Source organism: Acinetobacter sp. Q85-2 (assembly GCF_013420555.1).
GTDB lineage: Bacteria > Pseudomonadota > Gammaproteobacteria > Pseudomonadales > Moraxellaceae > Acinetobacter > Acinetobacter indicus.
On the sequence record NZ_VOXW01000003.1, the window covers coordinates 1 to 57,671 of the forward strand.

Below are 57,671 nucleotides of genomic sequence, written 5' to 3' on the forward strand. Positions count from 1 at the left end.
GAACCACCACCGATTAATCCACTGACTAATCCGGCAATCGCGCCAATATCAATATCACCAGCACCGCCGCCAATCAACCCACCAACCAATTCAGTAATCGCTGCGATGTCGAGATCATCCGAACCACCACCCATCAGGCCGCTCACCAGTTCTACGATTGCGCCAATATCAAAGTCGCCGGCACCACCGCCGATGAGACCACCGACCAGGTCAGCAATGGTACCAATATCCAGGTCGCCCGTATTACCGCCAATCAAGCCACCAATCAGCTGGCTGATGGTTTCAAAATCCAGATCAGCAGTATCACCGCCAATCAGACCACCGATTAAATTGCTAATTGAGCCCAGATCAAAACTGCCCCCATTGGCTTGGGTCAGTTGATTAATCAGGCTAGAAATATCCAAACTGCCGCTATTACTTCCTGTAAACTGGCTGATTAAATTGCTAAGACTGCTACTGTCCAGGCTGTTTCCAGACAACAGACTTTGCAATAAGCTGTCGAGGGTTGGGGTAGAGGGGCTGGTGAGTTGTCCAAACCAGTTCGACAAGGTCGAGCTGATGCCACTGAAAAAGCTGCTGGTTTGGGTTTCGACAGTTAAAACCGGGCTGAGCTTGCTTTTCAGCAAACTGAAAGATTTAAAAGCCATGAAGACGATTCCTTGTGTTCTTATGTTTTTGTTTTGCTGGTGTTGAAACGCATCTTTTTTTAATCTATTTGTATACACTTGTAAAAGATGAACGGTCTGGAATCAGCTGCTTTTGGGCAGAGAAGGCAATTTAAACGCAGTAGAGAGAAGGAAATTTTTGAGAAAACAGCGGTTTATTGAAGCTAACCGTTTATCTGTTTTTAAAAGATCAAGATAAATGGCAGAGGTCTGATCCGTTAGGCTACAGTTGTGTCTGCACATCATATCTTGAAAAAAAATTTCAATAGATGAAAAAATAATGAGAAATAAATATTGTTGTGGTACTGATTCGGCTAAAATTATAAAGTGTCATTGCCTGTTAAAAAGAGTATAAAAATGGAACTGGATCGCTTTGATAAGCATATTCTTGAAATTTTAAGTCATGAAGATGTCAATTTAAATGAACTGTCGGAGCGGGTGAATTTGTCGGTGAGTTCGGTACATCGCCGGATTAAAAGCCTGATTGATCATAATATTATTTCAGGTTTAAAGCGGGAAATTAATTACCAGAAACTCGGCTTTAATCTGCATGTCCTGTTGCAGGTGTCGCTGAGTAAACATGATACCGATACCTTTGCCAAGTTTCTGGAAGAACTGGAAAATATTCCCGAAGTGATTAATGCCTTTTTGGTGACCGGGCAAACCGCTGACTTTATTGTAGAAGTGATTGCGCGGGATATGGAAAACTACAGTGAAATTTTACTCAAACGCATTGGTAAAATTGACCATGTGGTGGCGCTGCATTCGAGCTTCGTGATTAAAGAATATAATGTTTTAAACTGCTCGAATTTGCTCAATAAAGTTTAATTTCTAAGAAATAAAAAACGCGCCAGATGAGCGCGTTTTTTATCTGTAAGTTTTAAGCATCTAAGGCTGCTAAAACGTCATCAGAGAATTCAACGTTGGTATAAACGTTCTGAACATCATCCAAATCTTCAAGCATATCAATCATTTTCATGATTTTTTTAGCCTGGTCGATGTCGGTGATTTCAGCTTTGGTTGATGGGCTCATCACCACTTCAGCATTGTCAGATTTTAAACCTGCTGCTGCTAAAGCATCCTGAACGGTACCAAATGTTTCTGGAGTGGTAATCACCAGAATTTCATCTTCAGAGACTTCAATATCTTCTGCACCGGCTTCTAATGCCACGTCCATGATCTGATCTTCTAAAGACACATCTTCAAACGTAATTTCACCACGTTTGGTGAATAAGAAGGCCACTGAACCGTTGGTGCCTAAGTTACCATCGGTTTTAGAGAAGCAGTGACGAACGTCTGGTACGGTACGGTTTAAGTTGTCAGTCATGGTTTCAACAATCACGGCCACACCGCCGACACCATAACCTTCATAGGTGACTTCTTTTAAGTCATCGTTATCTTCACCGCCAGCACCACGTTGAATCGCACGGTTAATCACATCACGTGTCATGTTGACTGATAATGCTTTTTCGACTACAGCACGTAAGCGAGGGTTGCTCCCTGCATCCGGACCGCCGAGTTTAGCAGCAGTTGTCAGTTCACGAATGTATTTGGTAAACAACTTACCACGACTAGCATCTTGTTTGGCTTTACGATGCTTGATATTGGCCCACTTGGAATGACCCGCCATGCGAAATATGCTCCTTGTAGATTGGCTGTATGCCGATCGAATTGCACAGATTCTACCATAAGCCCTTTTTCTGAAAAAAGGGCAGGGTTTTAAGTTTTAACTGAAAAATTTACGCTGTTTTCACGTCTGGAATAATAATATCCAATCCGGTGTTTTCTTTATAGAGTTGTTTGATCAGCGCGAGATCATGCGCCAGGTCGGTTGGATAAATTTTACCAAAAATCCCGCCTTGCTTGGTTTTAGAGTTGGCATACATCAGCACAATCGGCACATTGGCGGCTTTGGCAATATGCCAGAAACCGGTACGAATTGGCTTACGTGCTTCACCATTTTTGGCACGGGTCGCTTCAGGAGCAATCACCAGATTGAATTTTTCATTGCGCTGGAACAGCTCCACCATTTGTCCCACGATGTCCTGATTGGCTTTACGATCAACCGCAATACCGCCCACGGCTTCAAGTACCGGTTTAAGTGGACCTTTGAATAATTCTTTCTTGATTAAGGTATGAATTTTCATGTCGAAAATTTGGAAGATGGCCAGTGATAGCACTGCATCGAGCATCGAGGTATGCTCAAAACCAATAATGACCTGTTTATCTTCCAGAATATCAGGTTCGACGTTATAGCGCCATCCGGCAACTTTAAATGCAGCTTCGCCAATAAATTTTTTTAACATGGGTACAGAGTAAAACAAACGAAAGCGCATAATTTGTGCTTGTTCGGCTTTAGAGTCAAGGGTTAATTTGTGCAACTGTGCAGAAAAAATAAAGACCTGTTTAGCCGCAGAATATAATCTAACAACTTATTGTTTTTAGATATAAATTAAAAGTTATTAAGACTTAAAATAAATGAGTATATAGAAAATTACTATTAAAAAAGTGAAAAAAAAGCTATTCAGCAGATAATTTAAGCATTAGACTTTTGTCGTAGATAGGTCGTAGTTCAGGCCAATGTCCAACTTTAGGCTTAACCTCAACAGGAATAGCAAAATGACATATTTGACCGCACTAATTGTTGCTTCGCTCATTTTAATGGTGATTGTGCTTTGGTCTATTGCTGAACTTGTGTTCGAGTCGCGCAAAGAAAAGTCACTGAACTCAAAAAGAGTTTAAAATTTCAGCAATACGAATACTTTATAAGTTTTTGTACTCACGATATAAAGTTATTTCAAAAAAGTATAATTTTTTATTGATTTATTGCTTTTTTATCTTAAAAAAATAAATTTCGAATTTACCTCTCATGATATGAGCGCAGTTTCAGTGCAATGCTTGATGAGATGATGTTGTGCAATTTCCTGCTAATTTTTGAGCTTCTGGTTAACTGTTGTCTTACTGTACAAGCGATTTTGAAAGGGCTTGTATTTTAAAAAAATCTTCGATAGTATTCATGGCGCCTGAACTTGTTGATATATAACAATTTCAGTGAAAAGGGCCTATAGCTCAGTTGGTTAGAGCAGCGGACTCATAATCCGTTGGTCGACAGTTCAAGTCTGTCTGGGCCCACCAGTTTTTTGTAATCATATGCACAGTTTTGTAATGATTTGATATATAAACCCATGAATTATAATGATTCATGGGTTTTTTATTTCTGCTTTTTGCACAACTATGTTTGGCTATGCACAGCTTTATTTGACCCTCTTGTGTATCCAATCTTGTATCCGATACTCTTTCTGCATTACTCGGATACAAGAGATTTTGTTATGAAAAGAGCGGCTTTAGATAACATCAAACAAATCAAAGATACCCATCTTCTCAATCTTGAACCTGAGGATAAGGAGTATCGTATTTCATGTGATGCTGGGCTTTATTTTCGTGTATCACCAAAAGGAAAAAAAACTTGGCAAGTCCGCTTTAAGGATGAGGTAGGGAAGTGGAAATGGCACAGTATTGGAAGTTATCCGCAGTTATCGCTTGTAGCAGCTAAACTTGAAGCTTCAACTATTTTTCTTAAGTTACAGCAAAATGAAAAAGTATTAACAAAAAAAGAAATTGAATTGCAAAAGATTGAGGAACAACAACTTAATTTAAAAAGTTTGATGTATGACTGGCTTGATACTAAGAAAACAACTTGGGCTGCAATAACAATAAAGAAAGAAACTCAATCAATTGAAAAACGTATCTTATCTGTTTTTGGTGAATTGGATTTCACCAAAATTTCACCTCAACAATGGCTGACATTTTTTCAGGATATGCTTAGAAGTGAAAGTATTTACAATCGTGTAGAGAAATTAGTTTCACATGGCTTTGTTGCATAAATATGTAAGCATCTGATTTAAATAAATTTAATTTTGGATCAAAAACAATCAAAACTTTTAAAATCATATAGTTATGAAATCTTTGTGCAACAAAGCCTTAATGGAATGACTTTAAATTCACTTTTATAACTAAGCAAAGCCACAATTAATCAGAAATTATGATAAGATCAGCTTTCTTAAAAAATGTGTTTTTTATAAAGATGAATTGCTTAGGTAATTTTTACTGTCTTTAGCACATTTTATTATTTTTTCTTTTTTTTAATTCACATCCTATTTTGAACAGATTTTTAATCGCTCAATTTAGGATTGTATTTGCTTATCTTTATAATGCTTATATTTCAAATCCTAAATTGTGACACTCAAAATTGGAGAGGTAATTAAGAACTCAAAACTAATGGAGATAGCAATGGATCGAATTGCAATTATTGGTGCTGGCCCAAGTGGCATGGCCCAATTAAGAGCGTTTCAGTCAGCAAAGGCCAAAGGTCTACAAGTTCCTGAAATTGTATGTTTCGAAAAACAAAATGATTGGGGCGGGCTATGGAACTATACTTGGCGCACTGGTATAGATGAACATGGGGAACCTGTCCACGGCAGTATGTACCGCTATTTATGGTCAAATGGCCCCAAAGAAGCGCTAGAATTTGCCGATTATACTTTTGATGAACATTTCAAAAAACCAATCGCTTCATATCCGCCACGTGCAGTACTGTGGGATTACATCAAAGGCCGTGCAGAAAAAGCACAGGTCAAAGATTTAGTCCGTTTCAATAGTGCCGTTCAGCATATTGCCTATGATGAAACAACGCAAAAATTCACGGTAGATGTCGAAGATTATGCACAACAACAGCACTATTCAGAACAATTTGATTATGTTGTCGTTGCATCTGGACACTTCTCTACCCCACGTGTTCCTGTTTATGAAGGCTTTGATCAATTCCATGGTCGCATTTTGCACGCACACGACTTCCGTGATGCGCTGGAATTTAAAGGTAAGTCTGTGTTATTGGTTGGCAGCAGCTACTCTGCCGAAGACATTGGTTCACAATGTTATAAATACGGTGCTAAGCAAATTTACAGTTGCTATCGCAGTAAAGCCATGGGTTTTAAATGGCCTAAAAACTGGTCTGAAAAGCCACAATTACTGCGTGTAGATGAAAATACTGCTTATTTTGGTGATGGAACATCTGCCAAAATTGATGCCATTATTTTATGCACAGGCTATTTGCACCACTTCCCATTTATTGAAGATAACCTACGCCTCAGAACACATAACTGCCTTTATCCGCAGGGTTTATATCAGGGTGTGGTGTGGGAAAAGAATCCTCGCTTGTTCTACTTGGGCATGCAAGATCAATGGTACACCTTCAATATGTTCGATGCGCAAGCATGGTTTGTCCGTGATGTGATTTTGGGCAAAATTACTTTACCAAGCACGGCAGAAATGCAGAGCCATACGCAGACCTTACATGAAAAAGAGCAGCGCCTATTGAACGATGAACAATCTGCCCGCTTCCAAGGCGATTACATCAAACGCCTGATTGCGCAGACGGACTATCCATCATTCAATATTGATGCAGTGCATGATATTTTCATGCAATGGAAAAAGCATAAAAAAGAAAACATTATGGGCTTTAGAGATAAAGTCTATCGCTCAGTAATGACTGGAAAAATGGCTAAGCCACATCACACGCCATGGTTATATGCGCTAGATGATTCTTTAGAAAGCTATTTGGAAGATGAAGCGCAGCGTGAAGCGATGTAAGGCTTAATCACAAAAAGCCACACAATACGCAGCAAAATAGCCAACAAGCCCCATAAGTTATGGTCATGGGGTTTGTTGTTTGGACTGCCACCACTCTCCGAGATAAATAAGGCCGTACAGCCTTTACGACGTAACAACCCTGATGAACATGAACCTCTCGAAGCAAAGAAAGAAATCCTTTGCCTTAAAGCACCGAACGTTTCAATTGCTTCGGTCGCTTTGCAACATGGATTGAATACAAATCTTGTATCCAAATGGATTCGCTTAATTGATGGTAAGCCAGGGAATGATCGCTCACCACTACCGAATAAACCTGCATTTATTGCCTTATCTTGCTCTGCACCATTAGATCCTACTCCTACTGACATGTTAACGGTTCAAATTACTTTACCCCACTCAAAAGCAGAAATTGGCTTGAAATGGCAAGTATCAGAAATATCTGCTTTAGCAGAATTACTCAAGGCACTTGCAACATGATCCATATCGATGAAATCTGGCTCTCTACCCAGCCGATGGACATGCGTGCGGGTATGGATACGACCCCCATACAGGCAGCTTAGAAAATTCCGCTCTGCTGGCTGGAAATACCTGTCTAGTTCACTGCCATATAGGCAGCTTAGAAAATTCGCCAAAGCAATCAGCGCCTCTTCACCACGTTCACTGCCATGTAGGCAGCTTAGAAAATTCACCAGAATTTTCAGTATGACAGGACCAGGTTCACTGCCATGTAGGCAGCTTAAAAACACCCAAAATAAAACCGGAGCATCGCCCCGGTTTTATTCTTCATCTATTTATTCTTCTAACAGGCTTCTTAACATCCAGGCAGTTTTTTCATGGACTTCCAATCGTTGGGTCAGTACATCCGCAGTTGGCTGGTCATTGGCTTCTTCCACCACATCAAAAATACTGCGTGCGGTACGGGCAACTGTTTCATGGGCACGAACCAATAACTCCACCATTTCATTGGCTTTTGGTACACCTTCGACTTCTTCAATCGACGCCAGTTTTACAAATTCTTTATAGGTTCCCGGCGCCGGAAAACCCAGCGCACGAATCCGCTCGGCAATAACATCCAGTGCATTCCATTGCTCGGTATATTGCGTCATAAACATGGTGTGCAGGCTGTTAAACTGTGGCCCGGTCACGTTCCAGTGGAAATTATGGGTCATTAAATATAGGGTATAACTGTCGGCCAGAAGTCGGGAAAGCCCTTCGACAATTTTGGCCCGGTTATCTTCAGAAATACCAATATCAATATGCATCGATGCTTTTTTCATTTTCGCCATGAGTCGCTCCCAAAGCTTGTCGTTATAAGGAATCAGATGATCAACATACATGAATGTAGCACAGTTGCTGCTGCAAAAAGATTGCAGATGGTAGTAATACTGTATAAGCATCATCACCAGAAATCAGATGAATTTTGAAGATGCTGAAAACGCGCAGATCAGGAGATAGAAAAGTCAATTTGAACAGGGAAGATGAGATAGGATGGATGATCTGCCAGAAATAAATGAAGAATGAGGCCGGCTCATTCTTCATCAGGGATGGAGCACTTAGTTCAATTTTTCATGCTGGATACTGTCACGATAATAGCGACAACCTTTATACAGCAGGAATACGCCAATCACACCGGCTACTGCATTGACAATTGAAATCGAGTTGCCAACCATCAGTGTGTTTTCAAAATAGTTATCGGTAATTAAAGCCACAGCCGTAGTACCCACACCCAAGGCAATCAGGTTGGAGATCAGCAGGAATTTGGCAGAAACCTGAGCGCGGAGTTGGTTGGGGGTCAGCATTTGTGTCGCGGCAGCCGAGGCTGGAATCGGGAAGGTCGAGAAGAACATCGCCACAAAAATCAGTGCAAACGATAAGTACAGATTATCTACCTGGGTAAACAGCACACTTGGAATAATCAGCGCTGCACAGCCCAAAGCACCGGCACGAATAGCCGCATCGCTATAGCCACGTTTGGAGAAAAAGTCGATGAGCCAGCCGCAGAACAGCGCGCCCGCCGTATTCGCCACCAGAATAATACAGCCCAAGACATAACCGGTCTGACTGGCATCGAGGCCAAAATGACGCATGTAATAGGCCGGTGCCCAGCCTAATAGGGAATACAGCATCATGGTGTAGAAAGAGAAGCCAATAAAATGACAGAAGAAGGTTTTCTTGTGCAATTTAATAAAAGCCACCGAGTTTTTAAATGAGGCTTTAACGACTTCACCATCCTGACCGACTTTCACACCTTTACGGCTGGGTTCACGTACGGTCAGAATCATCACCAGGGCCAATAATACACCCGGTAAACCGACAATAAAGAAAGTCAGTTGCCAGGTTTTTAATTCACCAATTATTGGCAATACCACAAAATCGACTTCTTTTAATAAGCCAATCACGTAGCCGCCAATCAGGAAGGCCAGACCAGAACCAATAAAGGCGCCAATCGCATAAACACCCAAAGCACGGCCGAGTTTTTCTTTCGGGAACAGGTCAGCCACAATCGAGTAGAAGGCAGGTGACAGGGCCGCTTCACCGGCGCCGACACTTAAACGTGCTAAAAACATCTGGATGAAGTTTTTACTTAAACCACAAGCCGCTGTGGCCAGACTCCAGAAGGCAATGCCGATAGAAATAATTTTAATCCGTGATTTTTTATCGGCCAGTGCGGCAATGGGCACACCCATAAAGGCATAGAACAGCGAGAAGGCCAGGCCTTGCAATAAGCTGAACTGGGTATCACTGAGCATTAAATCGGCCTTAATTGGCTCAATCATTAAGGACAGAATCTGGCGGTCTACAAAAGACAGGATATAGGCCACCATACAGATAATCACCACATACCACTGATAGGTACTGCTGCTGTCCTGCGAACTAGGCGTGGCCGGCAGGTCAATGGGATGAGCCGCTTCAAACTGTTTGCTTTCGGGTTGAATATTCCTTTCAACCGCATCTATCTCTAGAGTTTTATCATTCATTGTGCAACTTCCTGTGCTGAACGTATAAGATAATATGATACGTTTTAAACCTTGTTATTTTTGTTTTGTATCGTCTATCTTCAATTTATTCCTTTCTGCACAGCGGGTCAATCTGTTCTGAATAAAAAGATACATATTTTTAAGTATAAATAAAAAAAGGAATCATAAAGATTCCTTTTTTGGAGCTAAAACAGATCGGCTTAAACTTCGCCACGTTCTACCAGGGTCAGAATATCGTAGGTGGCGACCAGTTCATTACGCTGGTTTTTCACTTTAATATCCCACACCACCACGCCGTGTGGCTTCTGGCTTGGGTCGCGTTGCTGTTTCGGGGTTTTCTGTTTGCAGGTCAGCTCGACCTGAATGGTATCGCCAATTTTCACCGGCTCGACAAAGCGCAGGTTGTCCATGCCGTAGTTGGCAATCACCGGGCCAGGCGCAGCATCAACAAACAGACCGGCTGCGGCCGACACCACAAAGTAGCCGTGTGCGACACGCTCTTCAAACAGCGATTCTGCCGCGGCAATTTTGTCCATATGTGCATAGAAATAATCACCGCTTAAGCAGGCGAAGTTCACCAGATCGGCCTCGGTTACGGTACGGCGTGCGGTGAGCAGACGTTCACCAACACGTAATTCATCAAACGATTTTTTAAATGGATGAACCCGATCTTCAAACACCTGAGCACCGGCGGTCCAGCTATGCCCAATCTGGGTCATGGCATTCGGTGAACCTTGAATTGCGGTGCGTTGCATATAATGTTTTACCGCGCGCAAGCCGCCCAGTTCCTCACCTCCACCAGCACGACCCGGACCACCATGCACCAGATGCGGCAATGGCGAACCATGACCGGTACTTTCTTTGGCGCTTTCCTCATCCAGCACATGCACACGGCCATGCCACGGGGCAATCTTGGCAATCAGCTGTTCAATATTCTGCTCGCAATCACGTACCACCGAGGCCACCAGACTACCTTCACCGCGTGCCACCAGACCGGCCAGTTGTGCCAGATGATCATATGCCATCAGCGTTACCACCGGACCAAAGGCTTCAATCTGATGCAGGCTGCTGGCCTGTTCAGGCTGTTCACAGACCAGTACAGTTGGTGGATAGAATGCGCCGAGTTCAGGTTGATCAGCCTGAATACTAAAGTCCTGACGTAAATGGCTACCAAAGACAATTTGAGCTTCCTGGCTTAACTGTTCCACCTTGGCCGCCACATCCTGTTTCTGTTTGAGGCTGGCCAGTGCACCCATGGTGACCTGATCCAGCTCCGGATTACCGACTACCACTTTTTGCAGCTTGGCAATCAAACGTTCTTGTACGGTCGCTAAAAGTTCACGTGGCACAAAAGCGCGACGAATTGCAGTACATTTCTGGCCTGCTTTGCTGGTCATTTCACGGAAGACTTCACGCACAAACAGATCAATTGCCGTGTCGCTGGCCTGTTCCGTCAGAATGGCGCTGTTGACGGAATCGGCTTCCATGCTAAAGGGAATCGAGTACTGATTCAGGTGCGGATGCGCACGTAATTTCTGGCCGGTTGCCGCAGAACCCGTGAAAGTCACGGTATCTTGTGGAGTCAGCTGCTCAAACAGGTCATAAGTCTGGCCGCAAATCAGCTGCAATGCACCTTCTGGTAAATACCCACTGGCATGAATGGCTTTGACCACCGCATGGGTTAGCTCGGCACCTTCGGTCGCCGGTTTAACAATACACGGTACACCGGCCAATAAGGTTGGCGCGATTTTTTCCAGCATGCCCCAGATCGGGAAGTTAAAGGCATTAATATGCACCGCCACGCCTGCTTTCGGGCTTAAAACGTGTTTGGCACCAAAAGAGCCATGCTTGGACAGCGGAATCCAGCTGTCTTCCACCCAGGCGGTTTCATCACTCAGTTCGCGGCGCACCAGACTGGAGTAGGCAAACAGGGTACCAATACCACCTTCGACATCAATCCAGGCATCTTTACGGGTACAGCCGGTGGCTTTGGCCAGTTCATAAAAATCTTCTTTACGTTCCAGTAGATATTGCGCCACCTGTTTTAGTGCATTGGCACGCTGATGAAAAGTCCAGGAGGCAATCGCCGCGCCATGCTGTTTGGCATAGTCGACCACCGCACGGGTATCGAGGCCAAAGCTGCTGACCTGATAAATGGTTTCACCGGTAATGGCATGCTGTACCGGACGGAAATCCTGACTCGCAACAAATTCCTGACCGCATACCAGTGAGCTTAAGGTCTTCAGTGCCGGGCGAACGCTTGAATAATCAGTCGCTTGTGATTCCGTCTGCGCTGTCTGGGTGTCTAACTCAAGCATGATATAACTCCTTTTATGATACGTTTTGAGTAATATTTTAGTTTTGATGTTTCATAATTTCTGACTTTAACGCGCTTTTGTCAATCATATTTCTGCTCAAATTTTGCAATAAAAAATTTTTTAAAAAATAAAAATATTAAAAAACAATAAATTGAGTTAATTTTGTGAATTATTTTATTTGATACTTAAAAATTAATATTGATTTTTAAAATGTATCGTTTTAATTTTAATACCAGAACACTTGGGATAAGTGAGGATAAAATGACAAATCAACTTCACAGCTTTGAGCAGGCAATTGAAAAGGACATTTCAATTGAACCTAAAAACTGGATGCCAGAGGCTTACCGTAAAACCCTGATTCGCCAGATTGGCCAGCATGCACATTCCGAAGTGGTCGGCATGTTGCCAGAAGGCAACTGGATTACCCGTGCACCTAGCCTAAAACGTAAGGCCGTATTGCTGGCCAAAGTGCAGGATGAAGCCGGTCATGCGCTGTATCTGTACAGCGCGGCAGAAACTCTGGGCGCCGATCGTGACGACATGATGGACAAGCTGATTGCCGGTCGCATGAAATATTCATCCATCTTTAACTATCCAACCCTGAGCTGGGCCGATGTAGCCGCGATTGGCTGGCTGGTCGATGGCGCAGCGATTGTGAATCAGGTCGCGCTTTGCCGTACCTCTTATGGTCCGTATGCCCGTGCCATGGTGCGCATCTGTAAAGAAGAAAGTTTCCATCAGCGTCAGGGCTTTGAAGCCATGATGCAACTGGCCAACGGTACGCCAGAACAAAAACAGATGGCGCAAGATGCAGTTAACCGTTTCTGGTGGCCGGCGCTGATGATGTTTGGTCCAAGCGATGACAACTCGCCGAACAGCGCGCAAAGCATGGCCTGGAAAATCAAACGTTTCAGTAATGATGAACTGCGTCAGAAGTTTGTCGATAACACCGTACCGCAAGTGTTGCAGCTTGGCCTGAGCGTGCCAGATCCAGTTTTACGTTTTAATCAAGACACTGGCCATTACGAGTTTGGTGAAATTAACTGGACCGAATTCTTTGATGTGATTGCCGGCAAAGGCCCATGTAACCACGAACGCATTGAAGCACGTCGTAAAGCCTGGGAAGGCGGCAAATGGGTGCGTGATACCGCAGCCGTTTATGCCCAGAAACAACAGACCCAGCAACAACAACAGAAAGTTGCTTAAACAGCTCACATACGGAAATGAAGAAGGAATACGCTCATGGACAATAAAAATCACTGGTCTTTATATGAAGTGTTTGTACGCAGCAAACAGGGTTTAAGCCATCGTCATGTTGGCAGCCTGCGTGCATCTGATGATGAAGTGGCACTGCAAAATGCACGTGATGTTTATACCCGCCGCAATGAAGGGGTGAGCATCTGGGTGGTGAAATCGGAACTGATTACTTCATCTCAACCAGATGAAAAACCGGAATTTTTTGATCCTTCACTGGACAAAGTCTATCGTCACCCGACGTTTTACAATATTCCAGATGGCATTGAGCACATGTAAGGAGTAGTACAATGAATCAAACTGTATTAGCACAATTTCTCCTGCATGTGGGCGACAGCCAGCTGATTTTATCGCACCGTCTGGCTGAGTGGTGTGGCCATGCGCCGGAACTGGAGCTGGACATTGCACTGGCCAATATCGGTCTGGACCTGCTCGGTCAGGCACGTACCGCTTTAAGTCTGGCTGGTGAGATCGAAGGTTTGGGCCGTGATGAAGACAAACTGGCTTATTTCCGCACCGAACGTGAATACCGCAACCTGTTGTTATGTGAACAGCCGAATGGTGACTTTGCCCAGACCATGGTACGCCAATGGTTGATGGATCTGTATCACCTGGAGCTGTTAACAGCTTTAAGCGAGAGCCAGCAGGCCGATGTCGCTGCTTTTGCGGTGAAATCTTTAAAAGAAGTCAAATATCATCTGCGTTTTTCTACCACCTGGATGGAGCGCTTAAGTCTGGGCACTGCCGAAGCGCATGAGAAAACCCAGCAGGGTTTGAACCAGTTATGGCGTTTTACTGCAGAGCTGTTTGAACAGACCGCAGATGAGCAGCAGCTGGTCGCACAGGGCATTTTACCAGACTTTGCACCTTTAAAAGCCGCCTGGACGGCACAGGTACAGACCGAACTGCAACGTTTTGGCCTGAGCCTGCCAGACACGGGTGCGTATCGTAGTGGCGCCAAACAGGGCCTGCATACCGAACACCTGGGCTTTATTCTGGCCGAACTGCAATATATGCAGCGTTCCTATCCAAATATGGCCTGGTAATTCAGCTTGATCACAGGGAGTGAGTCGCATGAATTTAATTCGACATTGTCTAGATGAATGCTGGGATGCGCTGGCGCAGGTGTCTGATCCGGAAATTCCAGTGCTGTCGGTGCTGGATCTGGGCATGATTCGCGGCGTTGAACTCAACGCGCAAGATGAAATTGTGGTGCGACTGACCCCGACCTATAGCGGCTGTCCGGCCACCGATCTGCTTAAAGATGAAATTACCGCGGCGTTCCAAAGTAAAGGTCTAACCCCGGTTCAGGTGGTGGTGGATTTATCGGAAGCCTGGACCACCGACTGGATGAGCGAAAGTGGCAAGCAGAAGTTGCAGCAGTACGGCATTGCGCCACCACAAGGCCAGTCACATCAATGTGGCACGCATGTGGCGCTCAGTGATGGCATTCGCTGTCCACACTGTCATAGCCAGCAGACCAAATTATTAAGCGAATTCAGCTCCACAGCCTGCAAAGCCTTATACAAGTGTCAGGACTGTCTTGAACCGTTTGACTATTTCAAATGTATATAAGTATGACAAGCATCGTCGGCATGCAAGAGGGATTTTCACATGAGCCAATTTATACCTTTAACCATTAAATCAATTCAGCCACAAACCGAACAGGCCATCTGTATTGCCTTTGATCTGGCACCTGAACAGGCCGATTTATTCCAGTATCAGCCAGGCCAGCATCTTACCATCCGTCATTTGACCGAGCAGGGTGAAATCCGTCGTTGTTATTCAATTTGCAGTGATCGTGCTGAAGACATGAGCATTGCCATCAAGAAAATTGATCAGGGCCAGTTTTCGACCTGGGCCAATGAACATCTTAAAGCCGGTGATGTATTGGAAGTGATGCCACCACAAGGCGTATTTTTTCAAAAAGCAGCCAAAACTGGCGGCCAGAATTATCTTGGCTTTGCTGCTGGTAGCGGCATTACCCCAATTTTGTCGATTGTGAAATCGGTGCTGAACCATCAGCCGGGTGCGCATTTTACCTTGGTTTATGGTAACCGTTCCTGGAAACAGACCATGTTCTCGGAACAGATCATGGATTTAAAAGACCGTTATAAAGAGCGTCTACAACTGGTCAATGTTTTCTCGCGTGAACTGAATGACAGCCAGTTACTCAATGGCCGGATTGATGCGGAAAAACTGCAACAGCTGTTTCAGGCCGGTTTAATTCATTCCCAGTTCGATCACTGCTTTGCCTGTGGCCCGGAAGAGATGATGAATGCAGTGGAAACAGTGTTACCAGAACTGGGCATCGAGCGCAGCAAAATTCACACCGAGCGTTTTAATACCGGCACTGCACCGAAAGCCAGCGCGGCACAAATTGAAAGCCGTAGCGAAGAGAAGGTTAATATTATTCTCGATGGCCGTGAGCTGATTGTCGACGTTTCCAAACAGGATGACAGCATTCTCGATGCCGCCTTACGTGCCGGTGCTGACTTGCCTTATGCCTGTAAAGGTGGGGTCTGTGCGACCTGTAAATGCAAGGTGCTGGAAGGTGAGGTCGAAATGGCCATCAACTACAGCCTGGAAGAAGATGAAGTGGCCAAAGGCTATGTGCTGAGCTGTCAGGCACGTCCGACCAGTGCCAATGTACGCTTAAGTTTTGACGAATAAGTAGCGGACAGGGAGTGACAAGCCATGGATTATTTAAAAAGCAGTCTGGCCGCGCCGGGTGTGGTGTTAATTGAACTGAATCGCCCGGAAAAGCGTAATGCCCTGAATAATGCCACCTTAAAAGAACTGGCTGATCATCTGCAGCAGCTGGATGCAGATTCCAGTGTAAAAGCCGTGGTGATTACCGGCAATCCGCAGTGTTTTGCTGCCGGGGCGGATTTAAATGAACTAGCGCAACTGGATGTGGTGAGCATCCAGCAGGATCAGCGTCCATTGCTGTGGAAAGGCATTGATGAGTTTTCCAAGCCACTGATTATGGCGGTCAATGGTTATGCACTGGGGGCAGGTTTTGAACTGGCCCTGCATGGCGACATGATCATCACCGGTGAAAATGCCCAGTTTGCACTCCCTGAAATTGGTTTGGGCATGTTACCAGGCGCCGGTGGGACCCAGCGTTTGGCGCGTCTGGTCGGACAGCAACTGGCGATGCGCTGGGCCATGACCGGGGAGATGGTCTCCGCCACGACCGCCTTGCAACACGGCATTAGCAGTCAGGTCTGTCCAAGCGGCCTTACGGTGCAATATGCACTGGAACTGGCAACAAAAATTGCAGCGCAGGCGCCACTGGCTATCCGTGCCATCAAACAGTCCTTAAAGTCGATTCATGAAGTGACCTTGAGCCAGGGCCTCAAATTAGAACGTCAACATTTTGTCTGGCTGGCCGCGACCCAAGACCGTCAGGAAGGCATTCAGGCATTTTTAGAAAAAAGAAAACCGGAATTTAGAGGTGTGTAATGGATTACCAAACAATTATTGTCGAAGAAAAAAATGCAGTGGGCTATTTGACCTTTAACCGTCCGAAGCAGCTCAACAGTTTTAATGAAACCATGCATCAGGAAGTGTCCAAGGTTATGAAGGCATGGGCCAAAGACAGCAAGATTCGCGCGGTGGTCATTTCTGCCGAAGGTCGTGGTTTCTGTGCCGGACAGGATTTGAATGACCGCGTGGTCGATCCGAATGCCGATGCACCAGATTTAGGCCTGTCAATTGAAAAATATTACAACCCTTTAATCAAGCTGATTACCGATATGCCCAAACCGGTGCTGTGCGCAGTCAATGGGGTTGCGGCCGGTGCTGGTGCCAATATTGCTTTGGCCTGTGACATTGTACTGGCGGCAAAATCGGCGTCTTTTATTCAGGCTTTCTGCCGTTTAGGTCTGGTTCCGGATTCTGGCGGCACCTGGTTCCTGCCGCGTCTGGTTGGCCGTGCCCAAGCCATGGGGCTGGCCATGCTGGGTGATAAAGTCAGCGCAGAACAGGCGCTGCAACTGGGCATGATCTGGCAGGTGGTAGAAGATGATCAGCTGAAAGCCGAAGCCGAGAAAATGGCCGAGCATTTAGCCAAACAGCCGACCTATGGCCTGTCCTTAATTAAAAAAGCCATTCATGCTGCAGCCGACAATAATCTGGATGAACAGCTCATTCTGGAACGTGACCTGCAGCGTCTGGCCGGCCGTTCAAGTGATTATAAAGAAGGCGTCCAAGCCTTTATGCAAAAACGCACACCGCAATATACAGGATGCTAATCATGGAACAACTTTGTTTACAGCAGGCCCGTGTCGCGGTGATTGGCGCCGGCACCATGGGCATTGGTATTGCCCAATTGGCAGCGATGTATGGCCATCCAACCCAGCTGTTTGATGTGGATGTGCAAAAATCTGAGGCCGCTTTGGCGCAATTAAAAACACAGCTGGAAAAACGTGTCGCGGCCGGGAAAATGACAGCGCAGCTGTTAGAGCAAACGCTGGCCAATTTAACGATTGCCAGCGATCTTCAGGCACTGGCGAATGCGCAACTGGTGGTTGAAGCCATTGTGGAAAAGAAAGAGGTCAAACAAGCGCTGTTTCAGCAACTGGCAGCACTGTGTCCGGTAGAAACCATTTTTGCCTCTAACACCTCATCCATTTCCATTACCGCCATTGCCGCGGCAATTCCACAGCCTGAGCGTGTGGTTGGACTGCACTTTTTTAATCCGGCACCGGTAATGAAACTGGTAGAAATTATTCGTGGCCTGAAAACCTCAGCAGAGATTGCACAGGCATTGTTCAGCCTGATGCAAAGTTGGAATAAAGTGCCAGTGACGGCCAAATCAACTCCGGGTTTCATTGTCAACCGGGTAGCGCGTCCTTATTATGCCGAAGCTTTTCGTGCCTTACAGGAAAATGTCACCACGCCTGAACAATTGGATTTTATCATGCGTGAATGTGGCCGCTTTGCCATGGGGCCATGTGAACTGACCGACTTAATCGGGCAGGATGTCAATTTTTCCGTGACCCAAAGCGTCTATCAGGAATTCTTTTATGAGCCGCGCTATCGTCCGTCTTTAATCCAGAAAGAGCTGGTGGATGCCGGCTGTTTCGGCCGTAAAAGTGGGCAGGGTTTTTATGATTATCGTCAGGCTGAACGTTCACCGGCCTATCGTTTACCGGCTATGCCGAGCGTTGCACCGGGTGAACTTGAGCTTGCAGTCAATGGAAGCTGGTCACATTCTAGCGGCTTGATCTCGCGGATTCAGGCAGCCTCACAGCTGAAAGTGCAGCGTCAGCCACAGGCAGATGAAGAAATTGTACTGGGTGATGTACGCCTGCGTTTAAGCCGCGGTGAATCGGTCGAGCTGGACTATAGCAAGGACAAAGTAGTGCTGATGGACTGGCATGCTGACTGGAATGTGGCACAGGCGTTACCAATCGTGGCATCACCGGCCTGTAACGCAGCCGATATCGCCAAAGTCGAGCAGTTTTTTGCTGCGATTGATCTGATACCAATCTGGACTAAAGATCATGCAGGTCTATATGTGCTGCGTACCATTTCCATGCTGGTCAATGAAGCCAGTGAAGCAGTACTGCATGCGATAGCAACCGAACAAGATATTGATTCAGCAATGAAATATGGTGTGAATTATCCGCAAGGTCCATTCCAGTGGGCAGAAAAAATTGGATATAACACTATTTTACAAATTTTTAAAAATATGTATCGTATTTATGGTGAAGAACGCTACCGTTGTAGTATATATTTAAGCAAGAAGGCTGCACAGGAACGTACGCAGTCAGAGCAAGAATTAGAATTTCGCCAAGCAGGCTAAGGAAACCACAGGACATGGAACAGGTATTTATTTGCGATGGAATTCGCACCCCAATTGGCCGTTATGCCGGTGCATTCAGCAGCATCCGTGCAGATGACCTGGCTGCCTTGCCAATACAGTATTTAAAAGCCCAGCATCCTGAACTGCCTTGGCAGGAACTGGATGAGGTGATTTTAGGCTGTGCCAATCAGGCTGGTGAAGATAACCGTAATGTGGCGCGTATGGCTGCCTTGCTGGCCGGCATGCCGGACAATGTCGCGGGCATTACCCTAAACCGTCTTTGTGCCTCAGGTTTAGATGCGGTTGCCACAGGCGCGCGTATGATCAAGGCCGGTGAAGCGCGGTTTGTACTGGCCGGTGGGGTTGAGTCCATGAGCCGTGCACCTTTTGTCCAGTCCAAACCGGAAACCGCTTTTAGCCGCACCCCGGAAATTTTTGATACCACCATCGGCTGGCGCTTTATTAACCCGAAATTTAAAGCGCAGTTTGGCGTCGATAGCATGCCGGAAACCGCCGAGAACGTTGCAGAAAAATACCAGATTCATCGTGCCGATCAGGATCTGTTTGCCTATCGTAGCCAGCAGAAAACTGCAGTGGCCCAGCAAAACGGAATTCTGGCCGAAGAAATTATGCCGGTTGAAATTAAAGACCGTAAGAAAAACAGCATCATCTTCCAGACCGATGAGCATCCACGTGCTGACACCACGCTGGAGGCTTTAGGCAGCCTGAAAACCCCGTTTCGTAAAGAAGGTGGTTCAGTCACTGCTGGTAATGCTTCCGGGGTAAATGATGGCGCTGCCTGTGTCATGCTGGCCAATCAGGCTTTTGTCGATCAGCATCAGCTCAAGCCTTTGGCAAAAGTGGTGGCTTCGGCCAGTGCCGGTGTTGAAGCTAAATATATGGGCATTGGGCCGGTGCCGGCGGTACGTAAAGTACTGGCGCTGACCGGGCTAACCCTGGACCAGATGGATATCATTGAGTTGAACGAGGCCTTCGCCGCACAGGCACTGGCGGTGACCCGTGAACTGGGCTTGCAGGATGATGATGCCCGGGTCAATCCAAATGGCGGCGCGATTGCCTTGGGACATCCACTCGGGATGAGTGGAACGCGTCTGGTGATTACCGCCATGAAAGAATTAAAACGTCGTCAAGGGAAATATGCACTGTGCACCATGTGTGTCGGTGTGGGCCAAGGCGTGGCCATGATTATCGAAAATGTGGATGAGGACACATCCAAGTAAAAAATACAGCACTCAATCAGGATGATTGAAAAGGAGTAATAAGATGAATAACAATGCAATGGAAAAAATCGAAACTGTTTCAATCGATGAATTACGTAGCATCCAGCTGCAGCGCATGAAAAAAACGCTGCAGCATGCCTACCAGAACAGCCCGGTGTATCAAAAGAAGTTTGATGAAGCAGGGGTCCATCCTGATGATTTCAACACTTTGGAAGATCTGGCCAAATTCCCGTTTACCACCAAACAAGATTTACGTGACAACTATCCGTTTGGCATGTTTGCCGTGCCACAGGAACAGATTGTGCGTGTGCATGCCTCATCAGGCACCACCGGCCAGCCGACCGTGGTCGGGTATACCCAGCAGGATATTCAGACCTGGTCAGATGTGGTAGCACGTTCCTTACGTGCAGCCGGTTTAAGTGCCAAAGATACCATTCAGGTGTCCTATGGTTATGGTCTGTTTACCGGCGGTTTGGGTGCGCATTATGGCGTAGAGCGTTTGGGTGCCACGGTTATTCCAATGTCGGGCGGCCAAACCGAGCGTCAGGCGCAGCTGATTCATGACTTTAAGCCCACCGCTTTAATGGTTACGCCATCTTACTGCCTGAATATTATTGAAGCGCTGGAAAAGAAATTTGGCACAGCCAAAGACTGTTCTATCCGTACCGGTATTTTTGGTGCCGAGCCGTGGACCAATGAAATGCGCAAGGAAATTGAAGAGCGCTTGGGCATTGATGCGCTGGATATTTATGGCCTGTCCGAAGTAATGGGACCGGGTGTGGCAATGGAATGTCTGGAAAGCAAAGACGGCCCAACCATCTGGGAAGATCATTTCTATCCGGAAATTATCAATCCGGAAACTGGTGAAGTCCTGCCAGATGGTGAACTGGGCGAGCTGGTCTTTACCACCATCACCAAAGAAGGCATGCCGGTGATCCGTTACCGTACCCGTGACCTGACCCGTCTGTTACCTGGCACGGCACGCACCATGCGTCGTATGGACAAAATCGTTGGACGCAGCGATGATATGATGATTATCCGCGGTGTGAACGTGTTCCCGTCACAAATTGAAGAGCAGATTTTACATATTCCGCAGCTGATTCCGAATTATCAGATTCATATTTGTAAACAGGGACACCTCGACACATTGCATATTCAGGCAGAAATGCGTAAAGATACCAATGATGTTATGGCGCACCAGTTGGCCGGGCAGTTAAAAGCCCAGATTAAAACCATGGTGGGCATTAGCGTGACGGTGGATGTGTTGCCGGAAGGTAGTCTGCCACGCTCAGAAGGTAAGGCGCAGCGGGTATTTGATATCCGAAAGTCTGCATAGGTTCAGTGGGCGATTGACTGCGGTCAATTGCCCTCACAAACAGGGTGTGAATACATCGCAATGAATCCAAAACTAAAACAAAGTATTGATGATTTTATTCAGCATGAAGCCTTAAGTGGCACATCGCTGATTATGACCGTATTTGGTGACTGTATTTTTCATCGCGGTGGGATTATCAGTCTGGCTAGCCTGATCCAGCTGATGGATGTGTTTGGCCTGAACGAACGTTCGGTGCGTACCGCTGTGTTTCGTCTGGTACAAAACGGCTGGCTGGTGTCGGAAAAAATTGGCCGCACCAGTTATTACCGTATTACCGAAAACAGCCGCCAGCGTTTTATTATGGCGGACCAGAAAATTTACAGCTTCCAGCACAAGGAATGGGACCAGAAATGGGATCTGGTACTGCTCAGTTCGGTCGAGCTGGAAAATAAAGCCATTTTAAAGAAAGAACTGGAATGGCTCGGTTTTGCCAATATTGCCACCAACGTGATGGCTTATCCGGGTTGTGATCATCTGAAACTGCAAAATCTGCTACTGAATCTGCAAATGACCGATCAGGTGGTGATCTTTAAAGCCGAAACCTTGCAGTTATGGCAGGAGTCGTATCCAACCATTAAACGCATGGTGGCAACCAACTGGCCGGTGCCTGAACTGCATCAGCGTTATGAAAAATTCATGGGTGATTTCCGTGAATTTCTGAATCTGGTTGATGCTGAAGATGAACTGGACCCGGTGCAAGCCTTCCAGATCCGGATTTTGCTGATTCATCAGTATCGCCGGATTTTGCTGAAAGATCCGAACCTGCCGTTTGAGCTGCTGCCATCGGACTGGTTATCGCTGAATGCACGCAACTTAAGTAGCAACCTGTATCAGCGTGTGGTCAGTGCCGGAGAAGAATTCTTTATGGAACTGGCGCGCACGTCGGAAGGTTCAATGCCACCGGCGCATCCGCAATTCTTCAAGCGTTTTGGCGGTATTAAAATAGAAGAACCCAGCTCATTGGCTTGAGCTTATTCATAGAGCTTCCTTGCCTCGTGGTGGGGAAGCATCTACTCCGCTTATTTTAAAGGAATAAAATATGCCGTGTTACTCCATTGATGGTGTGATTCCTGTGGTGCATCCGCAGGCTTATGTGCATCCAACTGCTGTACTTATTGGTGATGTGATTATTGAAGCCGGGGCTTATATTGGCCCATTTGCTGCCTTACGTGCCGACTTTGGCCGAATCCATATTCAGCAGAATGCCAATGTGCAGGATTCCTGTACCGTGCATGGTTTTCCAGACAGCGTGACGCTGGTAGAAGAATATGGGCATATCGGACATGGGGCAATTTTGCATGGCTGCATCATTCGTAAAAACGTACTGGTTGGCATGAATAGCGTGATTTTGGATGAAGCGGAAATTGGTGAAAATACCATTATTGGTGCCAACAGTACCGTGAAAGCCAAAGCCCAGATCCCGGCCAATGTCCTGGCACTCGGCAGTCCGGCTAAGGTGGTGCGGCCACTGGAAGACAAGGAAATTGCCTGGAAACGTCATGGCACCCAGCAATATATTGAACTGACTGCACGCTGTCTGCAGAGCATGCACGAGGTTGAGCCATTGCCTGAACAAACTGCCTCACGCCGTACCTATCGCGATTTTTCCGCCGAGCATGTGATTAAAAAACAGGCTTAAGTGAATATAAAAACCTGTGATCTTTAGGTATATCGCATTGTTGATCCCATAAAAAAGCGCTGAATCTATCAGCGCTTTTTCTATCTTATCTCTACATAGACCAATATTTACACGGGCGCTTCCATCAGCACCTGACCATATTGTTCGCGTAAATCTTTTTTCAGCATTTTGCCGGTCCCACTGAGTGGAATACTGTCAACAAAAATAACCTTATCGGGAATCTGCCATTTGGCCACCTTATCGGCATAATAATCCAGTAGTTCGCTTTCGGTAATCTGGCTGTCCGGCACTTTCATGGCAATCACTACCGGACGTTCATCCCATTTTGGATGGCTGGCGGCAATCACTGCGGCCATGGCAATTTCCGGATGGCACATGGCCAGATTTTCCAGTTCTACCGATGAAATCCATTCACCACCCGATTTAATCAGGTCTTTAGAACGGTCACTAATGTGCAGGAAACCATCACTGTTCAGACTGGCAATATCGCCGGTATCGAACCAGCCATCACTGGTCAGGGCAGATTCCTCTTTGCCAAAGTAACGCTCAATAATCCAGTGGCCTTTAATCTGTAAATTGCCGGTGGTCTGGCCATCACGTGGCAGCAAGTCGGTGCCTTTTTCTGCCGAAGCCAGACGTAAATCTACCCCAAATGGTGGACGACCTTGAGACAGTCGTAACTGGGTTTTCTCCTCCGGACTGAGCAGTTCATGCTTGGCTTTGAGCTGGTTGGCAGAACCCAGCGGACTGGTTTCAGTCATGCCCCAGGCATGAATGGTGTCGCAGTTATACTGCTCTTTAAAGGTTTTCAGCATCGCTGGCGGGCAGGCCGAGCCACCGACCACATTGCGGTTCATGCTTTCCAGCGTGCTGCCAGCCTGTTTGGCTGCGGCCAGTAAACCTTGCCAGATGGTCGGCACACCCAAGGCCACCGTCACTTTATAATTATCAATGAGCTGTACCAGACTGGCACCATCCAGCCCTGGTCCCGGCAACACCAGGGTTGAGCCAACCATCGCCGCAGCATATGGCGTGCCCCAGGCATTGACATGGAACATTGGAACCACCGGCAGCATTACATCTTTGGCCGATAAATTCAGGGAGTCGGGCAGGCTGATGCCATAACTGTGCAGCAAGGTGGAACGGTGGCTGTAGAGCACGCCTTTTGGATTACCGGTGGTGCCTGAGGTGTAGCACAGCGAACTGGCCATATTTTCATCCAGTTCTGGCCAGTCAAATGTCTTGGACTGGGCGGCAATCAAATCATCATAAAACTGAACTTCAGGCAATTTTTCCCGGACCGCATCATCCGGTGCATCCAGACAGATAAAATGCTCCACCTGCGGCAAATGCTGTTTGACCCCGACAATTAGCGGCAGGAAGGTTTTATCAAAAATCACCACCCGGTCTTGAGCATCATTAATAATAAAAATCAGCTGTTCAGGAAACAGACGCGGGTTAATGGTATGGCAGACCAGACCACTCCCGGAAATCGCATACCAGCTTTCCAGGTGACGATGATTGTTCCAGGCAATGGTCGCCACACGGTCACTCTGCTCTAGCCCTAAGGCTTGCAGGGCATTGGCAAAGCGTTTGGCATTCTCTGCCACAGCGGCCCAGTCAGTGCTGCTCATGCTGCCATCGGTATTTTTTGAAATGATGGGTGTATCGCCATGATAGCGTGCTGCATGTTCAATCAGCGAGCTAATCAATAACGGTTGATACATCATACGTCCAAGCATGTTGATATCCTTATTCCATTTTTTTGTTGTTTAAATAATGTCTTGTTTCTTGACTACTTTTCCGAGGCATCATTGCCGAAAAAGGCTGTTTTTTTCATCCTAAACACTTGCGTGATGAAATCAAGAGGGGATTACAAAAAATCTGTTTTGTGCAGACTTAAACCGAAAAATGCGCTAGCTATTTGAATATAGAGTAAAAGCTTCAATAATTATGATGAATGACGTTCAAAAGAAGTCCTTGAAATAACACTTGATCTTTTTAAAAAATGTGTTAAAAAATGAGTATAACCAATTTTGGTTATGCTTGTTTCAGGATGAAATAAGCGGCAAGAAGCTGAATGAAAAAATAATCAAAAATAGGAGTGTTAGGATGCTTCAATTATTAAAAAACTTTTTCTGCTTACATATTTATGAATATGAGCAAATGGAGGAAATTGGTGCGCATATTGAGTGTCGTAAGTGTGGGGCCAATAAATCATAGAGGGGATCAAACCAGATTCAAAAAAGAAGTGGGCTAGACTCACTTCTTTTTGTTTATAGATTGCATTAACATCCGCGCAGGCTCATCTCAGCCTTTAAATATCTAAATCTCATTCCAAGCTGCTTTATTTACTGCCATTTCAGGCTAAAATCCTGTCATCTCTCTATAACTGAATGCACATGGCCAAAGATTTTAATGCCCCGACCTATATTGTAGATGATCAGCTCAGCGATACCTTGGCCTGGCTGTGTCAGCATCAGGACTGTTTTGATGCCTTTCATTTTGATGTCATCAAGCAGGAACTCACGGTTTATCATGCCAATGGTGCCGATCTGATTAAACCGGGTATGTATCTGAATGCCAATTATGGTCTGTTAATTACCTCATAAAAAAAGCCCATCCAGAAGATGGGCTTTTTCGTGTGATGAGGATTAAACCGCCATCGCATCTACCGACAGTTCCTGAACGGTCGGTTTGGCTTTTTCCGCCACCAGTCCCAGTTTCTGGAACAGTTGACGGTCTTTACCTTCACCGGCATTCGGGGTGGTCAGCAGCTTTTCACCCGAGAACAGCGAGTTGGCACCGGCCATAAAGGCCAGGGCCTGATCTGAATCAGATAAAGATTCACGACCGGCAGACAGGCGGATATAACTGGTTGGCATGATAATGCGTGCCACGGCAATAGTACGAATCCATTCGGTGACATCGAGTTTTTCTACATCGGCCAGTGGTGTACCTTCAATTGGCACCAGCATGTTAATCGGTACAGATTCCGGATGAATCGGCAAGGTGGCCAGTTCATGTAACAGGCCAATCCGGTCCTGAGTATCTTCACCTAAACCGACAATACCGCCGCTACAGACTTTCATGCCGGCATTACGCACATGCTCTAGGGTATTTAAACGGTCATCGAAGCTGCGGGTACTAATAATATTGGCATAGTATTCGCGCGAAGTATCGAGGTTATGGTTGTAATAATCCAGGCCGGCATCTTTCAGGCGTTCTGCCTGAGACTGGTTCAGCATACCCAGCGTCATACAGGTTTCCAGACCCAGCGCTTTTACTTCACGCACCATTTCCAGCACATAAGGCATATCGCGTTCATGCGGATTGCGCCACGCTGCGCCCATACAAAAACGTGAAGAACCTGATTCCAGCGCTTCCTTGGCTTCCTGAATCACTTTTTCAACGGCAATACGTTTTTCAGCTTCCAGCTGTGAATCATAATGAGCCGATTGAGAGCAGTATTTGCAGTCTTCCGGGCATTTACCGGTTTTAATCGAGAGTAAGGTACTCACCTGAATGGTATTGGCAGCAAAATGCTCACGATGTACACGCTGCGCCTCAAAAACCAAATCTAAAAACGGTTGCTGATAAAGTGCCTCAATTTCTTCACGAGACCAATCATTACGTACCGGACGCATACTGCTCATAAGTCTGTCCCTAATTATCCATATTTTGCATACTGCATATTAAGCAAAAGCGGCAGGCGCTTCATTAGCAAAATATGACGTAATCCAAAAACAAAGTCCACCTGAAGTGGACTTTGTTGAGTGAGGGAACATGAACTTCAGCATTATTCACGATGGTTGCCGTGCATGTTCTGGTTTTGCAGATCGGCACGGTGCTGTTTATTCAGCATCCGGTCATCCTGTTCATGCTGGTTGTTTTTAGGGCTATCAATAGGCCCTTGGGGTTGCTGCTGTTGCTGTTTTAAATGTTCAGTCTGCTGTTCAAGTTCCTGCTTTTGCTGTTGTTTCTGCTGCTGTTGGTTTTTATGATGCGTTTGCATAATAAGTTCCTCCTGATGACAACATCTTTTCTGTTGGATTCCTCTATTAAGCCACAATTCAGTACCACGCGCTGTAGGGCTTGTGTGGGGATCTGTGAGCTCAGGTAAAGAAATGAAAAATTATGCAGATTTGGTCAACTGCTCCTGAATGGCCCAGTCGATATGCACATTCACCACCTCATCATGCAGCGTTTTGGCCTGTTGCAGCTGGGCAATAATATCTGCGGAATAAGGCGCATTGCCCAGACCAATCGCAATATTGCGTTTAAAACTCTGATAACCGGTCCGTCTGAGTGGACTGCCTTCGGTGCAGGCCAGGAAGGTGGCTTCATCCCATTGCCAGAGCTCCAGCAGGCTCATCCGGTCCAGCCCATGACGCGGGGCAAAATCATCCAGCGGGGTCAGCTGGGCAAAACTGTTCCAGGGGCAAATTAACTGGCAGTCATCACAGCCAAAGACCCGGTTGCCAATCGGCCGGCGCAAATTTTCTGGAATAATGCCTTTGTATTCAATGGTTAAATAGGCAATACATTTACCGGCATCCAGCACATAGGGCTCGACAATGGCTTTGGTCGGGCAGATGTCGATACAGGCGCTACAGGAACCGCAGTGCGCCGTGGCCGGTTCATCAAACGGCAACTCAAGCGAGCTAAACAGCTCACCTAATACAAAGAATGAGCCGGATTTTTTATGAATCAGCAGGGTATGTTTACCGGTCCAGCCCATGCCGGCACTTTCGGCCAGCGATTTTTCAAAGATGGGGGCTGAATCGGCAAAAGGGCGCGATTCAAAATCACCAACTTTGTCCCGAATCAGGCTGGCCAGAGTTTTAAGACGACCGCGCATGACTTTATGATAATCGCGGCCGCGGGCATAACGCGCAATAATGGCGCTATTGGGTGCATCTGGCACGTGTCGTGGTGTAGGCCGATCGACCAGATAATTCATGCGCACACAAATAATGCTTTTGGTGCCCGGCACCAGTAAGGCCGGGTTGGCACGTTTCTCCAGATTTTCGCCCAGAAAATGCATATCTGCCTGATAACCTTGCGCTAAATAGGCTTCCAAACGGGGTAATTCTGCTTGAGCATCGGGCCGGGCAATGACACAATCAGCAAAGCCCAGTGCTAAAGCCTGCGCTTTAATCCATGCTTTTAACTGGACGGGATCAAGTTGACTGACCGGAATATTCTGCATGGCAGGCGATGAGTTCATAATGACAAAACAAGGGAAAAACAATGCATCCACAAGTTTATCATAGCCGTGATATTCAAGCATGGGAGCAGCGCTGGTTTGCTCGGCAAAACTCGTCTTATGGTCTGATGCAGCAGGTGGCCTGGTCAATTGCCCAGCGTGTCATTCCCATTTTACAGCAACATAAATATCAGACAGTGGCGGTTTGCTGCGGGCAGGGCAATAATGCCGGGGATGGCTATCTGCTGGCCAAATATTTACAGCAGGCTGGTTTTCAGGTGCATATTTATGCGGCTGAACCCGGACCTTCGCCTGATTTGCAGCAGGCTGAACACGAGGCTCGAGCGGCTGGCCTGGATATTCAATCTGGCTTTCAGTTTCAGCAGTCGTATGAGGTCTATATCGATGCGCTGTTTGGGATTGGCCTGAATCGTGAACTGAGCGTTGAGTGGCAACAGATTATTCATCAGATGAATCAGCAGCGCGGCTTGAAAGTGGCGATTGATATTCCAAGTGGCCTGGATGCCAATTGCGGTCAGCCTTTACCCTGTGCAATTCAGGCCAATTTGACCTATAGCGTATTGGGTTTAAAAGCTGGACTCTTTACCGGTAAGGGCAAAGCCTACGCCGGACAGGTGGAAGTGATTGCTGCCATTCCTCCCGATGCCGAATTACATGCCATCGCCCAATTGGTACCCACCCAGATTCAGCTGCCACCACGACAGGCTTTTGGTCATAAAGGCAGTTATGGGCATGTGCTAGTGGTCGGCGGTCATGCTGATATGGGTGGCGCGGTAATAATGGCGGCGGAAGCAGCGTTTGCGGCCGGTTGTGGTAAAGTGACCGTGGTTTGTGATGCCAAACATCATACGGCTATTTTAAGTCGCGCTCCGAATATCATGCTGCGCGATATTAACACTCTGCAGGATGATGCCATTGAACAGCTGCTACAGCAGGTCGATGCCATCTGTTTTGGTATGGGACTTGGACGTGATGACTGGGCGGCTTGTCAATATGCGATGTGGTTGCCGAAACTGTTACAGGCTGAACTGGAACGGGTACTCGATGCCGATGCCTTATGGTTTCTGGCCGCACATCCGCAGCAGTTACCTGAAGGTAGTTATTTAACGCCACATCCGGGTGAGGCGGCGAAACTTTTAGGCCTAACGACAATGGAAGTTGAGCAGAACCGCTTACAGGCTATTCAGGAATTACAGGCTCGTTATGGCGGCCAGTGGGTGCTTAAAGGCGCGGGCAGCCTGATTCTGGAAGATCAGCTCTGGCTATGTACTGCCGGCAATGCCGGAATGGGCACAGGTGGCATGGGCGATGTCCTGTCCGGCATGATCGCCAGTTTAAAAGCGCAATATCATACTGAACTCAGTTTACATGAGATTGTCACTTTACATGCGCAAGCTGGAGATGTACTGGCGGAATCCGGTATGCGCGGACTTCAGGCACAGCAGATGAATCAGGCCATTTATCAGGTCGTGAACAGGTGAGAGATGCAAGCACTTAAAATTATTATTCAGGGAAATGTGCAGGGCGTGGGGTATCGCCGCTGGTTTGAACAGCAGGCGCAAGAACTGCAGCTAACCGGCTATGTCAAAAATCTGGACAATGGTGATGTCGAAGCAGAAATTATTGGCGAGGAAATGCAGATTCAGGAAATTCTGAAACGCAGTCTGGTTGGACCATTGCGGGCACAGGTCACTAAAATTGAGCGCATCCCGTTTGATCCGGCAGAACGTGAATACACCCATTTCCAGATGATCCGTTAAGTAGAAACTCCCGATTTGGACACCCCCTCACCGGGATCAAGATGGCTTCCAGTTAGCGCCGTCTGCTGCTAGAACGGCTACGGCCGCGCGCCATACCACCCAGGGCATTCAGTACCGCCATTTTGCTCATACTGCCGGAGGCGTGGGCATGGCAGATGGCAGCGGCCAGCGCATCAGCTGCATCAGCTTGCGGTGTAATGCTTAAATTTAACAGCTTCATCACCATCATCTGCACCTGTTCTTTATCGGCTGCCCCATAGCCGACCACAGACTGCTTGATTTGGCGGGCGGTATATTCCGCCACCTGTAAATCCAGATTGGTCAGTGCGGCAATGGCAGCACCACGCGCTTGACCCAGTTTCAGTGCCGAGTCCGGGTTTTGCGCCATAAAAACCTGTTCAACTGCGGCCTCAGTCGGGCCATGAAATTTTACAATCCGGTCAATACCACCAAAAATACGTTTCAGGCGTTCAGGCATTTCCGTGGTTTCGGTCCGAATGGTGCCGGCATCTACAAAACGCAATTTTGAGCCATCACGCTCAATAATGCCGTAACCGGTAAGCCGGGAACCGGGATCGATACCAATAATCAGTGACATGCCAAGCCTTAAAAAATTACATCAAAATGAATTATATGATTTTACAGCGGTATTGTGTGAGGGAATTTGCAGCAACCGGTGCGGATACTCAAGACTATCAACAATGCTTCAAACTCGCTGGAGCTGCTATTAAAAATAGCAGGGACAATATATAGGTTATCTTGGTAAAAAAGGCTGCATCTTCATTTTGGCTTAAGTTTCGGGGTTTATACTGTACATCTACAGTCAAAAGCCGTGCAGTACAGTGGCCGCGGCAGTGTTTATCGGGCTGTGGCTGCTGCTCGTGTATGCGGCTTATGTTTATTTTTATCGTGCTACAGCATAAAGCTCAGGTCTGTCATTGAAAATATTAATGACAGGCCTGCACTTTAAAAATAGAATAATGCCCATATTGTTACATAAGCGTGTCAAAAAAAGCTTGATGCTGATTAAGCAGTTGATGCCTGCACTCTATTTATTTTGTTGAGATTAGATTAATTTTCATGAAATTATTTCTTATTATTCTGGCTGGTTTAATTCTGGAAGTATTCGTCTGGATCGGCGTGGGTGACCTGGTCGGTAGCATGTGGTACGTGTTCTTCTGGTTTATTGCCGCCTTCTTTATTGGTATGAATCTGATCCGTAAGTATTCTGCGGGCATCATGCCACAAATGCAGCAGATGCAGATGGGACAAATGAGTGCAGATCCGGCATTAAGCAATAACTTGCCTAAAATCTTTGCAGGTTTCCTGCTGTTGATTCCAGGTCTGATCACCGATGTGCTGGCTGTGCTGATTATGATTCCGGGCGTACAAAATGCCTTTAAAGCGGCCATGATGAAAGCGATGATGAAACGTCAGCAAGCCATGATGAACCAGATGATGGGGGGCATGATGGGCGATATGAATGGCATGGGTGGTGGTGCACAAGGCCAGAATCCGTTCGCCGATCTGATGCGTCAGATGCAGGACATGCAAAACCAGCAGGCGGGCCGTGACTCGACTATTATTGATGGTGAAGCGCGCGAAGTGACGCCAGAAGCAAAAAAAATTGAAATGAAAGATGTGAATAAACACTAAGCCATCTTTATTTGAAAAACCGGATCTGCAAGGATTCGGTTTTTTTATGCTTGCAGTGCTCGTATATTTTTGAACGGGCGATATAATAAATGACTTTTTAAGCTTCTCCCTGTGTTATGTCCTTACTGTTGACCATTTGTGCCTTACATTTTGTGGCACAGCTTAGTCCCGGCCCCGATATTATTCTGATTGCCAAAAGCTCGGCATCGACCACACGTCGCAATACCATTCATATTATTGCCGGAATTTCATTGGGCATTGTGCTGTGGGTGGTTTTAACCCTGCTGGGCTTTACCGTTCTGGTCGAGCAGTTTCCATGGATTCAGCAGGTATTGATGCTGATAGGCGGTTTGTTTCTGGCGAAAATGGGCTGGGCCATGCTCAGTGGCGGACTACGCAGTTTAAAACAGTCTAGTGCACTGGAGGATGTGCAGGCACAGAGCTCTGCACAGAAAAACTATTTTTTACTGGGCCTGTTCACCAATTTATCTAATCCTAAAACCCTGATTTATTTTAGCAGTGTATTTTCATTGGCGCTCAGTTCATCGGCCAGTGATTATTTAAAAGCACAGCTGGCAGTGATTATTCCGCTGCAAACCTTCCTGACCTTTGTGTTGCTGATGCTGTTATTGTCACAGCCGAAAATTAAGGCGGTGTACCAGCGTTCAGGCAGTTATATTGATATTTTATCGGGCGCCTTATTCCTGATTTTTGCCCTGTGGCTGGGCTATGACGCCATCGGTATGTTCTGATTCAGAATCTGGTTGATCCTGTTCACTAACCAAAGCAGAAACAGCCGTTTCTGCTTTTTTATGGGCAGATGAATAACGGTTTGGTGCCAGAGTGGTTTCGGTATTTTCAGAGCCATGAAAACGGCGGCTGCGGTTGGCGCGTTCGCGTAATCCGCCTTTTTTGATCAGTTGTACCATCTTCATCCTCCTGTATTTCAGTCCGCTAGTTTAAACAAAAGGGCAGCCGGATGCATCTGACTTAAGAGTAGTCCGATAAAATTATTGGGCAGAGAATACGGTGTTAAAGCAGCAGCTTAAGTGTCTGAAAGCGTGCATAAAAAGATAAATAAAGTCAACAAAAGCAGGCAGGGTTTACTTAAGCTTACATAGACTCACCAGTAATAGAGCTTGCTATGCTACACAGGCTCACATAAGATAAAACAATATTACAAAAAGCGTCTTTCGCATGATGTAAAAATAAAAACAAGAATTACAGTAAATTAGGAGAACTGCCTATGCTGTACCATCAATACCATTGCTCATGTTGCAATCAAGTGGTGGCGTCAACAGAAAAAGAATGTCCAAATTGCGGTTCACACAATATTCGTAGTCCTTATGGTTTCTGGATGTTCTGTATTTTAAGTTGTCTGGCCTTTGCGGTTATTTTTAAAGTCGTGCATGTCTATTTGCAGGACCATCAGGAAACCCCGACACAGCCGACTTTATTGGAAGTCTTAAAACAGGAATCCAGCTAACTGGATTCCTTGAATCTGATGAGCTTAACTCAACTTTCGTTTAGCGGGATGACGCCAGAAAAGCGGCCTGATTCAGCACCGACAGTTCAGTATTAATGTCAAAAATTTTCCCGTGAATCTTGTCGATGCCAAAACTTTGCAGACGCGCCGTGTGCATCTGTAAATATTGTTCTGCATGATGCTTTGTATCAAACAGGTAAATCCCGCCAGCTTGCTGGGTATCGCTATTTTCGGTCCAGATTTTCCAGATGAGACCTGGTTCCTGGTTAATACTGGCTGCCAGCTCGCGATAGGCCGTGGCCATTTCTGCGCCAAAAGGGCCATTTGAAGGGAAATCAACCTGAAGAATTACCGCCATCATGTTCATCCTGTTTTAAATGTTCCATCTTATTGTAAACAGTTTATGTTTTTATAAAATGATATTTCTGCCCAGAATTGCGATAAAGCAGACAATAAAAGACCCATCACTCGGACGGGTCTCTTAATATCTTCAGAGCTTAAAGGCCAGCAGCGGCTTTTAAGATATCGACTTTGTCGGTTTTTTCCCAGGTAAAGGCAGTGTCTGAACCTTCGCGGCCAAAGTGACCGTAGGCAGCAGTCTTTTTGTACATTGGTTGTAACAGGTCCAGCATACGGGTAATGCCGTATGGACGCAGGTCAAAGTGTTCACGGACCAGCTGAACAATCAGTTCATCAGCCACTTTACCGGTGTTAAAGGTATTAATTGAAATTGAAGTTGGCTCAGCCACACCAATTGCATAAGACACCTGAATTTCACATTTGTCTGCCAGGCCAGCAGCGACAATATTTTTCGCCACATAACGACCCGCATAAGCAGCAGAGCGGTCTACTTTCGATGGGTCTTTACCAGAGAAGGCACCACCACCATGACGCGCCATACCACCGTAGGTATCTACAATAATTTTACGGCCAGTCAGACCACAGTCACCCACTGGGCCACCAATCACAAACATTCCGGTCGGGTTGATGTGGAATTTGGTGTCAGCATGGAACATGTCAGCAGGAATGATCTTTTTCACGATTTCTTCAATCACAGCTTCTTTCAGCTGTGCTTGACTAATTTCAGGATCATGCTGGGTTGACAGCACCACCGCATCTAAACGTACTGGTTTGCCATTTTCATAGGCAAAAGTCACCTGGCTTTTCGCATCTGGACGTAACCAAGGCAGGGCGCCGCTACGACGCAGTTCCGCCTGTTTTTCCATTAAGCGATGCGCATAAGAAATTGGCGCAGGCATCAGCACATCCGTTTCACGGCTGGCATAACCAAACATTAAGCCCTGGTCGCCGGCACCCTGATCTTCAGGTTTTTGACGGTCTACACCTTGAGCAATTTCTGGTGATTGTTTACCAATCATGTTAATCACGGCACAGGTTGAACCATCAAAGCCGAGGTCAGAATGATGATAGCCAATACCATTTACGGTTTGACGTACAATCGCTTCAAAGTCCACATTGGCTGTGGTTGTGATTTCACCCGCAAGTACGACCGCACCGGTTTTTACAAGCGTTTCACAAGCAACCCGCGCATATGGGTCTTCTTTTAAGATTGCATCCAAAATGGCATCACTGATTTGGTCAGCCATTTTATCTGGATGGCCTTCGCTTACAGATTCCGAGGTAAATACAGCGTACTCGCGCATAAGTCCTATCACAGTTATTTCAAAAGACGCAATATGTTACATCGAGTTAGACTTTAGGACTAGCTCAATACGACCAAATTGGCTGAATTTATTTCAATTCAATGACTTTTTATCTGATATAGGCATTTAAAAAACTGATATAAAATCCAAAACGGTATAGATTCATCATCCGAATAAACTTGAGTTTTAATTCAATAAATCACTATTTTAAAAGCGGCTGTATTTTTATAATTTATATTAAAAATCAATTAATTATCTTATTTTAAACGTGTGAGGTGCATTCTACCTGTCATCTTTTGGTCGTCATCATGCTCTAAAATGAAGTCTGTTGCTGTTGAGCAGGATTGTGCAGTTTTGAATTAAATTGAATGAATTTCACAATGAGCGCTTTTTTGTATAAAAAACCATCCAAATAGGCCAGTTGTGTAATATGAAAATCTGGATAAGCCACCCGGTTATTCGCCAGAACTTCAATTTTCTCATGCCTCTAGCCAGGAATTGTACGAAAATGCGCAGGCAAACGAATAAATACCGAAAAATTACCGCTGAGGCTTTACCCCATACGCTTTTTTTAAGACAATAGACGTGTTTTGAATTCCTATTCATCTTCCTTTATTAAACGATTTATTTGGACTCTGACCTATGACGACCCCGCTTAATGAACGTCGTATTGCAAACGCAATTCGTGTATTGGCTATGGATGCCGTGCAAAAAGCAAATTCCGGACATCCAGGTGCGCCGATGGGGATGGCAGACATCGCTGACGTGGTGTGGCGTGAATTTTTAAATCATAACCCGACGAACCCGCAATGGGCTAACCGCGACCGTTTTGTTTTATCCAATGGTCATGGCTCTATGCTGCATTATGCACTGTTACATTTAACCGGTTATGATCTTTCAATTGAAGATTTAAAAGCATTCCGTCAACTACACTCTAAAACACCAGGTCACCCGGAATACGGCTATGCACCAGGGGTTGAAACCACCACTGGTCCACTTGGTCAGGGTATTGCCAATGCGGTTGGTTTTGCTCTGGCTGAAAAGACACTGGCAGCGCAGTTCAATAAAGATGATATGCAAGTGGTTGACCATTACACCTACTGTTTCCTGGGTGATGGCTGCCTGATGGAAGGTATTTCTCACGAAGTATGTTCACTGGCCGGTACTTTAGGTCTGGGTAAACTGGTGGTTTACTATGATGACAACGGTATTTCAATTGATGGTGAAGTTGAAGGCTGGTTCTCTGATGACACTGAACAGCGCTTCCTGTCTTATGGCTGGCAAGTGCTGAAAGTTGATGGTCATGATGCAGATGCTATTCGCGAAGCAACTGTGGCTGCCAAAGCTGAAACCGCTAAACCAACCATTATTATCTGTAAAACCATTATCGGTTTAGGTTCACCAAACAAACAGGGTAAAGAAGATTGCCACGGTGCACCGCTGGGTAATGATGAAATCGTGTTAACCCGCGAAGCGCTGGGCTGGACCGATGAAGCGTTTGTAATTCCTGAAGATGTGTATGCTGCTTGGGATGCCAAAACCAAAGGTGCTGAAACTGAAGCTGCCTGGAATGCTACTTTTGCTGCCTATGCAGCAAAATATCCTGCAGAAGCGGCTGAATTAAAACGCCGTTTAAGCGGTGAATTACCAGCAGAATTCCTGGCACAGGCCGATGCCTATATTGCTGAAGTGAACGCGAAAGCAGAAACCATTGCGACCCGTAAAGCCAGCCAGAATACGCTACAGGCTTTTGGTCCATTATTACCTGAATTATTGGGTGGTTCTGCGGACCTGGCTGGTTCAAACCTGACGCTTTGGAAAGGTTGCCAGGGCGTACAAGACAATGCCGCAGGTAACTATGTGCACTACGGCGTACGTGAATTTGGTATGACCGCGATTGCCAACGGTGTGGCGCTGCACGGCGGTTTCATTCCTTATGTAGCAACATTCTTAATGTTCATGGAATATGCGCGTAATGCCGTGCGTATGTCTGCGTTAATGAAGCAACGCGTAATTCATGTTTATACCCATGATTCGATCGGTCTGGGTGAAGATGGTCCTACGCACCAGCCAATTGAGCAGATTGCATCGTTACGTGGTACGCCAAACCTGAACACATGGCGTCCATGTGATACGGTTGAAGCAGCGATTTCCTGGAAATCTGCTTTAAGCCGTGCGGAAGGTCCATCTGCGTTAATCTTCTCTCGTCAAAACCTGCCATTCCAAGCGCGTACTCAAGCACAAATTGAAAACGCGGCCAAAGGTGGTTATGTGCTGGCTGAAGAAAAAGGTGAATTGAAAGCAATCATCATTGCGACTGGTTCTGAAGTGGCCTTGGCGATGGAAGCACATGCACAGCTTGAAGGTGTGCGTGTTGTATCTATGCCATGTGCTGAAGAATTCATGCAGCAAGATGCGGCGTATCGTGAAGCAGTTCTGCCATCTAATATCCGTGCCCGTGTTGCGGTTGAAGCAGCGCATGTCGATTACTGGTGGAAATTTGTGGGTCTGGACGGCCGCGTGATTGGTATGACCACTTACGGCGAATCTGCACCAGCCAAAGATTTGTTCCAGCACTTTGGTATTACTACTGAAGCAGTGGTTGCTGCAGTGAAAGAACTGACGGCTTAATCGCTCAGACATTTCAAAAAGACGCTCCGAATGGGGCGTTTTTTTATGCTAGTTTTAAAGGCTGAACAATATAAAAGAAGACCCACATGACAGCAATCAGTATTGTGCCTTTGGCACAGACCAGCCAGCCGCAATGGCAAGCACTTTGGGCCGGTTATCAGGCCTTTTATCAAACCCGGTTATCAGATGAACTGAGTGCCCATACCTGGCAGCGTCTGACATCAGCCGAGTCTGCGCATATGTATGGTTTTGCAGCCCTGCTTGAACAGCAGATGGTCGGCTTTGTACATGTGATTGAACATGACAGCTGCTGGACATTCAAGCCTTATGCCTATTTGCAGGATTTATTTACCCACCCCGATTATCGCGGGCAGGGTGTGGCCAGATTACTGATTGAACAGGTCTATATGGAAGCCAAAAAACGCCAGTGCGATAGGGTTTACTGGCTGACACAAGAAGCCAATCAAACTGCACAAATATTGTATGATAAAGTGGCACACAAGACCGGATTTATTCAATATAAACAAAGTCTGTAACGGCATCCATGCGTTAATCGTTTCATTGCTGCAACAGAACGTTTTATCTGTAGCAATGAACTCTAACAAGAAATCTATACACTAATAAGCATTCAAAAAGCGAGATAAAAGCATGAACTTTAAAGCACTTGTACTTGGTTTGGCGGTCACTTCAGTAGCAACAGCTGCGTTGGCAAAACCAGTGGCGTATCAAATTGACCCGACCCATACGGCAACTGTATTTAGCTGGGATCACTTCGGTTTCTCTACGCCATCAGGTAACTTCTCTAACATTCAAGGTACCATTAATGTTGATGAGAAACAGCCAGAAAAATCATCTGTCAACGTGACTATTCCATTAAACAGCCTGAACACCAACGTCAAAGCGCTGGATGAGCACTTAATGGCAGCAGACTGGTTTGATGCAGCAAAATATCCAACTATTACTTTCAAAAGTACCAAAGTTGAAACTCAGGACAAAAAGAACTTTAAAATCACAGGTGATTTAACCGTGAAAGGTGTAACGAAACCTGTAGTTCTGGATGCGGTACTGAACAAACAAGGTCCACATCCAATGACCAAAGCGGCAACTGTTGGTTTTAATGCCACCACGTCATTTGACCGTTCAGCATTTGGTATCGCCGGTTTTGTACCCAATGTAGGTGATAAAATTACTGTAAACATCACCACTGAAGCTTCTGTTGCTGCGAAAAAATAATTGCAAAAACAGCTAAAAAAAGCACCCGCTTCAGGGTGCTTTTTTTATGATGATGATAAATGTAAGGACAATTTAAAGCTTTCCGGTCAGCTTTGAGATTTTAAGCCGGCTAGAAACTGACCCAGAACCGTCGCGCTAACCTGTTGCAGTTGCGGCGCGTATTGCTGATGAGCGGCGCGTAAGGTGGGAATATCAATCTGGGCCTGACGTAATTCACAGGTATGGCCAATCAGCCATTTTTCTAAACTGTCTGCTGCAACTTCAGCATGAAACTGTAGTGCCAGAATATGTGGTCCGACCCGGAATGCCTGATTCGGATACAGGTCGGAGCTGGCCAGTAATTCAGCCTGTGCTGGTAAATCAAAAGTATCGCCGTGCCAATGTAAAACCGGTGTGTTGGCTAATGCCGCCAGTGGATGATGGGCGGCATTAGCCAGACTGAGCGTACTCCAGCCAATTTCTTTGGCATGGCCGGCATAGACTTTGGCACCCAAGGCATGAGCAATGAGCTGTGCACCCAAACAAATACCAATAGTGGGTAATTTCTTTTCTAGACGTACTTTTAGTAAGTCTATTTCTTTTTGTAAGAAAGGATAGTCTGTGGTTTCATAAACGCCAATTGGGCCACCCAAAATAATCACCAATCCTTCATGCGCAAACGCCTTTTCTAGATTTTCCACACCGGCTTCAAAATACCGTACCCGTAAACCTTGTTCATACAGGACATCTTCCCACGCGCCGAGGTCTTCAAACGCAAGATGTTGAATGGCATAGACAGTGTCGGGTAAATCGAACATGGCAGATACTTCAGGCTGAAAGGGAGATTTAATGTAACGTGAAATACACTCGAACTAAAGCGTAGCGTATGAATAAAGGATAGACTTTTAACTTGATCTTCCGGTTTATACAACGCTGAAAGAGCGTGCTGCGAAAGTCATAGTATTCCATGTTGCAATAAAAACGCCCGATGCAAATACATCGGGCGCAGCTTGAAACGGTAACTTCAACGCTGTTGGAATCCTAAAGATGAGTCTTTAGAAGAAGCCAGCAGGTTTAGTTGAGTAGCTCACCAACAAGTTTTTGGTTTGTTGATAATGTTCTAACATCATCTTGTGGTTTTCACGGCCAATACCTGATTTTTTATAACCACCGAAAGCGGCATGTGCAGGGTAGATGTGGTAACAGTTCGTCCAAACGCGACCTGCCTGAATTGCACGGCCTGCACGGTAAGAGGTATGCGCAGAACGTGACCAAACCCCAGCACCTAAACCGTAAATGGTATCGTTGGCAATTTTAATAGCTTCATCGAAGTCTTTAAATGTAGTGACAGAAAGCACAGGGCCGAAAATTTCTTCTTGGAAAATTTTCATATCATTGGTGCCTTTGAAAATGGTCGGTTCAATATAGAAACCGCTACCCACTTCCTGACGTTCACCACCACCTGTTAAAACTTGTGCACCTTCTGCACGGCCTGTGGCGATACAACCTAAGATTTTATCTTGTTGTTCTTGTGAAGCCTGCGCACCAATCATAGTTTCAGTATCAAGCGGGTGACCTGTTTTAATGCGTTTAACGCGTTCAATGGCTTTTTCAAGGAAACGGTCAGCAATACTTTCCTGTACGAGTGCACGTGATGGACAAGTACAAATTTCACCCTGATTCAGCGCAAACATAGCAAAACCTTCAAGGGCTTTATCTAAGTAGTCGTCATCTTGCGCCATAATATCTTCAAAGAAAATATTTGGAGATTTACCACCAAGTTCCAAGGTCACTGGAATAATATTTTCAGTGGCATATTGCATGATCAACTGGCCAACTTGTGTTGAACCTGTGAATGCTATTTTGGCAATACGTGGATTGGTTGCCAATGGACGACCAACTTCTACGCCATACCCATTGACTACGTTTAATACGCCTGCAGGCAATAAATCTTGAATGAGTTCAACCAAAACTAAAATACTGGCAGGCGTTTGTTCTGCAGGTTTAAGCACAATACAGTTACCCGCAGCCAATGCAGGTGCAAGTTTCCATGTCGCCATTAAAATAGGGAAGTTCCATGGAATAATTTGTCCAACCACGCCCAAAGGCTCGTGGAAGTGGTAGGCAATGGTATCTTCATCAATTTCAGAAATTCCACCTTCCTGCGCACGGATACAGCCTGCGAAGTAGCGGAAATGGTCAATCGCTAAGGGAATATCGGCTGCTAATGTTTCACGTACAGGTTTACCATTATCCCATGTTTCTGCCACTGCCAATAATTCTAGATTTTGTTCTAAACGATCTGCAATTTTTAACAAAATGTTAGAACGTGTTGTAGGAGATGAGCTGTTCCATTGTGCTTTGGCTTTATGGGCTGCGTCTAAAGCCAGTTCAATGTCTTCTGCCGATGAGCGTGGGACTTTGGTAAATACTTTGCCATCTACAGGAGAGATATTTTCAAAGTATTCGCCTTTGACTGGTGCTACCCACTCGCCACCAATAAAGTTTTCGTATTGTGCTTTAAATTGAACTTTTGAACCGGGTTGATTGGGATCTACGTAACGCATAATTCACTTCCTTTGATGGTTTTTTATAATCTGCCGTCTCTTTACCGTTTAGAATAATCCTATGTCTAAAATCAGTTTAAATTTACGGCTAAGGTATAAGGTACTTTGGTACGCTATTTGTTTAGCATACCAATATAAGGTTGGAAAAAGGTTGGAAAGTTGCAGGTTTACAAGCAACAAACAAATCCTTACAAAAACAAGCAGTACATTGGATGTAATGCCCACAGGATTGTGAGAATCAGTCATGATGAAAAAACAAGGCCTATTGGAAAAAAGACAGCATATTGAACGGTTTAGACAAAGCAGTAGTTTATCGCCGCTACATGCGCAGCAAATTCAGCAGAGTATTTTAAATTCTTGGCAACGCTCTCAAATTGCGGAAATTCCTGTTGATCGGCTGGCAGCCCCGTTAAATTCTCGTTTATCGCATCCGCAAGGCGGTTCGGCTTTACAACGTGCTGTGCAAAACTGTGCAGAGGATTTAAGACATATCGCGCAGCAGTCCGACATGGTGGCAGCCGTGGGCGATGTGGGCACTACGATTATTTGGACTGCTGCGAGCGCGCAAATGCGTAATGTGGCGGAACAGGTGCATTTTGTAGAAGGTGGGCAGTGGCGTGAAGAGTTGGTGGGTACGAATGCTTTGGCTTTGTCACTCAAAACTCAGCAAGCCAGCTGTGTGTTTTCCAGTGAACACTATATGTCGTCTTTGCATGATTGGGTGTGTTATGCCGCACCAATTGTCGATCCACATTCCAAACAGGTTTTGGGTGTGATTGATTTATCGACTACTTGGAAAAACCATAACAGTTTGGGTTTGTTGGCAGCAGAACGCTGTGCTTCTTTGATTCAAAATGCACTACTTGAACAGCAAAAACAGCAGCTTTATATTCGCGCGTTTCGCGTGCCACAGGTGTTATTTAATGGCAAAGTGGTGGTGATGACACCGCGTCAAATTGAAATATTGGTGATTTTGGCACTTTGCCCACAAGGCATGAGTTTAGATACTTTACACCAAGCCCTATATGGTGAGCGTAAAGTTAGTATGGGGACGCTAAAAGCTGAAATGTCACAATTACGTGATATTCTAGGCGGGATGCTTGGTTCGCGTCCTTACCGAGTTTTAGCGCATATAGAAGCCGATTTTTTACAAGCCGAGCAGGCTTTAGATGCAGGTTATGTGCAGTCAGCCTTGCAAACGTGTGCAGGGGTATTTTTGGCGAAAACTGAAAGTCCATTTTTATGTGCATGGCGAGATTGCTTAGAATCTCGCCTGAGTGAAGCCATTTTTAATGCACAAGATACCGATGCATTGCTAAAACATTTGGCACATAGTCCCGAAGCAATTGACGCGGTAGAGCGCTTAATTGAACTGATGCCGAAGCACCATCCTGCACATCAGATTTTATTAAAATACAAAGGCTAAATGATGAGTTAAGTCATTTAGCCGTTAATTCACTTCCTTTAGTTCTAGTTTTTAGTTTTATAGCCCCTTGCGGTTTAACCAGTCAAACAAGGACTGATACACTTCCGCACGGACTTCGGGCGCAGAAAGTACCAAATCATGCACGCCATTTTCAATTTGGCAAAGCTGAATATCGCCATGCATGTGATGCCCATATTTTTGCATATCTGCAACATTTAAAATTACGTCAGTGCGTTGCGCAATCTCATTCCATTGGCGTGGATAACTACTTTGACTCGCATGCATAATTAAGGTGGGTACACCCAAATGCACACTGGCATGAATTTCTTTTTGCGCTTCATGAATTGCACGTACAAAACTTAATCGCACTTTAGGATAGCGCGGTTTTTTCCATTCCAAATTAAATAACCATTCACCATGATATTGCTTGTGTAGACTTGGTACATAAAATGGATTAAGGCGGCTTGGAAATTTCATTTCTGGCAGTAATTTGCCTAATTGGCTTAAACGAGGAATGCCGACTTTTTTCTCAATTTCGCTCATATTGAAATCATAAAAAGGGCTGTTACACCATAAACCACGAATCAGTGGATGATTGGGATGATGTGCTACATATAACGTGGTGATTAATCCACCTGTTGAATGTCCCGCCAAAATCACCGAGTCATGTTCTTCTGTGGCAATTTGCTCAAGTGCAGCGGAAATTTCTGCATCATATTCAGACAAGCTGCGCACATTGTACCAATGTTGATGTGACAAATGCGAACGCCCGTATTTACGCAAATCCAACGCATAAAAGTCATAACCGCGCTGATTAAACTGGTCTGCCATTTCTGTTTGAAAAAAATAGTCAATAAAACCATGAATATAAAGTACGGCTTTACGGGTTTTCTGTTCGGCTTTTTTGCGTACCAAGGTAGCAATCACTTTGCCTTCATAATCCGAAGGAAAATCCAGCGTCATTTGTTGGTAATCGGCACCCAAAATATCGGGTTGATAGCTTGGTGTTGTTTTTTGTTTTTTACCTAACAGCATAAGGTGTTCGTCATCCATTTTATTTTGACTATATCCTTGATGCGCTGTGCGCATTTGTCAAATTGAATTATGCAAACCCTCTGCATCTACATCGCTTTAGTTTTATGCTGCGAGTTCATTTTGTTCTGAACAGCAAAAAAAAGCAGAACGCATCTGAGATGGTTCTGCCAAAGGGAAGGATAAAAATAAAACAGCAAAAGAGGAAAATTGAAAAAAAGATGGGAGATGCTGAGCAAATCGTGATTCACTCAGCAGGAGATTCAAATTACATCGCGGCTTTAAAAATTTCGACCACTTGTGCATGATTGGCTTTACGTGGGTTGGTGAGCATGCAGGCATCTTTTTGTGCATTTTCAGCCATAATAGCCAAGTCATTTTCTTTCACGCCTAACTCTGCTAAACCTGTTGGAATACCAATCGAGCTAGATAGTTCACGAATTGCATCAATCGCGGCATAGGCGGCTTCTGTGGTGGTTAATCCGTCAGTATTGACTCCCATCAATTCTGCAATATCTGCATAACGCTCAGGGCAGGCAATCAGGTTAAATTCGCAAACATGCGGCAATAAAATTGCATTACAGACGCCGTGCGGCAAGTTGTAGAAACCACCGAGTTGATGCGCCATGGCATGCACATAGCCCAATGAGGCATTGTTAAATGCCATACCTGCCAAATATTGCGCATAGCTCATGGCATCACGCGCTTCAATATTTTCACCATTTGCCACGGCAGGGCTGAGCCACTGACTAATCATACGGATAGCTTTTTCAGCACAGGCATCGGTAATAGGATTGGCTGCGGTTGAAACGTAGGCTTCTACAGCATGGGTTAAGGCATCCATGCCTGTTGCTGCGGTTAAACCTGCAGGTTTGGCAATCATGAGTTTTGGATCATCAATGGCGATGAGTGGTGTACAGCGCCAATCGACAATTGCCATTTTAACGTGCGTGTCTGTATTGGTAATAATACAGAAACGGGTCATTTCCGAAGCTGTACCTGCAGTGGTGTTAATGGCAATAAGTGGGGTCATTGGCACGGTACTTTTATCAATGCCTTCATAATCACGAATATGCCCACCACCTGCGGTCACTAAGCCAATGCCTTTGGCACAGTCGTGGGAAGAACCACCACCTAAGGACACAATGAAGTCGCAGTGATTGGAATTGTAGGCATCGACACCGTTATGCACGTTAATATCGGTCGGATTTGGCTCTGCACCAGCAAATATATGGCTGGCAACGCCTGCTTCGGTGAGGTAGCCTGCAATGGTATCGGCAACGCCAAATTTAAACAGTCCTTCATCAGTCACAATTAGGGCTTTTTTAGCGCCTAAATTTTGTGCTCTTACGCCAATTTCTTTGGCACAACCAGGGCCGAAGAGTGACACACAAGGAATATAAAAACCGTTGGTTTGATCTGCAATATTTTTAAAAGCCATGCTCAGATTCCTTCTTGCATTGGATATTGGAATAATGTGTTGTTATCGCGGTGTTGAACCGTAATTTGAGTATCCAATGCTTTGTTGTGAAATCCTACCTACCAAATACCAACCCTATTTGCTGATCAAAGAGTGTAAAACAATTAATTGAAAATTATGGGTTTTTAATTTGTTTTATTATCTGAAGTAGTGCGCAGTCTATAGGCAAGAGCACAAATCTTGTTTATAGTATTTTTTGTATCTCTAATTTTAAGGTGTAGATACCGTTCACATAAATTTCAGGTGTAATTCAATTAATAAGTGGCTTAAGCTCGATTGAAGAATTGTCCACTTTTTGCAGATGGAAATAAAAAACAAAAAATAAGGATGTATCACGTGATGGGTCTAGTCGGTGCAATCAAATAAAAATAAGATGACACTTAGATAGACCGCACTTAAGCATGAGGAGCGTATATGCAGCCAATTTGCCAGCATAGCCAGTTGCATGCCGTTGCACAGCAATTGGTTCGTATTTCCAGTGTGGCCGCAGAAATCTATCAAGATCAAATGGATTTGGTTGGACATTTTACAGCACAAAATTTGTTTCGGATCGATCCTTTGCAGCATCGGGTCGAATTGCTGAATGGTCTGTTTAGTCTTGAATTTTATCCGCCAAAATCGCATACAAATTTAATAGAAACTCACTTTGAATTTGCGGGGAAACAGCAAGAAGCATTTGAAGATTTTTTCTTACATGATCTGCATTTTTTGACTGGGGATTTAAAACCGCAGCATTCTTTATTTTTGCGTAATCAGGCGCAGCAATTGCGACAATTGATTCTGCAGCAAGTTTACCTGTGGGCAGATGGTGCAGCACGTGTTCAACAGTTGCTGCTGCATTTAGATGGTGTACAGGCTCAGATTTTAGATCAAGCCTTGATTCAGTCTGATTATGCCCAGCATGCTGTTTTTACAGGTGCTGTACAGCATGGTGCGGTCATTCCAGATGAAACATTAACGGCCTTATCTGCATTGTGTGCTTTAGAATTTATTGAGGGTGATACCTTTTTGCCTGTACAAGCCTTGATGCACAGTTATGATGAATTCTGTTTTAGCCTGTCGCGTTTTGTGCCAGCCGGCATTTACCGGATTTTAGAACTGAGATTCCCAGAGCGGGTCAGTCTGCATGAAATTGAAGATTCACATGACGATTTACAGCTACTCTATCGACATGCGATAGAGCAGAGTCATTTATTAGGCTTTGTCCGGATTATGAACCGCGCGGTCTGGGCCGAAGATAATATTCTGGCCAAACGGCATTTTCTGGAAAAAAATACCCGCATCTGGCAGACCAAAGTTGCGCGCTTGCCACTGTTTGATTATCCACGTGCAGTCAACTGGCTGTTTCGGCAATCGAAACTGGTGCTGGACTGGCTCAGTGACAATATTCATCATTCCAGTGTCCGTGTGGCGGTGGTGGCGCTAAGTTTTGTTGATTGCAGCCAGATTCATCCACGCATTATTCTGGCCACCTTGCAGTATTTCCAGTATGCCTCGGCGCGGCTGTTTATTCAGAGCTGTGATCATTTTGCGCTGCAACATCAATGGTTTGAACATCAGCATAATTCCCGGGTGGTGCAAAAAGGTCAGCGCCAGTCACTGGAAGACCCGCGCATTAGCATCAGTCCGTCTATCTTATATTTAGATGAATGGATGAATTTGCTGGCGATTGTTGCGGCGCAGGATGAACTGCAGGTGAAACAGGTCTATGCACGCTTAAGCCGGGTGATGCAGGCCTATATGCTGCATCTGCATAAGGTCACGGCGGAACTGCCGGCTGAATTAATACAGTTTATTCATCCGGAGAGTCAGCAATCGCGTGACTTTATGTACTGTTTACGCCGTCATCAGTTGACGCTGGAGCAATTCCGGCAGCTGTTTTATTTAAAGGCCGGGCCGGTGCGTGAATCGGTGTTTGATGCTTATGTGCGCGATTATCTGGTCGATTATTTTAATGAAAAAAATTACACCCCGAAAAATGTCAGCTGGAGCAGTATTTTTCAGCGTGCGGTGCGCTGGCATCAGGAAGTACATAAAGCCGAAATTCTGGCTAAGCTGAAAAAACAGTTAAACGTCAGCCACTGGCCGCCCGTATCGCTTCAAGGCAGAACCCAGTATCTGGGCTGGTGCTTTGAGGAACTGAACAGTCTGGACCGGATTATTCAGGAGTCGCGCAGTTTTCATCATTGTCTGGCGGTGAGTTATAGCCAGAAAATTATTGAAGGCGAATATGTGGCTTTTCATATGTCATCGCCGTGTTATCGCCAGTCCTTAACGCTGGGTTGTCATCTGCTCGATGGACAGCTGCGCTTTGATCAGCTGGAATATCCGAACAATCATAAAGCCGAACAGTTGCTGGTCAATATTGCGGAACAGTTTATTCAATGGCTGAACAGCCGCTTAAAACAGGACCCATCTGCCGGAACTTTATGACAAGTGATGTCGCCAGATGTGGTTTTTGCCTTAACTTTTTGCTGAAAAATGGGTAGGCTATAGCCGTTCATCTACGGTATAGGTCTTATGAAACAGGAAACTGCACTCAAACTCTTAAAAGCGGGCGAAAATGTATTTTTAACAGGCTCGGCCGGTGCAGGGAAAACCTATACGCTCAATCAGTACATCAACTATTTAAAAGCACGTAAAGTGCCGGTGGCGATTACGGCCTCGACCGGAATTGCCGCCACACATATGAATGGTATGACCATTCACACCTGGGCCGGCATTGGTATTAAAGATGTCTTGTCTGATGCCGACCTGAAAAATATGAAAGAGCGCAAATACCTGAAAGAACATCTGGAAAATGCGCAGGTCTTGATTATTGACGAAATTTCGATGCTGCATGCCAAGCAGTTGAATCTGGTCAATCAGGTGCTGAAATATTTTAAGGAAAGCGATGAAGCCTTTGGTGGTATTCAGGTGATTGTCGCTGGTGATTTCTTCCAGTTGCCGCCAGTGGGCAGAAATGATGAACGTAATCGCGATAAATTCTGCTTTATGTCGGAGGCCTGGGTCGAGGCCAAATTCCGGGTCTGCTATTTGACCGAGCAGCATCGTCAGGGCAATGACTTTTTAAATGATATTCTCAATGCGATTCGTCGTCAGAATATTGGCCCGCAGCATCTGCAGGCGCTGCAAAATACCCGCCAGCAGGATATTGGCGACACCTTTACCCGTTTGTATACCCACAATATGGATGTCGATACCATTAACTTTAAGCATTTAAATGAAATTGATGCTGAAAGTCGCCAGTTCGATGCCAGCTGTGATGGGAATGACAAACTGATAGAAACCTTAAAATCTTCGGTACGTGCGCCTGAAACCTTGACCCTGAAAAAACATGCCAAAGTGATGTTTGTTAAAAACAACTTTGATATGGGTTATATCAACGGCAGTCTGGGCGAGGTGATTGGCTTTGAAGAAGATGATGAATATGGCTGCCTGCCGAAAGTCAAATTAACCGATGGCACGGTGCTGCTGGTCGAACCGGAAACCTGGTCGATTGACAATGAAGCCGGAAAAACCATTGCCAGTTTCCAGCAAATTCCGTTGCGTCTGGCCTGGGCAATTACCATTCATAAATCACAAGGCATGACTTTAGAAGCGGCAGAAATTAACCTGAGCCATACCTTTGAAAAAGGTCAGGGCTATGTGGCACTGTCACGTTTAAAAACTCTAGATGGCCTGCGTTTATTGGGCTTTAACGAGCAGGCACTGGAGCTGGACAGTCTGGCAATTAAAGCCGATCGCCGTTTTCAGGAACTGTCAGATGAAGCAGAACAGAATTTCGCCGAGATTGACCTGACCGCACAGCATAAAGCCTTTATCCGGCATTGTGGCGGCACCTTGAATGAGGTTGAAATTGAACGCAATGAACGGAAAATCGCACGCAGTGGCGGTAAGCAGAATTATGCCTCGGCAACGCTAGATGAAACCCGGGCCTTGTTTGAAGAAGGTTATGAGATTGAAGATATTGCCCATGAACGTGGCCTGACTCCAGCGACGATTATTAACCATCTGGCGCGTTTGCATAAGGAACAGGGACTAGATATTTCGGTGGCGCATCCGGGTGAGGAAGTGGTGGAGCAAATCCGCAAAATTTATAAACGCCTGCAAAAACGTCAGCAAAGTGATCATTTTAATGATGATGGCACGATCAAGCTGCGTCCGATTGTCGAGCTGACCAGCCCGCGCATGGGCTATGATCAGGTGCGTCTGGCCTTGTTATATGTAGAATAAACTTTGCATCCTCCCATCATCAAAGAGCATCTTAAAGATGCTCTTTTTTATGCTTATTCGGTATTTAGGCGTATTTCAAATTCAACTTCATCTTGCTTAAAAACAGCGCCATCTCTTAAAAGCTGCCTTATTTAGAATAATGAAACCAACTCATGGAATTTATGCTAAGATGAATTTAATTCATATTTTTATTTTTAGGGCGACATTGCATTCAGCGCAGTGCATCTCCTGATTCTGAGATACTTCATTTCCCATGCTTGAAATTCGTCATTTAAAAACCTTATTGGCCTTACGCGAACATGGTTCACTGGTGGCCGCGGCCAATGATTTATGCCTGACCCCATCTGCCATTTCCCATCAGTTGAAAGAGCTGGATCACTGGTATGGGGTGGAAGTGGTCAATCGTCGCTCGCGTCCGGTGACGTTTTCCAATGTGGGGCAGCGTTTGCTGAAACTGGCAGATGATATTTTGCCGCAGATCCAGATTGCCCAAACCGATATTACCCGGATTGTGCATGGGCAAACCGGCCGGATTATTTTTTCTTCGGAATGTCATAGCTGTTTTGACTGGCTGATGCCGCTGTTAAATCAGTACCGCCAGCAATATCCCGATGTTGATTTGGACTTTGCTTCCGGTTTTGAAGCCAATCCGCATGAATTATTACAACATGCCGAATTTGATCTGCTGATTACTGCTGACCCGATTGCCTTAAAAGGCATCGAGTATTTCCCGATTTTTGAATATGAGTCGCGTCTGGTGCTGTCCAATACCCATCCATTGGTACGTGCTGCGGACATTTCGGTGCAGGACCTGGCCGAAGAAACTTTAATTACCTATCCGGTGGATAAACACCGCCTGGATATTATGGCCAAGCTGTTTATTCCGGCCAATATCTATCCGAAAGCCATTCGCACCACAGATTTAACCCAGATGTTAATCCAGCTGGTGGCCAGCGGTCGGGGTGTGGCGGCCTTACCGGACTGGGTGGTAAATGAATATGAACAAAAAGGTTGGGTCACTTCACGCCGTCTGCATTGTGTTTCGGCAGAAGGACTACGCCGCACGCTGTATGCTGGTTATCGCAGTGAAGAAAAAGAAAAAAGCTATTTTGAAGGCTTCCTGAAACAGCTGGAAAAATTTTCGCAAAAGCGTAGTCATTACTATGCACAATAACATCCGCACAAATAGCGTAATTTTTGAGTAAATAATGGTGAGGATTCAGGTCGTTGAATCATCTGCCAGCTACGCCATTTATTCAGGAAAAACATAAGATGAGATGTTTTTTTAATAAATGGCAGTTACTGAACTTGATAAGCTCAAGTCACAAGATTGAAGTGAGTAAGGGTATGTCCAAAGTACAATGGTTCAGCAGGGATATTTGGATTATTTGTGCAGGTTTTGTCGCGGCGATGCATGTCGGTAAATTACCGCCAGCGGTGCCGGTATTACAGCAGGAACTGGGGATCGGGCTGGTACAAGCTGGTTTGTTGCTGTCGCTGGTGCAAGGGGCTGGTATGCTGTTTGCACTGACCTTGGGCAGTTATGTCGAAAAAATTGGACTGAAACGCTGTGTCTTGCTTGGACTGGGCTTACTAAGCGCAGCCAGTTTGCTCGGTGGGTTTAGCCAAAGCGTCAGCAGTTTGCTGCTGCTGCGGGTAGTGGAAGGATTTGGCTTTTTACTGGTGACCTTAAGTGGTCCGGCCTATATTCGCCAGCTGGTGCCGGCAGAAGAAATTTCCGCCAAAATGGGCTTGTGGAGTGCCTATATGGGCGGCGGCATGGGGATTTCCTTATTACTGACGCCGTGGCTAATCACCATGATGGGCTGGCAAGGGGTATGGCTGACGCTAACACTACTGACCTTAAGCCTGTTTGCGCTGGTCGCCACCCGAGTGCCGAAACCGCAACAATCAACCCAGAAAATTGAAGTGTTTCAGCTGATCAAAACCACGCTCAAACATCCACCAGCGTGGATGCTGGCATTGATGTTCGGCACCTATGCCGGACAATGGTTTAGTCTGGTCGGTTTCTTACCGACGATTTATCAGCAAAACGAGATTTCCTTGACGCTGGCAGGCGCATTAACTGCCTCGGTGGCGATTGCCAATGCAGTCGGGACCTTTGCCTGCGGCATCATGTTGCAGCGCGGTTTGCTGCCTAAAACTTTAGTCCAAACCGGTTTTATCATCTTGATGCTGTGTGCCTTAAGTTTCTATATCTTTCAGGCCCAGTTACCATTTTTACTGCAGTTTGCCTGCGTGTTTAGCTTTTCGTTATTTGGTGGTCTGGTCGCCGCGGTGGTCTTTGCTCAAGCCTTGCGTTTTGCGGCTAGTCCGGTGGCCATTAGTGCGACCATTGGCATGATTTTACAGTGCTCAGCGACATCGCAGTTTCTGTTGCCACCAGCAATTGCTGCGATTGTTTCTGCCACCGGAGACTGGTTCTGGGTCGGTATTGTGATGGCTGCGTTCTCGGCAATGGGCTGGCTATTATGCCAAAAGCTGTTTCAGGCCGATGTACGTGCCTAATCGTGTATCCGTATCTCTTTAAAGCCGTGTCTGTATGAAGCGGCTATTTAGAACCAATCAATAACGATAAAATGCCGGCGGCAATTAATGGTCCGACCGGCACACCGCGTAGCAAGGCCACACCGGCAACCGTACCAATCAGCAGGCCAGCGACAATATTCGGTTGATGGCTCATCAGCTGTACCCCACGTGCACCGAGCCAGGCCACAAACAGGCCTATGCCAATCGCGAGTATGGATTTCCAGTGCATAAATGATTTCAGGATTTCATCACCGGGGATTTTACCGCTGGCAATGGGCGTTAGTACGCCAATGGTCAAAATGATAATGCCAATATTTAAACCATGCTGTTGCAAGAGTGGAAAATATACTTCCAGTGGTGTGATGCGAAACACGATTAACACCGCGGCGGCAATGGTGACGGCAGTATTGTGACTAAAAATACCGCAGGCCAATAAAATAAGCAGAACAATCAGGTTTAAATCGAGGTGTGACATACAGGCTGAACACGGTGGCATGGGAGAAAAAGAGGCCATTATTGTAGCCTTTTTCAGCGGGGCCTGCTGATAGATTCCAACTCCAGCGCGGTTTCAGTATAAAATACGCCATCTTCCATATTGATACAGCTTTCACTCCACAGGTAATTCGATGACTTTAGAAAAAATGTTGCAATCGCAAGGCTTTGGTTCACGCAAACACTGCCAGCAGCTGATTCAAAATGGTGCGATTGCCATTGAGGGTGAAGTCATCACCCAACCCAAACAGAAACTGCAGTTGCAGGGTTTAAAATTTTCGGTCTATGGGCAGGACTATACCTATCGGGAGAAGGTCTATATCGCGTTAAACAAACCGCAAGGTTATGAGTGTTCACATCAGGCCACCCATCATTTTAGTGTGTTTGATCTGTTTGACGATATTTTGCTGAACCGTGGCCTGCAATGTGTGGGACGTTTAGATCAGGACACCACCGGTTTGTTATTGCTAACTGATGATGGCCAGTTTTTACAGGCGCTGACCCATCCGAAAAAGCATGTGGCCAAAGTCTATCGCATGTACACCGCAGATCCGGTCACAGATGCGCAAATCCAGCAACTGGCAGATGGAGTCGAACTGCGCAATGAAAGCGGCATTTTTGCTGCCACCGATATTTGCCGTCTGGCCGAGCACGAGCTGGAAATGACCATTCATCAGGGTGTCTATCATCAGGTAAAGCGGATGCTGGCAGCAGTTGGCAATAAGGTGGAAAAGCTGCATCGTCAGCAAATTGGCGCTTTAAACCTGCCAGAACTCGAGTTGGGGCAGTGGATCTATTTAGATGACGCCCAGGTACAGCAGGCGCGTACCCGGATGCAGGATTAAACCGGCTTTTAATAGATTGGGCTATTTTAAGAAACAGTGGTAGGTCTGAAACTCATTGTCTTTAATAAAGCCCATCTGTTCATACAGTTGATGCGATTGATAGTTGTTGTTCTGGGTTTGCAGACTAATCCGTAGTGCATTGTTATGACGGGCAAAATGAATTGCGGTATCAATCAGCTGTTTGGCCGAGCCTTGACGACGATAGACCGGCGTCACATAGACATCATCCAGAATATAATAGGTGGTACAGGCCACCGAAGAAAAGCCTAAATACAGCAGGATAAAACCGGTAATCACCTCATCTTTCACATGAATAAAAATCACGCTTTCATGATTTTCAAAACGCTGTTGTAAAAACTGGTGTGAAAGCTTCAGGTTAGAAGATGCACCATAAAATTGACGATATTCATCAAATAATACGGCCAGCTGCTCGAGATCTGCTACGGTTGCGCGTCTGACAATCATCCATGACTCCCTGCATATCTTATTGTTGTCTATGCAGCATAACCAAGTTTTTAGCAGATTAAATTAAAATATTGTTTATAAATACAACACTGTTAACTTTTGTCAGTTTCACCCAAGAGGGCATTTAATTCGGCAAACAGGTCCAGATCTTCATCGTCCAGTGGGGAAGTGTCGGTGCTGACGGGCGCAGGTGTTGGTGTGGCCTGAGTATTTTGCTGTTCTTGCTTGAGCTTTCTTAACTTGATCAGCTGCTCCAGATTAATATTCTGGTTTTCGATAGAAAAAGGAATAGATTTGGTCAGAACGACCTGTTTAAAGAACAGACGAACCGCTTGTGCCGGTGTAATCCCCAACTGTTTAAACACGGCAAAAGCCTGTTTCTTTTCCTGAGAATCCAGGCGAATTTGATAAACTTCAGTTTTTCTCATGATTTTAATTAATTTAAGTGCACTTAACTGTGTAGACACATTTTAATCTAACCATTTGTAATTTCAATATTCATACACAGGAAAAATTGAAATAAATGTAATGACAATTAGATTACAGTGTCAGGTCAAATTGGGAGCTAAACGCCATTGCTGCTTTGCTGATTGGGTCCTGAAAGCAAATATCTTTGGCCAGAAGCTGTAAAGGCGCAGAAAAATCATCTTCCGTTTTATGCTGCACCTGCGGATAAAATGGATCGTTTAAAATAGCAATTCCAAGCTGATTTAAATGCACCCGCAATTGATGCTGCTTACCGGTGACAGGTTTAAGCAAATACTTTGCCAAATGACCGTTATGCGCTAACAGCTCAATATCGGTTTCGCTGTTGGGTACTCCATCCACTACCTGCATGGTATAAAACGGCTGACCTTTTTCCATGCGGTAACGGGTGGTGCAAGGAAAACTTAAATCGGCACGAAAAGGTGCAATCGCATGATAGGTCTTGCGGACCTGACGTTCGGCAAACATTTGCTGATAAAGACCACGACTGGCCGGCTGTTTGGAAAATAGCACCACGCCGGCAGTTTCCCGGTCTAAACGGTGAATCGGGGTCAGCTGTTCATTGCCAGTTTGCTGTTTCAAACGCACCAGTAAGGTTTGCTGCACATATTGTCCGGTTGGGCTCATGGTCAGAAAATGCGGTTTATCTACCACCAGCAAATCTTCATTTTCAAATAAAATCTGGTGTTGAAACGGTACTGTTACTTCATGGGCTAAAAAACGATAGTAAAAACAGTGTGTATGTGCCTGAAAGGGACTGTCTGTGTTTAGACGCTGACCATGTGCATCATAGACCAGACCATCCTGAAAGCGCGACAGCCATTCAGCTGCAGAAATATGCGGAAACTGCTGGCACAGGTAGGCATACACTGTACTTGCCGATGATGGCTGCAAGTAAACTTTGCTGGCGCTAACACCATTAATCATCGGGGGAATAAAATCGGCAGTGGAGCTCATGAACGGGTGCACATCTCAAATTAGGCAACAAATGCTGTGAAAAAATACAGATTCTGACGCAGTCGAATAGGCTTTTAAACGGCTGCGATGCTATCATAATTGCTGTTTTGAATCATGTCGCGAGTATTATGCAGTATTCATTTTGTCTGAACCTGAACAATGAACAAGAGACCCAAAATCTGGCTCAGGTTTTGGCGGCGCATTTCCCGCGCGGGGTGATTTATCTGATTGGGGATTTGGGCGCAGGGAAAACCACGCTGACCCGTTATCTGTTACAAAGCTTAGGTCATCAGGGATCGGTAAAAAGTCCCACCTATACCCTGGTGGAGCCGTATCAGGTCAATGGTCAGGATATTTTCCACTTTGACCTGTATCGCCTGAATGACCCGTATGAACTGGAGCTGATGGGCATCCGCGATTATCTGGATACAGCAAACGCCTTATTTTTATTTGAATGGCCATCAAAAGGTGGGGATGAAATTCCAGCACCGGACCTGATTATTAATATTCTAAAGTCTGAAGATGAACTGAGCCGCACCGCAACTCTCAACTCGTCTTCTGCCGCTTTGCAACACGCTCTGGAGCAGAATTTTACCCATGTCGGCTGATTTAAGTACACGTCGTATCCGCGCGCTTGATCCGGCACTGGCCAACCAGATTGCCGCCGGTGAAGTTATTGAGCGTCCGGCTTCTGTGGTCAAAGAATTATTAGAAAATGCGATTGACGCCGGTGCGACCGAACTGATTATCCGGGTGGAACAGGGCGGCAGTACCCTGATTGAAATTATTGACAATGGGCGTGGCATTCACCCTGAAGATCTGCCCTTGGCAGTGATGCGTCATGCCACCAGTAAAATTCAAACTGCCGATGACTTGCATGCCATTGTCAGCCTCGGTTTTCGCGGTGAAGCACTGGCATCCATTGCCGCAGTATCGCGTTTAAGCCTGATCAGCAGCCAGACAGATGAAGGGGTGGGCTATCAGGTTGAAGTGAATGGCACGGCTTTTGATCATCAGGAGATTGTGCCGGTGGCTGCGTCGAAAGGAACCCATATTCGGGTGCAGGATCTGTTTTTTAATGTGCCGGCACGCCGTAAATTTTTAAAAAAGCCGGGTACCGAATTTGGCCATATTGAAGAAATTGTGCGCCGTCTGGCACTGACGCATTTTGATATCCGTTTTGTGCTGGAACATAATAACAGCATCAAGCTGAACCTGCCGGTTGCTGACAGCGGCGAGCTGCGTTTTCAGCGTGTACAGCAATTGCTGGGACGACAGTTTACCGAAAATGCTTACTGGATTGATGCCGATAGTATCAGCATGCGTCTGTCGGGCTGGTTGGGCCATCCTTCCGATGCGCGGGCACAGGCCGATTTACAATATGTCTATGTAAATGGCCGGATTGTTAAAGACAAGACCATCTCACATGCGCTGCGCATGGCCTATGATGGTATTTTGCATGGTCATCAGCATGCGGCGTATTTGCTGTTTCTGGAAGTTGAACCTGAAAATATTGATGTCAATGTGCATCCAACCAAGCATGAAATCCGCTTTTTAAACCAGCGTGAAGTGCATGAGTTTGTGCGTCATTATGGCAAAGAAACCCTAGCACAGTTCCAAACCGCCAGTGCCGACTTGGCCACGGCCATGAAAACTGAAACCCCGGAGCCTGTGTTTGCGGCGCTGCCACGTTATCAGGAACAGTTCCAGCTGCATAAAGCAGCCGAAGCCATCGTGCCAGTATCTAATCAGGCGGCACCAGAATTACTGACAGATTTTAGCGATGCCCGCCCGCAAAGTGTGGATTATGCACTACCACAAGGCCAGAAAATGGCCAGTGGCCAGAATACCGGTTATAGCAATGCCTATACCGGTTCACAGCAGCTGAACAATGCGCTGAAAAGCTATCTGGCACCGTTACGTGAGCTGGATGAATCTGCATTATCCAGCCCACAGTCGGCCGCAGGTGAGACGCAGCCAGCTCCGGTAGATGAACATCCGCTTGGGATTGCCATCGCCCAGTTACATGGAATTTACATTCTGGCGCAAAATACCGAAGGCTTGATTATTGTCGATATGCACGCGGCACATGAGCGGATTTTATTACAGCAAATGAAATCGGCTTGGGATAAGCCCGAGTTTTGGACCTCGCAGCAGCTGCTGATTCCTAAAGTGATTAGCATTAGCCGGATGCAGGCGATGCGCATTGAAGAGCTGAAACCGCAGCTGGCGCGTTTAGGGCTGGATCTGGATCAATATGGTGATGAGCAGATGATTGTGCGTGGCGTGCCGGCGATTTTGCATAAGGCCAATTTTGATGCGCTGATTCCTGAACTACTGAATGATCTGGACCCGGCCGATGAAGCACAAGCACTGCTACAAAAACGTGACCAGATTCTGGCCGGCATGGCCTGTCATGGTGCCGTGCGTGCACATCGTATGCTGAGCCTGTCTGAAATGAACGCCTTGCTGCGCCAGATGGAACAAACCGAATTTGCCAGCCAATGTAATCATGGCCGTCCAACCTGGCGTGCCTTTCCATTGGCTCAATTAGATAAACTT

54 protein-coding genes, 1 tRNA gene and 1 pseudogene (1 of these 56 running past the window's edge) are annotated in these 57,671 nt (G+C 45.9%); 34 read left to right on the forward strand and 22 right to left on the reverse strand.

The features are described 5' to 3' along the window. Positions 1–647, reverse strand: a pseudogene (locus FTT68_RS02100) (hypothetical protein); the annotation flags it as partial. A 375-nt stretch (positions 648–1,022) separates the two neighbouring features. Between FTT68_RS02100 and FTT68_RS02105 the strand changes: the two are divergent. Beyond that, on the forward strand, positions 1,023–1,493 hold the full coding sequence (locus tag FTT68_RS02105; protein WP_180036614.1) for an Lrp/AsnC family transcriptional regulator: 471 nt from the start codon (positions 1,023–1,025) through the stop codon (positions 1,491–1,493). A gap of 52 nt (positions 1,494–1,545) precedes the next feature. Here the strand turns inward: FTT68_RS02105 and FTT68_RS02110 are convergent, their stop codons facing one another. Together FTT68_RS02110 and FTT68_RS02115 are read right to left on the reverse strand one after the other, a co-directional pair. Beyond that, on the reverse strand, positions 1,546–2,295 hold the full coding sequence (locus FTT68_RS02110; RefSeq protein WP_005177213.1) for a YebC/PmpR family DNA-binding transcriptional regulator: 750 nt from the start codon (positions 2,293–2,295) through the stop codon (positions 1,546–1,548). Positions 2,296–2,404: 109 nt separating this feature from the next. Then, the gene (locus tag FTT68_RS02115; RefSeq protein ID WP_180036613.1) at positions 2,405–2,971 is read right to left on the reverse strand and encodes a 1-acyl-sn-glycerol-3-phosphate acyltransferase; all 567 of its coding nucleotides are present in this window, start codon (positions 2,969–2,971) and stop codon (positions 2,405–2,407) included. Between the two features lie 752 nt (positions 2,972–3,723). Between FTT68_RS02115 and FTT68_RS02120 the strand changes: the two genes are divergently transcribed. The 4 genes from FTT68_RS02120 (at position 3,724) to FTT68_RS14030 (ending at position 6,791) form a co-directional block, all read left to right on the forward strand. Continuing rightward, positions 3,724–3,800: transfer RNA gene (locus FTT68_RS02120), tRNA-Ile, on the forward strand. A 194-nt stretch (positions 3,801–3,994) separates the two neighbouring features. Continuing rightward, positions 3,995–4,549, forward strand: a complete 555-nt coding sequence (locus FTT68_RS02125; protein WP_180036769.1) for a DUF4102 domain-containing protein — start codon at positions 3,995–3,997, stop codon at positions 4,547–4,549. A 406-nt stretch (positions 4,550–4,955) separates the two neighbouring features. Further along, positions 4,956–6,314: an NAD(P)-binding domain-containing protein gene (locus FTT68_RS02130; protein ID WP_005177227.1), complete on the forward strand. Its 1,359-nt coding sequence runs from the start codon at positions 4,956–4,958 to the stop codon at positions 6,312–6,314. A 72-nt stretch (positions 6,315–6,386) separates the two neighbouring features. Next, positions 6,387–6,791 (forward strand): IS66 family insertion sequence element accessory protein TnpB, encoded by a 405-nt coding sequence (locus FTT68_RS14030; RefSeq protein ID WP_227554656.1) that lies wholly within the window; start codon positions 6,387–6,389, stop codon positions 6,789–6,791. A gap of 314 nt (positions 6,792–7,105) precedes the next feature. Here FTT68_RS14030 and FTT68_RS02140 read toward each other — a convergent pair whose 3' ends face one another. From FTT68_RS02140 to paaZ, 3 genes are all read right to left on the reverse strand, one after another. Further along, on the reverse strand, positions 7,106–7,600 hold the full coding sequence (locus FTT68_RS02140) for a Dps family protein (RefSeq protein ID WP_005177343.1): 495 nt from the start codon (positions 7,598–7,600) through the stop codon (positions 7,106–7,108). A 267-nt stretch (positions 7,601–7,867) separates the two neighbouring features. Continuing rightward, positions 7,868–9,292, reverse strand: coding sequence for an MFS transporter (locus tag FTT68_RS02145; protein WP_168384153.1), 1,425 nt, complete (start codon positions 9,290–9,292; stop codon positions 7,868–7,870). Positions 9,293–9,492: 200 nt separating this feature from the next. Further along, positions 9,493–11,610 (reverse strand): phenylacetic acid degradation bifunctional protein PaaZ, encoded by a 2,118-nt coding sequence (gene paaZ / locus FTT68_RS02150; protein WP_180036768.1) that lies wholly within the window; start codon positions 11,608–11,610, stop codon positions 9,493–9,495. 261 nt (positions 11,611–11,871) lie between these two features. Between paaZ and paaA the strand changes: the two genes are divergently transcribed. The 12 genes from paaA (at position 11,872) to FTT68_RS02210 (ending at position 22,934) form a co-directional block, all read left to right on the forward strand. Beyond that, positions 11,872–12,816 carry a 1,2-phenylacetyl-CoA epoxidase subunit PaaA gene (paaA, locus tag FTT68_RS02155; protein WP_180175155.1) on the forward strand — a complete coding sequence of 315 codons (945 nt, stop codon included), beginning with the start codon at positions 11,872–11,874 and terminating at the stop codon, positions 12,814–12,816. A gap of 36 nt (positions 12,817–12,852) precedes the next feature. Beyond that, entirely contained in the window at positions 12,853–13,143 is a 291-nt protein-coding gene (gene paaB / locus FTT68_RS02160) for a 1,2-phenylacetyl-CoA epoxidase subunit PaaB (RefSeq protein WP_005177351.1), read from the forward strand. A gap of 11 nt (positions 13,144–13,154) precedes the next feature. Next, complete coding sequence (gene paaC, locus FTT68_RS02165; protein ID WP_168383024.1) at positions 13,155–13,910, forward strand: 1,2-phenylacetyl-CoA epoxidase subunit PaaC; 756 nt, start codon at positions 13,155–13,157, stop codon at positions 13,908–13,910. 28 nt (positions 13,911–13,938) lie between these two features. Then, complete coding sequence (gene paaD, locus FTT68_RS02170) at positions 13,939–14,439, forward strand: 1,2-phenylacetyl-CoA epoxidase subunit PaaD (RefSeq protein WP_016658268.1); 501 nt, start codon at positions 13,939–13,941, stop codon at positions 14,437–14,439. A 39-nt stretch (positions 14,440–14,478) separates the two neighbouring features. Continuing rightward, positions 14,479–15,537, forward strand: a complete 1,059-nt coding sequence (gene paaE / locus FTT68_RS02175) for a 1,2-phenylacetyl-CoA epoxidase subunit PaaE (protein ID WP_005177359.1) — start codon at positions 14,479–14,481, stop codon at positions 15,535–15,537. Between the two features lie 24 nt (positions 15,538–15,561). Continuing rightward, the gene (locus FTT68_RS02180; RefSeq protein WP_016658266.1) at positions 15,562–16,332 is read left to right on the forward strand and encodes an enoyl-CoA hydratase-related protein; all 771 of its coding nucleotides are present in this window, start codon (positions 15,562–15,564) and stop codon (positions 16,330–16,332) included. Then, positions 16,332–17,123, forward strand: a complete 792-nt coding sequence (paaG, locus tag FTT68_RS02185; protein ID WP_016658265.1) for a 2-(1,2-epoxy-1,2-dihydrophenyl)acetyl-CoA isomerase PaaG — start codon at positions 16,332–16,334, stop codon at positions 17,121–17,123. The genes FTT68_RS02180 and paaG overlap by 1 nt, the downstream gene beginning before the upstream one ends. A 2-nt stretch (positions 17,124–17,125) precedes the next feature. Then, complete coding sequence (locus FTT68_RS02190; protein WP_180036767.1) at positions 17,126–18,679, forward strand: 3-hydroxyacyl-CoA dehydrogenase; 1,554 nt, start codon at positions 17,126–17,128, stop codon at positions 18,677–18,679. Positions 18,680–18,693: 14 nt separating this feature from the next. Beyond that, positions 18,694–19,920 carry a 3-oxoadipyl-CoA thiolase gene (gene pcaF, locus FTT68_RS02195; protein WP_171431971.1) on the forward strand — a complete coding sequence of 409 codons (1,227 nt, stop codon included), beginning with the start codon at positions 18,694–18,696 and terminating at the stop codon, positions 19,918–19,920. 43 nt (positions 19,921–19,963) lie between these two features. Continuing rightward, positions 19,964–21,256 (forward strand): phenylacetate--CoA ligase PaaK, encoded by a 1,293-nt coding sequence (gene paaK, locus FTT68_RS02200; RefSeq protein ID WP_005177377.1) that lies wholly within the window; start codon positions 19,964–19,966, stop codon positions 21,254–21,256. Positions 21,257–21,316: 60 nt separating this feature from the next. After that, positions 21,317–22,264 carry a phenylacetic acid degradation operon negative regulatory protein PaaX gene (gene paaX / locus FTT68_RS02205; protein ID WP_005177380.1) on the forward strand — a complete coding sequence of 316 codons (948 nt, stop codon included), beginning with the start codon at positions 21,317–21,319 and terminating at the stop codon, positions 22,262–22,264. 70 nt (positions 22,265–22,334) lie between these two features. Beyond that, on the forward strand, positions 22,335–22,934 hold the full coding sequence (locus FTT68_RS02210) for a hypothetical protein (RefSeq protein ID WP_005177381.1): 600 nt from the start codon (positions 22,335–22,337) through the stop codon (positions 22,932–22,934). A 107-nt stretch (positions 22,935–23,041) separates the two neighbouring features. On the opposite strand, the gene FTT68_RS02215 is transcribed toward FTT68_RS02210, so the two are convergent. Continuing rightward, a complete protein-coding gene (locus FTT68_RS02215) occupies positions 23,042–24,676 on the reverse strand; it encodes a long-chain-fatty-acid--CoA ligase (RefSeq protein WP_163170044.1) in 1,635 nt (544 codons plus the stop codon). A gap of 660 nt (positions 24,677–25,336) precedes the next feature. Between FTT68_RS02215 and FTT68_RS02220 the strand changes: the two genes are divergently transcribed. Further along, positions 25,337–25,546 carry a hypothetical protein gene (locus FTT68_RS02220; protein WP_075166751.1) on the forward strand — a complete coding sequence of 70 codons (210 nt, stop codon included), beginning with the start codon at positions 25,337–25,339 and terminating at the stop codon, positions 25,544–25,546. 42 nt (positions 25,547–25,588) lie between these two features. Here FTT68_RS02220 and bioB read toward each other — a convergent pair whose 3' ends face one another. The 3 genes from bioB to queG form a co-directional block, all read right to left on the reverse strand. Further along, the gene (gene bioB, locus FTT68_RS02225) at positions 25,589–26,590 is read right to left on the reverse strand and encodes a biotin synthase BioB (protein WP_016658258.1); all 1,002 of its coding nucleotides are present in this window, start codon (positions 26,588–26,590) and stop codon (positions 25,589–25,591) included. A 143-nt stretch (positions 26,591–26,733) separates the two neighbouring features. Further along, a complete protein-coding gene (locus tag FTT68_RS02230; RefSeq protein WP_005177388.1) occupies positions 26,734–26,949 on the reverse strand; it encodes a hypothetical protein in 216 nt (71 codons plus the stop codon). Positions 26,950–27,069: 120 nt separating this feature from the next. Next, positions 27,070–28,146 (reverse strand): tRNA epoxyqueuosine(34) reductase QueG, encoded by a 1,077-nt coding sequence (gene queG, locus FTT68_RS02235; RefSeq protein WP_180108430.1) that lies wholly within the window; start codon positions 28,144–28,146, stop codon positions 27,070–27,072. 41 nt (positions 28,147–28,187) lie between these two features. Here queG and FTT68_RS02240 point away from each other — a divergent pair, with 41 nt between their 5' ends. Beyond that, entirely contained in the window at positions 28,188–29,645 is a 1,458-nt protein-coding gene (locus FTT68_RS02240) for an NAD(P)H-hydrate dehydratase (protein ID WP_180175156.1), read from the forward strand. A 3-nt stretch (positions 29,646–29,648) separates the two neighbouring features. Beyond that, a complete protein-coding gene (locus FTT68_RS02245) occupies positions 29,649–29,924 on the forward strand; it encodes an acylphosphatase (RefSeq protein ID WP_005177399.1) in 276 nt (91 codons plus the stop codon). A gap of 52 nt (positions 29,925–29,976) precedes the next feature. On the opposite strand, the gene ruvC is transcribed toward FTT68_RS02245, so the two are convergent. Further along, the gene (gene ruvC / locus FTT68_RS02250; protein ID WP_180108389.1) at positions 29,977–30,522 is read right to left on the reverse strand and encodes a crossover junction endodeoxyribonuclease RuvC; all 546 of its coding nucleotides are present in this window, start codon (positions 30,520–30,522) and stop codon (positions 29,977–29,979) included. A 482-nt stretch (positions 30,523–31,004) separates the two neighbouring features. Here ruvC and FTT68_RS02255 point away from each other — a divergent pair, with 482 nt between their 5' ends. Then, positions 31,005–31,580 (forward strand): FxsA family protein, encoded by a 576-nt coding sequence (locus FTT68_RS02255; protein WP_016658253.1) that lies wholly within the window; start codon positions 31,005–31,007, stop codon positions 31,578–31,580. A 116-nt stretch (positions 31,581–31,696) separates the two neighbouring features. Beyond that, complete coding sequence (locus FTT68_RS02260) at positions 31,697–32,332, forward strand: LysE family transporter (RefSeq protein WP_005177415.1); 636 nt, start codon at positions 31,697–31,699, stop codon at positions 32,330–32,332. On the opposite strand, the gene FTT68_RS02265 is transcribed toward FTT68_RS02260, so the two are convergent. Next, a complete protein-coding gene (locus tag FTT68_RS02265; protein ID WP_005177416.1) occupies positions 32,279–32,509 on the reverse strand; it encodes a hypothetical protein in 231 nt (76 codons plus the stop codon). The genes FTT68_RS02260 and FTT68_RS02265 overlap by 54 nt on opposite strands. 320 nt (positions 32,510–32,829) lie before the next feature. Between FTT68_RS02265 and FTT68_RS02270 the strand changes: the two genes are divergently transcribed. After that, positions 32,830–33,066 (forward strand): hypothetical protein, encoded by a 237-nt coding sequence (locus FTT68_RS02270; protein WP_370459256.1) that lies wholly within the window; start codon positions 32,830–32,832, stop codon positions 33,064–33,066. Positions 33,067–33,106: 40 nt separating this feature from the next. On the opposite strand, the gene FTT68_RS02275 is transcribed toward FTT68_RS02270, so the two are convergent. Both FTT68_RS02275 and metK read right to left on the reverse strand, forming a co-directional pair. After that, positions 33,107–33,424: a monooxygenase gene (locus FTT68_RS02275; RefSeq protein ID WP_104489002.1), complete on the reverse strand. Its 318-nt coding sequence runs from the start codon at positions 33,422–33,424 to the stop codon at positions 33,107–33,109. A gap of 139 nt (positions 33,425–33,563) precedes the next feature. Next, a complete protein-coding gene (metK, locus tag FTT68_RS02280; protein ID WP_180175157.1) occupies positions 33,564–34,730 on the reverse strand; it encodes a methionine adenosyltransferase in 1,167 nt (388 codons plus the stop codon). Positions 34,731–35,372: 642 nt separating this feature from the next. Between metK and tkt the strand changes: the two genes are divergently transcribed. The 3 genes from tkt (at position 35,373) to FTT68_RS02295 (ending at position 38,594) form a co-directional block, all read left to right on the forward strand. Beyond that, a complete protein-coding gene (gene tkt, locus FTT68_RS02285) occupies positions 35,373–37,361 on the forward strand; it encodes a transketolase (RefSeq protein ID WP_005177422.1) in 1,989 nt (662 codons plus the stop codon). A gap of 86 nt (positions 37,362–37,447) precedes the next feature. Then, entirely contained in the window at positions 37,448–37,897 is a 450-nt protein-coding gene (locus FTT68_RS02290) for an N-acetyltransferase (RefSeq protein ID WP_180175158.1), read from the forward strand. Positions 37,898–38,009: 112 nt separating this feature from the next. Continuing rightward, complete coding sequence (locus FTT68_RS02295) at positions 38,010–38,594, forward strand: YceI family protein (protein WP_005177424.1); 585 nt, start codon at positions 38,010–38,012, stop codon at positions 38,592–38,594. 86 nt (positions 38,595–38,680) lie between these two features. On the opposite strand, the gene FTT68_RS02300 is transcribed toward FTT68_RS02295, so the two are convergent. Together FTT68_RS02300 and FTT68_RS02305 are read right to left on the reverse strand one after the other, a co-directional pair. Further along, entirely contained in the window at positions 38,681–39,391 is a 711-nt protein-coding gene (locus FTT68_RS02300; protein ID WP_168384142.1) for a glutamine amidotransferase, read from the reverse strand. 237 nt (positions 39,392–39,628) lie between these two features. Next, positions 39,629–41,140 (reverse strand): aldehyde dehydrogenase family protein, encoded by a 1,512-nt coding sequence (locus tag FTT68_RS02305; RefSeq protein ID WP_005177426.1) that lies wholly within the window; start codon positions 41,138–41,140, stop codon positions 39,629–39,631. Positions 41,141–41,384: 244 nt separating this feature from the next. Here FTT68_RS02305 and FTT68_RS02310 point away from each other — a divergent pair, with 244 nt between their 5' ends. Next, positions 41,385–42,566 carry a transcriptional regulator gene (locus FTT68_RS02310; RefSeq protein WP_180175159.1) on the forward strand — a complete coding sequence of 394 codons (1,182 nt, stop codon included), beginning with the start codon at positions 41,385–41,387 and terminating at the stop codon, positions 42,564–42,566. Positions 42,567–42,623: 57 nt separating this feature from the next. On the opposite strand, the gene FTT68_RS02315 is transcribed toward FTT68_RS02310, so the two are convergent. Together FTT68_RS02315 and FTT68_RS02320 are read right to left on the reverse strand one after the other, a co-directional pair. Beyond that, positions 42,624–43,619: an alpha/beta hydrolase gene (locus FTT68_RS02315; RefSeq protein ID WP_127801733.1), complete on the reverse strand. Its 996-nt coding sequence runs from the start codon at positions 43,617–43,619 to the stop codon at positions 42,624–42,626. A gap of 247 nt (positions 43,620–43,866) precedes the next feature. Continuing rightward, positions 43,867–45,039 (reverse strand): iron-containing alcohol dehydrogenase, encoded by a 1,173-nt coding sequence (locus FTT68_RS02320; protein WP_180175160.1) that lies wholly within the window; start codon positions 45,037–45,039, stop codon positions 43,867–43,869. 453 nt (positions 45,040–45,492) lie between these two features. Here FTT68_RS02320 and FTT68_RS02325 point away from each other — a divergent pair, with 453 nt between their 5' ends. The 4 genes from FTT68_RS02325 (at position 45,493) to FTT68_RS02340 (ending at position 51,843) form a co-directional block, all read left to right on the forward strand. Further along, a complete protein-coding gene (locus FTT68_RS02325) occupies positions 45,493–47,511 on the forward strand; it encodes a hypothetical protein (RefSeq protein ID WP_180175161.1) in 2,019 nt (672 codons plus the stop codon). 87 nt (positions 47,512–47,598) lie between these two features. Next, on the forward strand, positions 47,599–49,314 hold the full coding sequence (locus FTT68_RS02330; RefSeq protein ID WP_005177435.1) for an AAA family ATPase: 1,716 nt from the start codon (positions 47,599–47,601) through the stop codon (positions 49,312–49,314). 253 nt (positions 49,315–49,567) lie between these two features. Continuing rightward, complete coding sequence (locus FTT68_RS02335) at positions 49,568–50,488, forward strand: LysR family transcriptional regulator (RefSeq protein WP_005177438.1); 921 nt, start codon at positions 49,568–49,570, stop codon at positions 50,486–50,488. 173 nt (positions 50,489–50,661) lie between these two features. Beyond that, positions 50,662–51,843 (forward strand): CynX/NimT family MFS transporter, encoded by a 1,182-nt coding sequence (locus FTT68_RS02340; RefSeq protein WP_228289508.1) that lies wholly within the window; start codon positions 50,662–50,664, stop codon positions 51,841–51,843. Positions 51,844–51,886: 43 nt separating this feature from the next. Here the strand turns inward: FTT68_RS02340 and FTT68_RS02345 are convergent, their stop codons facing one another. Further along, positions 51,887–52,339 carry a DUF441 domain-containing protein gene (locus FTT68_RS02345; protein ID WP_034597660.1) on the reverse strand — a complete coding sequence of 151 codons (453 nt, stop codon included), beginning with the start codon at positions 52,337–52,339 and terminating at the stop codon, positions 51,887–51,889. Between the two features lie 151 nt (positions 52,340–52,490). Between FTT68_RS02345 and FTT68_RS02350 the strand changes: the two genes are divergently transcribed. Further along, entirely contained in the window at positions 52,491–53,201 is a 711-nt protein-coding gene (locus tag FTT68_RS02350) for a pseudouridine synthase (RefSeq protein WP_005177444.1), read from the forward strand. 21 nt (positions 53,202–53,222) lie between these two features. On the opposite strand, the gene FTT68_RS02355 is transcribed toward FTT68_RS02350, so the two are convergent. From FTT68_RS02355 to FTT68_RS02365, 3 genes are all read right to left on the reverse strand, one after another. Then, positions 53,223–53,666 carry a GNAT family N-acetyltransferase gene (locus tag FTT68_RS02355; protein WP_005177446.1) on the reverse strand — a complete coding sequence of 148 codons (444 nt, stop codon included), beginning with the start codon at positions 53,664–53,666 and terminating at the stop codon, positions 53,223–53,225. A 92-nt stretch (positions 53,667–53,758) separates the two neighbouring features. Then, entirely contained in the window at positions 53,759–54,094 is a 336-nt protein-coding gene (locus FTT68_RS02360; protein ID WP_005177448.1) for a type II toxin-antitoxin system RelB/DinJ family antitoxin, read from the reverse strand. 112 nt (positions 54,095–54,206) lie between these two features. Continuing rightward, on the reverse strand, positions 54,207–55,109 hold the full coding sequence (locus FTT68_RS02365; RefSeq protein WP_016658238.1) for an RluA family pseudouridine synthase: 903 nt from the start codon (positions 55,107–55,109) through the stop codon (positions 54,207–54,209). Between the two features lie 128 nt (positions 55,110–55,237). Here FTT68_RS02365 and tsaE point away from each other — a divergent pair, with 128 nt between their 5' ends. Then, a complete protein-coding gene (gene tsaE / locus FTT68_RS02370) occupies positions 55,238–55,717 on the forward strand; it encodes a tRNA (adenosine(37)-N6)-threonylcarbamoyltransferase complex ATPase subunit type 1 TsaE (RefSeq protein ID WP_075166770.1) in 480 nt (159 codons plus the stop codon). After that, on the forward strand, positions 55,707–57,671 hold the 5' portion of the coding sequence (gene mutL, locus FTT68_RS02375) for a DNA mismatch repair endonuclease MutL (RefSeq protein WP_180175163.1). Its footprint extends 18 nt past the window's final position; the window shows 1,965 of its 1,983 coding nt (coding positions 1–1,965); the start codon lies at positions 55,707–55,709; its stop codon lies beyond the right edge, outside the window. The genes tsaE and mutL overlap by 11 nt, the downstream gene beginning before the upstream one ends.

Excerpts from the sequence above, each read along its gene's own strand:
- FTT68_RS02345 (WP_034597660.1), bottom strand. The coding sequence starts at position 52,339 with ATGTCACACCTCGATTTAAACCTGATTGTTCTGCTTATTTTATTGGCC.
- FTT68_RS02275 (WP_104489002.1), bottom strand. The coding sequence starts at position 33,424 with ATGGCGGTAATTCTTCAGGTTGATTTCCCTTCAAATGGCCCTTTTGGC.
- FTT68_RS02140 (WP_005177343.1), bottom strand. The coding sequence starts at position 7,600 with ATGGCGAAAATGAAAAAAGCATCGATGCATATTGATATTGGTATTTCT.
- FTT68_RS02240 (WP_180175156.1), top strand. The coding sequence starts at position 28,188 with ATGCATCCACAAGTTTATCATAGCCGTGATATTCAAGCATGGGAGCAG.
- FTT68_RS02290 (WP_180175158.1), top strand. The coding sequence starts at position 37,448 with ATGACAGCAATCAGTATTGTGCCTTTGGCACAGACCAGCCAGCCGCAA.
- paaX (WP_005177380.1), top strand. The coding sequence starts at position 21,317 with ATGAATCCAAAACTAAAACAAAGTATTGATGATTTTATTCAGCATGAA.
- FTT68_RS02315 (WP_127801733.1), bottom strand. The coding sequence starts at position 43,619 with ATGGATGACGAACACCTTATGCTGTTAGGTAAAAAACAAAAAACAACA.
- FTT68_RS02265 (WP_005177416.1), bottom strand. The coding sequence starts at position 32,509 with ATGGTACAACTGATCAAAAAAGGCGGATTACGCGAACGCGCCAACCGC.
- FTT68_RS02320 (WP_180175160.1), bottom strand. The coding sequence starts at position 45,039 with ATGGCTTTTAAAAATATTGCAGATCAAACCAACGGTTTTTATATTCCT.
- paaD (WP_016658268.1), top strand. The coding sequence starts at position 13,939 with ATGAATTTAATTCGACATTGTCTAGATGAATGCTGGGATGCGCTGGCG.
- paaK (WP_005177377.1), top strand. The coding sequence starts at position 19,964 with ATGAATAACAATGCAATGGAAAAAATCGAAACTGTTTCAATCGATGAA.
- FTT68_RS02360 (WP_005177448.1), bottom strand. The coding sequence starts at position 54,094 with ATGAGAAAAACTGAAGTTTATCAAATTCGCCTGGATTCTCAGGAAAAG.
- tkt (WP_005177422.1), top strand. The coding sequence starts at position 35,373 with ATGACGACCCCGCTTAATGAACGTCGTATTGCAAACGCAATTCGTGTA.
- FTT68_RS02365 (WP_016658238.1), bottom strand. The coding sequence starts at position 55,109 with ATGAGCTCCACTGCCGATTTTATTCCCCCGATGATTAATGGTGTTAGC.
- FTT68_RS02300 (WP_168384142.1), bottom strand. The coding sequence starts at position 39,391 with ATGTTCGATTTACCCGACACTGTCTATGCCATTCAACATCTTGCGTTT.
- FTT68_RS02255 (WP_016658253.1), top strand. The coding sequence starts at position 31,005 with ATGAAATTATTTCTTATTATTCTGGCTGGTTTAATTCTGGAAGTATTC.
- FTT68_RS02230 (WP_005177388.1), bottom strand. The coding sequence starts at position 26,949 with ATGCAAACGCATCATAAAAACCAACAGCAGCAGAAACAACAGCAAAAG.
- metK (WP_180175157.1), bottom strand. The coding sequence starts at position 34,730 with ATGCGCGAGTACGCTGTATTTACCTCGGAATCTGTAAGCGAAGGCCAT.
- paaE (WP_005177359.1), top strand. The coding sequence starts at position 14,479 with ATGAGCCAATTTATACCTTTAACCATTAAATCAATTCAGCCACAAACC.
- paaG (WP_016658265.1), top strand. The coding sequence starts at position 16,332 with ATGGATTACCAAACAATTATTGTCGAAGAAAAAAATGCAGTGGGCTAT.
- FTT68_RS02355 (WP_005177446.1), bottom strand. The coding sequence starts at position 53,666 with ATGATTGTCAGACGCGCAACCGTAGCAGATCTCGAGCAGCTGGCCGTA.
- FTT68_RS02215 (WP_163170044.1), bottom strand. The coding sequence starts at position 24,676 with ATGCTTGGACGTATGATGTATCAACCGTTATTGATTAGCTCGCTGATT.
- FTT68_RS02310 (WP_180175159.1), top strand. The coding sequence starts at position 41,385 with ATGATGAAAAAACAAGGCCTATTGGAAAAAAGACAGCATATTGAACGG.
- FTT68_RS02260 (WP_005177415.1), top strand. The coding sequence starts at position 31,697 with ATGTCCTTACTGTTGACCATTTGTGCCTTACATTTTGTGGCACAGCTT.
- FTT68_RS02330 (WP_005177435.1), top strand. The coding sequence starts at position 47,599 with ATGAAACAGGAAACTGCACTCAAACTCTTAAAAGCGGGCGAAAATGTA.
- FTT68_RS02350 (WP_005177444.1), top strand. The coding sequence starts at position 52,491 with ATGACTTTAGAAAAAATGTTGCAATCGCAAGGCTTTGGTTCACGCAAA.
- paaA (WP_180175155.1), top strand. The coding sequence starts at position 11,872 with ATGACAAATCAACTTCACAGCTTTGAGCAGGCAATTGAAAAGGACATT.
- paaZ (WP_180036768.1), bottom strand. The coding sequence starts at position 11,610 with ATGCTTGAGTTAGACACCCAGACAGCGCAGACGGAATCACAAGCGACT.
- FTT68_RS02180 (WP_016658266.1), top strand. The coding sequence starts at position 15,562 with ATGGATTATTTAAAAAGCAGTCTGGCCGCGCCGGGTGTGGTGTTAATT.
- FTT68_RS02245 (WP_005177399.1), top strand. The coding sequence starts at position 29,649 with ATGCAAGCACTTAAAATTATTATTCAGGGAAATGTGCAGGGCGTGGGG.
- bioB (WP_016658258.1), bottom strand. The coding sequence starts at position 26,590 with ATGAGCAGTATGCGTCCGGTACGTAATGATTGGTCTCGTGAAGAAATT.
- tsaE (WP_075166770.1), top strand. The coding sequence starts at position 55,238 with ATGCAGTATTCATTTTGTCTGAACCTGAACAATGAACAAGAGACCCAA.
- FTT68_RS02130 (WP_005177227.1), top strand. The coding sequence starts at position 4,956 with ATGGATCGAATTGCAATTATTGGTGCTGGCCCAAGTGGCATGGCCCAA.
- FTT68_RS02325 (WP_180175161.1), top strand. The coding sequence starts at position 45,493 with ATGCAGCCAATTTGCCAGCATAGCCAGTTGCATGCCGTTGCACAGCAA.
- FTT68_RS02190 (WP_180036767.1), top strand. The coding sequence starts at position 17,126 with ATGGAACAACTTTGTTTACAGCAGGCCCGTGTCGCGGTGATTGGCGCC.
- ruvC (WP_180108389.1), bottom strand. The coding sequence starts at position 30,522 with ATGTCACTGATTATTGGTATCGATCCCGGTTCCCGGCTTACCGGTTAC.
- FTT68_RS02210 (WP_005177381.1), top strand. The coding sequence starts at position 22,335 with ATGCCGTGTTACTCCATTGATGGTGTGATTCCTGTGGTGCATCCGCAG.
- FTT68_RS02305 (WP_005177426.1), bottom strand. The coding sequence starts at position 41,140 with ATGCGTTACGTAGATCCCAATCAACCCGGTTCAAAAGTTCAATTTAAA.
- FTT68_RS02105 (WP_180036614.1), top strand. The coding sequence starts at position 1,023 with ATGGAACTGGATCGCTTTGATAAGCATATTCTTGAAATTTTAAGTCAT.
- FTT68_RS02125 (WP_180036769.1), top strand. The coding sequence starts at position 3,995 with ATGAAAAGAGCGGCTTTAGATAACATCAAACAAATCAAAGATACCCAT.
- FTT68_RS02340 (WP_228289508.1), top strand. The coding sequence starts at position 50,662 with ATGTCCAAAGTACAATGGTTCAGCAGGGATATTTGGATTATTTGTGCA.
- FTT68_RS02145 (WP_168384153.1), bottom strand. The coding sequence starts at position 9,292 with ATGAATGATAAAACTCTAGAGATAGATGCGGTTGAAAGGAATATTCAA.
- FTT68_RS02110 (WP_005177213.1), bottom strand. The coding sequence starts at position 2,295 with ATGGCGGGTCATTCCAAGTGGGCCAATATCAAGCATCGTAAAGCCAAA.
- queG (WP_180108430.1), bottom strand. The coding sequence starts at position 28,146 with ATGCAGAATATTCCGGTCAGTCAACTTGATCCCGTCCAGTTAAAAGCA.
- paaC (WP_168383024.1), top strand. The coding sequence starts at position 13,155 with ATGAATCAAACTGTATTAGCACAATTTCTCCTGCATGTGGGCGACAGC.
- FTT68_RS02295 (WP_005177424.1), top strand. The coding sequence starts at position 38,010 with ATGAACTTTAAAGCACTTGTACTTGGTTTGGCGGTCACTTCAGTAGCA.
- FTT68_RS02115 (WP_180036613.1), bottom strand. The coding sequence starts at position 2,971 with ATGTTAAAAAAATTTATTGGCGAAGCTGCATTTAAAGTTGCCGGATGG.
- paaB (WP_005177351.1), top strand. The coding sequence starts at position 12,853 with ATGGACAATAAAAATCACTGGTCTTTATATGAAGTGTTTGTACGCAGC.
- pcaF (WP_171431971.1), top strand. The coding sequence starts at position 18,694 with ATGGAACAGGTATTTATTTGCGATGGAATTCGCACCCCAATTGGCCGT.
- FTT68_RS02335 (WP_005177438.1), top strand. The coding sequence starts at position 49,568 with ATGCTTGAAATTCGTCATTTAAAAACCTTATTGGCCTTACGCGAACAT.
- FTT68_RS02220 (WP_075166751.1), top strand. The coding sequence starts at position 25,337 with ATGGCCAAAGATTTTAATGCCCCGACCTATATTGTAGATGATCAGCTC.